Origin of the sequence: Paenarthrobacter sp. FR1 (assembly GCF_051106045.1) — a bacterium.
In the GTDB taxonomy this organism is placed as follows: Bacteria; Actinomycetota; Actinomycetes; order Actinomycetales; family Micrococcaceae; genus Arthrobacter; species Arthrobacter nitroguajacolicus_A.
This window is the reverse complement of the sequence record NZ_JBPFSF010000015.1, coordinates 1-54,429: the sequence shown is the minus strand read 5'-3', so window position 1 is coordinate 54,429 and position 54,429 is coordinate 1. Positions and strand designations below refer to the sequence as shown.

63 protein-coding genes, 1 pseudogene and 1 riboswitch (1 of these 65 only partly in view) are annotated in these 54,429 nt (G+C 64.3%); of the genes and pseudogenes, 53 read left to right on the top strand and 11 right to left on the bottom strand.

From position 1 onward, the window contains the following. From ACR30Z_RS21475 to ACR30Z_RS21435, 9 genes are all read left to right on the top strand, one after another. A protein-coding gene (locus tag ACR30Z_RS21475) for an acyl-CoA dehydrogenase family protein (protein ID WP_434374549.1) crosses the window boundary here: on the top strand, positions 1-232 show its end. 1,004 nt of this gene lie to the left of the window's left edge; only the last 232 of its 1,236 coding nucleotides appear in the window; its start codon lies off the left edge, out of view; its stop codon occupies positions 230-232. A 30-nt stretch (positions 233-262) separates the two neighbouring features. Next, complete coding sequence (locus ACR30Z_RS21470; RefSeq protein WP_144652515.1) at positions 263-718, top strand: MaoC family dehydratase; 456 nt, start codon at positions 263-265, stop codon at positions 716-718. Positions 719-763: 45 nt separating this feature from the next. After that, positions 764-2,089 (top strand): MFS transporter, encoded by a 1,326-nt coding sequence (locus ACR30Z_RS21465; protein ID WP_434374548.1) that lies wholly within the window; start codon positions 764-766, stop codon positions 2,087-2,089. Positions 2,090-2,100: 11 nt separating this feature from the next. Continuing rightward, the gene (menE, locus tag ACR30Z_RS21460) at positions 2,101-3,651 is read left to right on the top strand and encodes an o-succinylbenzoate--CoA ligase (protein WP_434374547.1); all 1,551 of its coding nucleotides are present in this window, start codon (positions 2,101-2,103) and stop codon (positions 3,649-3,651) included. Between the two features lie 320 nt (positions 3,652-3,971). After that, positions 3,972-4,466: a DUF805 domain-containing protein gene (locus ACR30Z_RS21455; protein ID WP_434374546.1), complete on the top strand. Its 495-nt coding sequence runs from the start codon at positions 3,972-3,974 to the stop codon at positions 4,464-4,466. A gap of 122 nt (positions 4,467-4,588) precedes the next feature. Beyond that, positions 4,589-5,794: an L-2-hydroxyglutarate oxidase gene (gene lhgO, locus ACR30Z_RS21450; protein WP_144652519.1), complete on the top strand. Its 1,206-nt coding sequence runs from the start codon at positions 4,589-4,591 to the stop codon at positions 5,792-5,794. Positions 5,795-5,868: 74 nt separating this feature from the next. Then, positions 5,869-6,096 (top strand): hypothetical protein, encoded by a 228-nt coding sequence (locus ACR30Z_RS21445; protein WP_434374545.1) that lies wholly within the window; start codon positions 5,869-5,871, stop codon positions 6,094-6,096. Between the two features lie 126 nt (positions 6,097-6,222). Continuing rightward, positions 6,223-6,525: a DUF4193 domain-containing protein gene (locus ACR30Z_RS21440; RefSeq protein WP_090820569.1), complete on the top strand. Its 303-nt coding sequence runs from the start codon at positions 6,223-6,225 to the stop codon at positions 6,523-6,525. A 216-nt stretch (positions 6,526-6,741) separates the two neighbouring features. Beyond that, entirely contained in the window at positions 6,742-7,287 is a 546-nt protein-coding gene (locus ACR30Z_RS21435; protein ID WP_434374544.1) for an AMIN-like domain-containing (lipo)protein, read from the top strand. Between the two features lie 96 nt (positions 7,288-7,383). On the opposite strand, the gene ACR30Z_RS21430 is transcribed toward ACR30Z_RS21435, so the two are convergent. Then, on the bottom strand, positions 7,384-8,922 hold the full coding sequence (locus ACR30Z_RS21430) for an APC family permease (protein WP_434374543.1): 1,539 nt from the start codon (positions 8,920-8,922) through the stop codon (positions 7,384-7,386). 12 nt (positions 8,923-8,934) lie between these two features. Beyond that, positions 8,935-9,096 (bottom strand): annotated as a pseudogene (locus ACR30Z_RS21425) (agmatine deiminase family protein); the annotation flags it as partial. A 277-nt stretch (positions 9,097-9,373) separates the two neighbouring features. Here ACR30Z_RS21425 and ACR30Z_RS21420 point away from each other — a divergent pair. Further along, the gene (locus tag ACR30Z_RS21420; protein WP_434374542.1) at positions 9,374-10,519 is read left to right on the top strand and encodes a DUF222 domain-containing protein; all 1,146 of its coding nucleotides are present in this window, start codon (positions 9,374-9,376) and stop codon (positions 10,517-10,519) included. Positions 10,520-10,595: 76 nt separating this feature from the next. Beyond that, positions 10,596-10,892: a hypothetical protein gene (locus tag ACR30Z_RS21415; protein ID WP_434374541.1), complete on the top strand. Its 297-nt coding sequence runs from the start codon at positions 10,596-10,598 to the stop codon at positions 10,890-10,892. A 99-nt stretch (positions 10,893-10,991) separates the two neighbouring features. Here ACR30Z_RS21415 and map read toward each other — a convergent pair whose 3' ends face one another. Then, the gene (gene map / locus ACR30Z_RS21410) at positions 10,992-11,768 is read right to left on the bottom strand and encodes a type I methionyl aminopeptidase (protein ID WP_434374540.1); all 777 of its coding nucleotides are present in this window, start codon (positions 11,766-11,768) and stop codon (positions 10,992-10,994) included. 68 nt (positions 11,769-11,836) lie between these two features. Between map and ACR30Z_RS21405 the strand changes: the two genes are divergently transcribed. Continuing rightward, positions 11,837-12,139, top strand: coding sequence for a helix-turn-helix domain-containing protein (locus ACR30Z_RS21405; RefSeq protein WP_434374539.1), 303 nt, complete (start codon positions 11,837-11,839; stop codon positions 12,137-12,139). Here the strand turns inward: ACR30Z_RS21405 and ACR30Z_RS21400 are convergent. Next, positions 12,136-12,723 carry a helix-turn-helix domain-containing protein gene (locus ACR30Z_RS21400; RefSeq protein WP_144652525.1) on the bottom strand — a complete coding sequence of 196 codons (588 nt, stop codon included), beginning with the start codon at positions 12,721-12,723 and terminating at the stop codon, positions 12,136-12,138. The two genes, ACR30Z_RS21405 and ACR30Z_RS21400, sit on opposite strands and share 4 nt — an antisense overlap. 102 nt (positions 12,724-12,825) lie before the next feature. On the opposite strand from ACR30Z_RS21400, the gene ACR30Z_RS21395 reads away from it, so the two are divergent. From ACR30Z_RS21395 to ACR30Z_RS21385, 3 genes are all read left to right on the top strand, one after another. Further along, positions 12,826-13,833 carry an NAD(P)/FAD-dependent oxidoreductase gene (locus tag ACR30Z_RS21395; protein ID WP_434374538.1) on the top strand — a complete coding sequence of 336 codons (1,008 nt, stop codon included), beginning with the start codon at positions 12,826-12,828 and terminating at the stop codon, positions 13,831-13,833. A gap of 61 nt (positions 13,834-13,894) precedes the next feature. Further along, positions 13,895-14,110 (top strand): aldo/keto reductase, encoded by a 216-nt coding sequence (locus ACR30Z_RS21390; protein ID WP_434374537.1) that lies wholly within the window; start codon positions 13,895-13,897, stop codon positions 14,108-14,110. Between the two features lie 83 nt (positions 14,111-14,193). Continuing rightward, positions 14,194-14,406, top strand: a complete 213-nt coding sequence (locus tag ACR30Z_RS21385; protein ID WP_434374536.1) for a hypothetical protein — start codon at positions 14,194-14,196, stop codon at positions 14,404-14,406. 159 nt (positions 14,407-14,565) lie between these two features. Here ACR30Z_RS21385 and ACR30Z_RS21380 read toward each other — a convergent pair whose 3' ends face one another. The 4 genes from ACR30Z_RS21380 to ACR30Z_RS21365 are packed head-to-tail and all read right to left on the bottom strand — an operon-like array spanning position 14,566 to position 17,787. After that, positions 14,566-14,952, bottom strand: a complete 387-nt coding sequence (locus ACR30Z_RS21380; RefSeq protein ID WP_144652528.1) for a flagellar assembly protein FliW — start codon at positions 14,950-14,952, stop codon at positions 14,566-14,568. Then, complete coding sequence (gene flgL, locus ACR30Z_RS21375) at positions 14,949-15,836, bottom strand: flagellar hook-associated protein FlgL (RefSeq protein ID WP_144652529.1); 888 nt, start codon at positions 15,834-15,836, stop codon at positions 14,949-14,951. Before flgL ends, ACR30Z_RS21380 begins: the two co-directional genes overlap by 4 nt. Positions 15,837-15,839: 3 nt before the next feature. Continuing rightward, a complete protein-coding gene (gene flgK, locus ACR30Z_RS21370) occupies positions 15,840-17,273 on the bottom strand; it encodes a flagellar hook-associated protein FlgK (RefSeq protein WP_434374535.1) in 1,434 nt (477 codons plus the stop codon). Between the two features lie 31 nt (positions 17,274-17,304). Further along, complete coding sequence (locus ACR30Z_RS21365; protein ID WP_144652531.1) at positions 17,305-17,787, bottom strand: flagellar protein FlgN; 483 nt, start codon at positions 17,785-17,787, stop codon at positions 17,305-17,307. A 237-nt stretch (positions 17,788-18,024) separates the two neighbouring features. Between ACR30Z_RS21365 and ACR30Z_RS21360 the strand changes: the two genes are divergently transcribed. The 4 genes from ACR30Z_RS21360 to ACR30Z_RS21345 all read left to right on the top strand — a co-directional run bounded on the left by ACR30Z_RS21360 (position 18,025) and on the right by ACR30Z_RS21345 (position 21,066). Continuing rightward, a complete protein-coding gene (locus tag ACR30Z_RS21360; RefSeq protein ID WP_278251948.1) occupies positions 18,025-18,861 on the top strand; it encodes a flagellin in 837 nt (278 codons plus the stop codon). Positions 18,862-18,968: 107 nt separating this feature from the next. Further along, positions 18,969-20,354: a flagellar filament capping protein FliD gene (fliD, locus tag ACR30Z_RS21355; protein ID WP_434374534.1), complete on the top strand. Its 1,386-nt coding sequence runs from the start codon at positions 18,969-18,971 to the stop codon at positions 20,352-20,354. Positions 20,355-20,357: 3 nt separating this feature from the next. Next, positions 20,358-20,795, top strand: coding sequence for a flagellar export chaperone FliS (fliS, locus tag ACR30Z_RS21350; protein WP_434374533.1), 438 nt, complete (start codon positions 20,358-20,360; stop codon positions 20,793-20,795). Further along, positions 20,785-21,066 (top strand): hypothetical protein, encoded by a 282-nt coding sequence (locus ACR30Z_RS21345; protein WP_434374532.1) that lies wholly within the window; start codon positions 20,785-20,787, stop codon positions 21,064-21,066. The genes fliS and ACR30Z_RS21345 overlap by 11 nt, the downstream gene beginning before the upstream one ends. A 57-nt stretch (positions 21,067-21,123) precedes the next feature. Here ACR30Z_RS21345 and ACR30Z_RS21340 read toward each other — a convergent pair whose 3' ends face one another. Beyond that, positions 21,124-22,347: an amidohydrolase gene (locus ACR30Z_RS21340; protein WP_144652574.1), complete on the bottom strand. Its 1,224-nt coding sequence runs from the start codon at positions 22,345-22,347 to the stop codon at positions 21,124-21,126. A gap of 93 nt (positions 22,348-22,440) precedes the next feature. On the opposite strand from ACR30Z_RS21340, the gene ACR30Z_RS21335 reads away from it, so the two are divergent. From ACR30Z_RS21335 to ACR30Z_RS21200, 28 genes are all read left to right on the top strand, one after another. Further along, positions 22,441-23,094 carry a cyclodeaminase/cyclohydrolase family protein gene (locus ACR30Z_RS21335; RefSeq protein WP_434374531.1) on the top strand — a complete coding sequence of 218 codons (654 nt, stop codon included), beginning with the start codon at positions 22,441-22,443 and terminating at the stop codon, positions 23,092-23,094. Positions 23,095-23,230: 136 nt separating this feature from the next. After that, positions 23,231-23,572, top strand: coding sequence for a flagellar basal body rod protein FlgB (gene flgB, locus ACR30Z_RS21330; RefSeq protein ID WP_434374579.1), 342 nt, complete (start codon positions 23,231-23,233; stop codon positions 23,570-23,572). Then, on the top strand, positions 23,572-23,964 hold the full coding sequence (locus tag ACR30Z_RS21325; RefSeq protein ID WP_434374530.1) for a flagellar basal body rod protein FlgC: 393 nt from the start codon (positions 23,572-23,574) through the stop codon (positions 23,962-23,964). The genes flgB and ACR30Z_RS21325 overlap by 1 nt, the downstream gene beginning before the upstream one ends. Beyond that, on the top strand, positions 23,964-24,278 hold the full coding sequence (locus ACR30Z_RS21320) for a flagellar hook-basal body complex protein FliE (RefSeq protein WP_434374529.1): 315 nt from the start codon (positions 23,964-23,966) through the stop codon (positions 24,276-24,278). The genes ACR30Z_RS21325 and ACR30Z_RS21320 overlap by 1 nt, the downstream gene beginning before the upstream one ends. Beyond that, the gene (gene fliF / locus ACR30Z_RS21315) at positions 24,278-25,912 is read left to right on the top strand and encodes a flagellar basal-body MS-ring/collar protein FliF (protein WP_144652538.1); all 1,635 of its coding nucleotides are present in this window, start codon (positions 24,278-24,280) and stop codon (positions 25,910-25,912) included. The genes ACR30Z_RS21320 and fliF overlap by 1 nt, the downstream gene beginning before the upstream one ends. Then, entirely contained in the window at positions 25,909-26,937 is a 1,029-nt protein-coding gene (gene fliG / locus ACR30Z_RS21310; RefSeq protein WP_144652539.1) for a flagellar motor switch protein FliG, read from the top strand. Before fliF ends, fliG begins: the two co-directional genes overlap by 4 nt. Next, on the top strand, positions 26,921-27,550 hold the full coding sequence (locus ACR30Z_RS21305; RefSeq protein ID WP_434374528.1) for a FliH/SctL family protein: 630 nt from the start codon (positions 26,921-26,923) through the stop codon (positions 27,548-27,550). The genes fliG and ACR30Z_RS21305 overlap by 17 nt, the downstream gene beginning before the upstream one ends. After that, complete coding sequence (locus tag ACR30Z_RS21300; protein ID WP_434374527.1) at positions 27,547-28,884, top strand: FliI/YscN family ATPase; 1,338 nt, start codon at positions 27,547-27,549, stop codon at positions 28,882-28,884. The genes ACR30Z_RS21305 and ACR30Z_RS21300 overlap by 4 nt, the downstream gene beginning before the upstream one ends. Further along, on the top strand, positions 28,881-29,306 hold the full coding sequence (locus ACR30Z_RS21295; RefSeq protein ID WP_144652542.1) for a flagellar FliJ family protein: 426 nt from the start codon (positions 28,881-28,883) through the stop codon (positions 29,304-29,306). The genes ACR30Z_RS21300 and ACR30Z_RS21295 overlap by 4 nt, the downstream gene beginning before the upstream one ends. Further along, the gene (locus ACR30Z_RS21290) at positions 29,303-29,974 is read left to right on the top strand and encodes a C40 family peptidase (RefSeq protein ID WP_434374526.1); all 672 of its coding nucleotides are present in this window, start codon (positions 29,303-29,305) and stop codon (positions 29,972-29,974) included. Before ACR30Z_RS21295 ends, ACR30Z_RS21290 begins: the two co-directional genes overlap by 4 nt. Beyond that, positions 29,974-31,974 carry a flagellar hook-length control protein FliK gene (locus ACR30Z_RS21285; RefSeq protein WP_434374525.1) on the top strand — a complete coding sequence of 667 codons (2,001 nt, stop codon included), beginning with the start codon at positions 29,974-29,976 and terminating at the stop codon, positions 31,972-31,974. The genes ACR30Z_RS21290 and ACR30Z_RS21285 overlap by 1 nt, the downstream gene beginning before the upstream one ends. Positions 31,975-31,988: 14 nt before the next feature. Further along, positions 31,989-32,426, top strand: a complete 438-nt coding sequence (locus ACR30Z_RS21280) for a flagellar hook assembly protein FlgD (protein ID WP_144652546.1) — start codon at positions 31,989-31,991, stop codon at positions 32,424-32,426. 34 nt (positions 32,427-32,460) lie between these two features. Beyond that, positions 32,461-33,633: a flagellar hook protein FlgE gene (locus tag ACR30Z_RS21275; RefSeq protein ID WP_434374524.1), complete on the top strand. Its 1,173-nt coding sequence runs from the start codon at positions 32,461-32,463 to the stop codon at positions 33,631-33,633. A 26-nt stretch (positions 33,634-33,659) separates the two neighbouring features. Continuing rightward, entirely contained in the window at positions 33,660-33,890 is a 231-nt protein-coding gene (locus tag ACR30Z_RS21270) for a hypothetical protein (RefSeq protein ID WP_434374523.1), read from the top strand. A 93-nt stretch (positions 33,891-33,983) separates the two neighbouring features. Then, positions 33,984-34,283, top strand: coding sequence for a flagellar FlbD family protein (locus ACR30Z_RS21265; RefSeq protein ID WP_434374522.1), 300 nt, complete (start codon positions 33,984-33,986; stop codon positions 34,281-34,283). A gap of 3 nt (positions 34,284-34,286) precedes the next feature. Beyond that, on the top strand, positions 34,287-35,105 hold the full coding sequence (locus tag ACR30Z_RS21260; protein WP_144652550.1) for a motility protein A: 819 nt from the start codon (positions 34,287-34,289) through the stop codon (positions 35,103-35,105). Further along, positions 35,102-35,923, top strand: coding sequence for an OmpA/MotB family protein (locus tag ACR30Z_RS21255; RefSeq protein ID WP_434374521.1), 822 nt, complete (start codon positions 35,102-35,104; stop codon positions 35,921-35,923). The genes ACR30Z_RS21260 and ACR30Z_RS21255 overlap by 4 nt, the downstream gene beginning before the upstream one ends. Before the next feature lie 73 nt (positions 35,924-35,996). After that, positions 35,997-36,893 carry a flagellar motor switch protein FliM gene (locus tag ACR30Z_RS21250; RefSeq protein WP_144652552.1) on the top strand — a complete coding sequence of 299 codons (897 nt, stop codon included), beginning with the start codon at positions 35,997-35,999 and terminating at the stop codon, positions 36,891-36,893. Next, positions 36,890-37,606, top strand: coding sequence for a flagellar motor switch protein FliN (fliN, locus tag ACR30Z_RS21245; RefSeq protein ID WP_434374520.1), 717 nt, complete (start codon positions 36,890-36,892; stop codon positions 37,604-37,606). Before ACR30Z_RS21250 ends, fliN begins: the two co-directional genes overlap by 4 nt. After that, entirely contained in the window at positions 37,607-38,143 is a 537-nt protein-coding gene (fliO, locus tag ACR30Z_RS21240) for a flagellar biosynthetic protein FliO (protein WP_144652554.1), read from the top strand. Between the two features lie 107 nt (positions 38,144-38,250). Beyond that, positions 38,251-38,997, top strand: coding sequence for a flagellar type III secretion system pore protein FliP (gene fliP, locus ACR30Z_RS21235; protein ID WP_434374578.1), 747 nt, complete (start codon positions 38,251-38,253; stop codon positions 38,995-38,997). Beyond that, a complete protein-coding gene (fliQ, locus tag ACR30Z_RS21230; protein ID WP_434374519.1) occupies positions 38,997-39,272 on the top strand; it encodes a flagellar biosynthesis protein FliQ in 276 nt (91 codons plus the stop codon). The genes fliP and fliQ overlap by 1 nt, the downstream gene beginning before the upstream one ends. Position 39,273: 1 nt before the next feature. Then, complete coding sequence (locus ACR30Z_RS21225) at positions 39,274-40,032, top strand: flagellar biosynthetic protein FliR (RefSeq protein ID WP_434374518.1); 759 nt, start codon at positions 39,274-39,276, stop codon at positions 40,030-40,032. Beyond that, positions 40,033-41,118 carry an EscU/YscU/HrcU family type III secretion system export apparatus switch protein gene (locus ACR30Z_RS21220; protein WP_434374517.1) on the top strand — a complete coding sequence of 362 codons (1,086 nt, stop codon included), beginning with the start codon at positions 40,033-40,035 and terminating at the stop codon, positions 41,116-41,118. Beyond that, the gene (locus tag ACR30Z_RS21215; protein WP_434374516.1) at positions 41,115-43,166 is read left to right on the top strand and encodes a flagellar biosynthesis protein FlhA; all 2,052 of its coding nucleotides are present in this window, start codon (positions 41,115-41,117) and stop codon (positions 43,164-43,166) included. Before ACR30Z_RS21220 ends, ACR30Z_RS21215 begins: the two co-directional genes overlap by 4 nt. Further along, the gene (locus ACR30Z_RS21210; protein ID WP_434374515.1) at positions 43,144-44,082 is read left to right on the top strand and encodes a hypothetical protein; all 939 of its coding nucleotides are present in this window, start codon (positions 43,144-43,146) and stop codon (positions 44,080-44,082) included. Before ACR30Z_RS21215 ends, ACR30Z_RS21210 begins: the two co-directional genes overlap by 23 nt. 4 nt (positions 44,083-44,086) lie before the next feature. Next, positions 44,087-44,326 (top strand): carbon storage regulator CsrA, encoded by a 240-nt coding sequence (gene csrA / locus ACR30Z_RS21205; RefSeq protein ID WP_144652560.1) that lies wholly within the window; start codon positions 44,087-44,089, stop codon positions 44,324-44,326. Between the two features lie 180 nt (positions 44,327-44,506). Beyond that, positions 44,507-44,980 (top strand): hypothetical protein, encoded by a 474-nt coding sequence (locus ACR30Z_RS21200; RefSeq protein ID WP_434374514.1) that lies wholly within the window; start codon positions 44,507-44,509, stop codon positions 44,978-44,980. Positions 44,981-45,079: 99 nt separating this feature from the next. Here ACR30Z_RS21200 and ACR30Z_RS21195 read toward each other — a convergent pair whose 3' ends face one another. After that, positions 45,080-45,577, bottom strand: a complete 498-nt coding sequence (locus ACR30Z_RS21195; RefSeq protein WP_144652562.1) for a hypothetical protein — start codon at positions 45,575-45,577, stop codon at positions 45,080-45,082. 283 nt (positions 45,578-45,860) lie between these two features. On the opposite strand from ACR30Z_RS21195, the gene ACR30Z_RS21190 reads away from it, so the two are divergent. Continuing rightward, entirely contained in the window at positions 45,861-46,676 is an 816-nt protein-coding gene (locus tag ACR30Z_RS21190; RefSeq protein WP_144652563.1) for a sigma-70 family RNA polymerase sigma factor, read from the top strand. A 70-nt stretch (positions 46,677-46,746) separates the two neighbouring features. Here the strand turns inward: ACR30Z_RS21190 and ACR30Z_RS21185 are convergent, their stop codons facing one another. Next, a complete protein-coding gene (locus ACR30Z_RS21185; protein ID WP_434374513.1) occupies positions 46,747-48,297 on the bottom strand; it encodes an MFS transporter in 1,551 nt (516 codons plus the stop codon). 74 nt (positions 48,298-48,371) lie between these two features. On the opposite strand from ACR30Z_RS21185, the gene ACR30Z_RS21180 reads away from it, so the two are divergent. The 5 genes from ACR30Z_RS21180 to ACR30Z_RS21160 form a co-directional block, all read left to right on the top strand. Further along, positions 48,372-48,911 carry a TetR/AcrR family transcriptional regulator gene (locus tag ACR30Z_RS21180; protein WP_434374512.1) on the top strand — a complete coding sequence of 180 codons (540 nt, stop codon included), beginning with the start codon at positions 48,372-48,374 and terminating at the stop codon, positions 48,909-48,911. Positions 48,912-49,003: 92 nt separating this feature from the next. Then, positions 49,004-49,101, top strand: a riboswitch (glycine riboswitch). 162 nt (positions 49,102-49,263) lie between these two features. Further along, positions 49,264-52,110, top strand: coding sequence for an aminomethyl-transferring glycine dehydrogenase (gene gcvP / locus ACR30Z_RS21175; protein WP_434374511.1), 2,847 nt, complete (start codon positions 49,264-49,266; stop codon positions 52,108-52,110). Positions 52,111-52,119: 9 nt separating this feature from the next. Continuing rightward, positions 52,120-53,253, top strand: coding sequence for a glycine cleavage system aminomethyltransferase GcvT (gene gcvT, locus ACR30Z_RS21170; RefSeq protein WP_434374510.1), 1,134 nt, complete (start codon positions 52,120-52,122; stop codon positions 53,251-53,253). 99 nt (positions 53,254-53,352) lie between these two features. Continuing rightward, complete coding sequence (gene gcvH / locus ACR30Z_RS21165; RefSeq protein ID WP_434374509.1) at positions 53,353-53,739, top strand: glycine cleavage system protein GcvH; 387 nt, start codon at positions 53,353-53,355, stop codon at positions 53,737-53,739. Positions 53,740-53,995: 256 nt separating this feature from the next. Beyond that, the coding region (locus tag ACR30Z_RS21160; protein ID WP_434374508.1) for a serine dehydratase beta chain at positions 53,996-54,429 on the top strand (434 nt) is incomplete at its 3' end.

Sequence of the window (54,429 nt, the reverse complement as noted above, 5' to 3'; positions counted from 1 at the left end):
AGTTGTCCGGGACCAGGACTCGGCACTGGCAAAAATGCAGACGTCGCTAATGATGCGCGAAACCGTGGCTTTGGCCCGCGAAGTGGTGGGCGGTAATGGCATTACGCTCGCCGCCGACGTCGCGCGTTTCCATGCCGACGCGGAAGCCGTCTATTCCTACGAAGGCACGCACGAGATCAACGCCCTCATCATCGGGCGCGCCCTCACGGGCATCAGTGCTTTTACTAACTAAATCTCTTCAAACAAGACACAGGAGGCAACCATGCCCAATCTCGTCGTCGATTTCGACACCCTGCTCACCATGTCCGGCAAGGACCTCGGCACCACCGACTACCGCGAAATCACCCAGCAGCAGATCAACCTGTTCGCGGACGCCACAGACGACCAGCAGTGGATCCACACCGATCCCGAACGGGCCAAGGACGGCCCCTTCGGCGCGCCCATCGCCCACGGCTTCCTCACCCTTTCCCTGATCATCCCGTTCTGGGGCGAGCTGTTCGACGTTGACGGCGTGACCACCAAGGTCAACTACGGGCTGGACAAGGTCCGCTTCACCTCCCCGGTGAAGGTGGGCTCCAAAGTCCGCATGCAGGGCTCAATCGCCGAGGTCATCGAGGTCAAGGGTGGCGCCCAGATCAAGGTCAACGCCACCATCGAAATCGAAGGCCAGGAACGGCCCGCCGTCGTCGCCGAATTCCTCGCGCGGTTCTACAAATAGAACGCATCTCCAAGTAACCCCTTCCCTCCTCTCCAAGGAACAGCCATGTCAGGACACACTGCGCTCGCACCAACGAGCACGGCCGCAAAGCGCAAAGAGGCGCGCACGGTCATCATGTCCAGCTATCTGGGCAGCACCATCGAGTTCTACGACTTCCTGCTGTACGCAACGGCCGCAGCGGTTGCCTTCCCCAAAGTGTTCTTCGCCGGAACAGATGAATGGGTGGGCGTCGTCGCAGCCTACGCAACGTTCGCCGCCGGTTACATCGCCAGGCCCTTGGGCGGCATCATCTTCGGACACTTCGGAGACCGCATCGGGCGCAAGGGAATGCTCATCATTTCCATGGCAATGATGGGCATCGCCTCAACCCTGATCGGCCTGATTCCGGGAGCCAGCGTCATTGGCCCCTGGGGAGCCGTGATCCTGGTGATCCTGCGTGTATGCCAGGGCATCGCCGTCGGCGGTGAATGGGGTGGGGCAGCGCTGATGGCCCTGGAACACGCAGATCCCAAGCGGCGCGGCTTTGCGGCATCATTCGTGAATGCGGGTGCACCCACAGGCGCTGTCCTGGGCACCGTGGTCATGGGCATCTTCTCCGCCCTTCCCCAGGAGGCTTTCCTGGCTTGGGGTTGGCGCGTACCGTTCCTCCTGTCCTTCGTCCTCCTGATCGTCGGCATGTTCGTCCGCCTCCGCGTATCAGAAAGCCCGATCTTCGCCGAAGCCGTGGCCAAAGAAAGCGCGCAAAGCACCAAGCGCAAAATCCCGCTGCTGGAGGTACTGAAGCGTCCCAAGGCACTCATCATGATCAGGTTTGCCGGTGCTGCAGGCTTCGGCCTCCAGGTTGTGCTGCCCACGTTCTCCGTGACATACGCAGTGTCAAAGGGCGCTCCGCAGCAGGGCGTGCTCTATGCCTTTGCGGGAGCCTCGGCCATCTCCATCCTGTTCGTCCTCCTGGGCGGCAGGTTATCCGACCGCTTCGGACGGCGCCCAGTGATGGTCACCGGATTGGCCCTGTTCATCCTTTACCTGTTCCCGATGTTCGGGATGCTCAGCTCAGGCAACGTCGCCCTGGTCTTCCTGGCGTTCACCGTGGCGCTGGTCCTGCACTCGTCGCTGTACGGACCCCTTGCAGCGTTCGTTTCAGAGCAGTTCGGCACCACCAACCGCTACACAGGTGCCGCCGTCGGCTACCAACTGGCAACCTTGATCGGCGCGGGGTTCACGCCCGGGATCGTCGCCGGACTCTATAAGGACGCAGGGCAGAGCATCATCCCCGTGGTGGTCTTCCTGTCCGCTATGTCCCTGGTGTCGATTGTCTTCATCCTGCTGACGCGGGAGTCTAAGAACAACGACCTCTCTACGGTCAGTTAGGAGAAAGCACCATGGACAACAACGGAGTTGGATCCTGGCTGCACCGCCGCCGAGCCAAGTCGGGGTCAAAAACAGCCTTGATTTCCGGCGCCCATGCCCTGAGCTACGAAGAGCTCGCCGAACGGACCGACCTCTTGGCCGGTGCCCTCAAGAACAGGGGTGTGGCCAAAGGCGACCGGGTGGCTTACCTTGGCGAGAACCACCCATCCTTCGTGGAAACCTTCTTCGCCTGTGGCCTGATCGGAGCCATCTTCGTTCCGCTCAACACACGGCTCGCCGCACCCGAGCTTCAGTTCCAGCTGCAGGACTCCGGGGCACGGCTGCTGGTCAACGCCCACGCGCTGGAGGAGGTGGCCGCCGCGTCGCTGAAGGACACCGAGGTAACCCACCGTCTGGTGGTGGCTCCCGACGGCGGCCCCGAAAGGTCCGCGGTTAAGCTGCCGACCGGCGTCGAACCTTATGAGGAGGTGATTGGCGCCTCGGACGGTACAGCGATGGATGTCGCGGTGTCCCTGGACGACGGCGCCATGATCCTGTACACCTCCGGCACTACAGGGAAACCCAAGGGTGCGCTGCTGACGCACGGCAACATCACGTGGAACTGCATCAACACGGTGGTGGATATGGACTTGAACCGGAACGACATAGCACTCATGATTTCGCCGCTCTTCCATGTCGCATCCCTGGACATGGGTCTGCTACCGATGCTGCTCAAGGGTGCCACGGTGGTCCTCGAATCCAAGTTCGACGCCGGTCGCGTCCTGAAACTGATCGGGCAGCACAAAGTCACCACCCTCAACGGCGTCCCCACCACCTTCCAGATGCTCTGCGACCATCCGGAATGGTCGACGGCGGACCTCAGCTCCCTGGACAAACTCACCTGCGGCGGTTCCGCCGTTCCACAGCGGGTGTTGGACGCCTATGAGGAACGTGGCATCGGATTCACCGCCTGCTACGGCATGACAGAAACCGCCCCGGGAGCCACCATGCTCCCGGTCTCCGCCTCCAAGATGAAGGCCGGATCAGCGGGTTTGCCGCACTTCTTCACGGATGTTCGGATCGCCGACCCCATGGGTGGGCGCGCTCTTCCCGGCGAGGTGGGGGAGATCCAGATCTCCGGGCCCAACGTCATCAAGGAATACTGGAACCGGCCGGAGGCCACTGCCGACAGCTACGCGGACTCCTCCTGGTTCCGCTCGGGGGACATGGGACACCAGGACGAAGAAGGGTTCCTGTTCGTCTCGGACCGCATCAAGGACATGATCATTTCCGGCGGCGAGAACATCTACACAGCGGAGGTGGAGGCTGCCATTGCGGAATTGCCTGCTGTGGGAAGCGTGGCCGTGATCGGAGTCGCCGACGACAAATGGGGCGAAGTCCCGAGGGCGATCGTGACTTTGCGGGAAGGCGCTGCCTTGACCGAAGAGCAGCTGCGCTCGCATCTGGACGGACGATTGGCGCGCTACAAGATCCCCAAGTCCGTGGTGTTCGTGGAAGAGATGCCGCGCACGGCCAGCGGCAAGATCCGCAAGACCGATCTCCGGAAGCAATTCGCACTGTGAGCGCTGTTCCGGAGACTTCCAGATCCTCCGCAGCGCCGAACTGACCGAGCTGGACGCCGGATATGCCGTGGAACTTGAGGGCGGCGCCGGCCTGGTTCGGTGGAGATCGACGTCTTCAGCGTCGCCTAAGGAAACGATTCTTGGTGAAAAGCTAAATTACGCGGGAGCATTTTTGGCGACATATTCCGTTACTGGGCTAAATCCGGGTTAATTTCTTCCATCGCCCTGCCTCATTGGCTCCGGGGGCATTACGATGAGCACGACTCATCACTGAGTACGACTCATCTCAATGATTCACACCTAGCCCGGGGGAAATACAAATGACCAGCTATCCGCAACAACCGCAACAGACCCAGCCCTATACTCCAGAGGCCGGCGAGCCGCCGCTGTGGGCTCCGTACTACGGCGCCCCGATCGGCGCAGCAGTCAAGCGATTCTTCAAGAAGTACACGGACTTCACCGGCCGTGCGAGCCGCAGCGAGTACTGGTGGACGGCCCTCGCATTGGGTGTTATTGGCCTTGTGCTTGAATTCATCTTCCTCGCACTGGCTGCCGCCGGTGCGACGGTTTCCGATGACGGAACGTTGGTCCCTGGCGCTGGTTTTGTTGTGGGGCTTATTCTGCTCATCGCTTTCGGCCTGGCGGTCATTATCCCGTCTATCGCCCTGCTGGTACGTCGCCTTCACGACGGCAACTTCAGTGGATGGGTCGCACTGATTGGCTTGGTTCCTGGCTTGGGCGGCCTTGCGCTCTTCGTATTCGCGCTGTTGCCTTCCAACCCGGCCGGTCAGCGCTTCGACCAGCCGAAGGTGTAGTAACAACGGCACATAAGTAAAAGGGGGCGGCACGAGATGTGCCGCCCCTTTTGCATGCCCGCACAACCACGCCGTGAAATGCTGTGGAGTGACGCGGACCGACCCCAACGACGAGGAGTGCCATGTCTACTGGAACCATCAAGCGCTGCGCCGTGGTTGGCGGCGGGATCATCGGGGTTGCCGTGGCGAGGGAACTTGCCAACACGCTGGACGACGTTCAGGTCACCGTCTACGAGAAGGAAGACCGCCTCGCCGCGCACCAGACGGGGCATAACTCGGGTGTGGTTCATGCAGGCCTCTACTACGAACCGGGCGGCCTGAAGGCTCGGCTCTGCCGCAGGGGAGTGGCACTGCTGCAAGAGTTCTGCGCGGCGAAGGGCCTTCCCTACGAGGCCTGCGGCAAACTGGTCATCGCCCAGTCGCCCGAGGAAGCGGGGCGGCTCGATACCATCTTCGCCCGAGCCACAGCCAACGGGGTTCCCGGCGCACGAATGCTGTACGGCGACCAAATACGCGAGGTGGAGCCGAACGCCGTCGGGCTTTCTGCTTTGCACTCGCCGGAAACGGCCATAGTCGACTATACGGCGATCACCAACGCACTGGCCGACGACGTCAGAGACTCGGGCGGGACCATCCGGCTGGGGCAGGAGGTCACCTCCCTTGAGCCGCGCAGCAGCGGCGTGGTGGTTCACACGAAGGACGGTGGAGAACACTACGACCTCGTGGTGGCGTGCGCCGGCCTGCAGTCCGATCGATTGGCCGAAGCCACGGGTGAGCCGGCCATGCCCCGGATCGTGCCGTTCTTCGGGCAGTATTTCCTTCTCGGCCAAGAATCCCGTCAGCAGGTAAAAGGTTTGATCTACCCGGTGCCAGACCCCAAGCACCCATTCCTGGGGGTTCACTTGACCAAGCGCATTGACGGCGAAATGATGCTTGGACCAAATGCCTTTATCTCCTTCGGGCGCGAGGCGTACGGGTGGAATACCGTGAATGTCCGCGACATCCTGAACTACGCGCTGTTCCCCGGTTTCTGGAATTTCGCCCGGCAGAATGTGCCGTCCGCTGTCCGCGAATTCCAGACGGTGGTCAGCCGCAAAAAGTTCATTCGCGAGGCCATGCGCTTTGTACCTTCACTGGAGGGCGCCACTGTCCTTCCCGGCACCCGCGGGGTGCGCGCCCAAGCGATGAACGGCGACGGGTCGTTGGTGGACGACTTTGTGATCGCACGACGCCGGGACACCGTGATGGTGCGCAACGCACCGTCACCGGGGGCTACGTCGTCCATGGCCATCGCGGAGTACATCGTGGAGCAGGCTTTGCGGGACTGATGCGGGACCGACAGTTAACAAGCCCGTGACGCGGCGGAAACGGTGCCCGAATCCAGGCTGGATACCGTTGCCGCATGATCGCATCATTGGCCTCGTTGGCCACCTCAATCGGCACCACCCTGGCGGCGTGGATCGAGGCCGCCTATGTTGAGGATTGCGCTGCCCCTGACGCAGAGGACGTTTCCGAAGCCGGACGCGGCACACCCACCGACTGGACCTGGCTCCCTGCCCTCAGCGGCGTTACGGTGGCCAGCGCGCAGGCCATCCAATCCCATGCGGAGATGGCTCGAACAAAGCCCTAGGAATCGCCGGAAAAGCTGCACAATGTTGCGTTGGGCACACTATTCGTTTCTCGCGGGCACTATGCCCTAAACTGCTTCACTGAGGTGCCGGTATAGGCACTATGCAGCAACGAAAGCGAACCCTCAATGGCTACTGATTACGACGCCCCGCGCAAGACAGAAGAAGAGTCTCCCGCCGAATCGCTTGAGGCCCTTCAGGCATCCCGTGGGAACAGCGCCCAGACTGCAGTCATCGACGTCGAGGAAAACGATACCGCCGAAGGAATCGACCTCCCCGGCGCCGATCTTTCCGGCGAAGAACTGACCGTTATTGTGGTCCCCGAGCAGTCCGACGAGTTCACGTGTGGTTCCTGCTTCCTGGTCCGTCACCGGTCCCAGATTGCGCTGGAAAAGAATGGCCTCAAGTTTTGCAAGGACTGCGAAGGCTAAGTAACGCCCGGGTCACGTTATCTTCGATCACGAACATGTGCGCGAAGACCCTCAAAACCGCCGGAAAATGCGGTTAAACACGCCTTCCGATCACCCTCCTGTGACCACTCGCCAGCCCTCTTAACGGTTATGCGCCGAAGCGGCCACAACCCCTCCAAACCCTCGCCTCCGCTCCTACTGTTGAAGTATCAACTTCGCCTGAAGGGGGCACAAAAAATGAGGAAAATTGGAGCGGGTGTGGCAGCGGTCCTGACAGCTGCCGGGCTCGGTCTGGTGGTACCGGGGCCAGCCTCGGCAGCATCATACTGCGGCATCATGTGGGGTTCGTTGGCTAAGGCCGACCCCGACATGAGCTCCGCCAACGTCACCAATGTCCGCACCGGCCAGCAGCCCTGCTATGACCGCCTGGTGATCGACGTGACCGGCAAGGTGGCCGGCTATTCAGTGCAGTACGTTCCGGTGGTCACCCAGGATGCAACGGGCTTCCCCATCCCGGTGCTCGGTGACGCGGACCTGCAAGTGGTGGTGACGGCGCCGTCGTACAACCAGTACAGCCAGCCCACCTACGTGCCGGCAGCCAAGGCAGAGCTCTCCAACGTATCGGGCTACCAGACATTCCGTCAGGTGGTCTTCGCGGGCAGCTTCGAGGGCACCACGAGCATTGGCCTGGGCGTCCGTGCCCGGCTTCCGTTCAGGGTCTTCACCTTGGACGGGCCCGACGGCGGGTCTCGCCTGGTAGTGGATGTCGCCCATCGCTGGTGACTGAGGTCGCCGAAAGACTGCCAGAACGCGCGAAAGCGGCCAGTTCGCCGGATAGCTCCGGCGAACTGGCCGCTTTTCGGCGTTTTCGCTGTGTTCCTACTCAGGCACCACCAAGGCCGGGGTGTCTTTGCGGATGGTTTCACCACGGAAGAAGCCGGGCCGGACACGGGACATGATCAGCATGACCACGGCGCCCAAAGCGAGGATTCCGATGCCAAGGACGAACACCAGTCCCACCCCGAAGATCTCCGAGCCACTGCCAAATTCAGGCGCCCAGCTATCCACGGCGGTCTGCAGGAAGACCACGAACAGGCCGACTCCACCCAACAACGGGCAGACGAGTCGCAGGAAGAAGTTCCGGACGCTGGTGAACACGCTGTTGCGGAAGTACCACACGCAGGCGATGGCCGTCAGCCCGTAGTAGAAGCAGATCATCAGGCCGAGGGCCAAGATGGTGTCGTTCAGGACGTTTTCGCTGATCACGTGCATCACTGCGTAGAAACCCGCGGACAGGACGCCGGCCGCAATGGTGGCGAAGCCCGGCGTCGAGAATTTCTTGCTCATGTGGCTGAAGCGCTCAGGCAGGGCGCCGTAGTGCGCCATGGCCAGCAGGCTGCGCGAGGGCGAGGTGAACGTGGACTGCAGCGACGCCGCGGAGCTGGACAGCACCGCGAGTGACATCAGGATGGCGAACGGCCCCATCACCGGTGATGCCAGTGCGGTGAACACGTTGGCGTGGTTGTCGGCGTTGTTCAGGCCGATTCCGGTGTCTCCCACGCCGGCGAACATCATGGTAGCGATGGTGACCAGCAGGTAGATGCCCAAGACGATGACCGCTGTCAGCGTGCCTGCGAGGCCGGCGGTCTTCTTGCCGTTGGCTGTTTCCTCGTTCACGGTGAGGCAGACGTCCCAGCCCCAGTAGACGAAAATCGACAACGAGATGCCGGCAGCGATCTGACCGAAGGTTTCGATCTTGGTGACGTCGAACCAATCCCAGCTGAACGGGACCGCGGTCTCTGACGTAGACCAGTTGGCGAACGCCATTCCTACGAACAGGCCCAGCACCAGCAGCTGGAATCCGACCAGACCGTACTGGACAATCTTGGTGGTGTGCAGGCCCCGGTAGCTGATCCAGACGGCCAGCGCCACGAAGACGAAGCAGGTGGCCACGTTGAGCAGCTTGTTCGAGGCGAGGTCGGCGAGCTCGGGCGAGCTCGTTGCCTGCGCCAGGAACAGGTAGAAGAAGTCCACTGCAACGCCGGCCAGGTTGGACAGGACGATGATATTTGCCGCGAGAAGACCCCAGCCACCCATCCAACCCACCCACGGGCCGAACGCTTTGGTGACCCAGGTGAACGTGGTGCCGCTGTCCGGCGAGTCTGCGTTAAGCTCCCGGTAGGCGAGCGATACAAGGATCATCGGGATGAAGCCGATCAGGAAGATCACAGGCAACTGCAGCCCGACTTCATTGACGGTTGGACCGAGCGCGCCGGTGAGGGTGTACGCCGGGGCGATGGTTGAAATGCCAAGAACGACGACGGCGAGGAGCCCCAGCTGCCCCGTCTTCAGTCCCTTGCCGCTAATGTCGTGCGACGGTGCGGGTGCACTGCCGCCGCGGCGGATTGTCTGGCTCATGTGAGGCCCTTTCTAGATGGCCGAAGGCTGCTGCTGCGTGATGCAGTGGATACCGCCGCCCCGGGCAAAGAGTTCGCGCGCGTCAACACTGACCACGCGGCGGCCGGGGTAGGCATCGGCGAGAATGCGGAGGGCTTTCTCGTCCATGGGGTCGTTGAAACTGCAGGCGATGACGTCGTCTGGGACGGCATGCACCTAGCGCTCACGCGAAGACTTCCTCGGGTTGGGCCTGTGCTGGCGCGGCGCCGAGTGGGGTTTTCAATCATGGTGGCAAATACTCCGTGAGACGACAATCACTAAATGAATAGCGTTCATTTAGTATGGCGGGAGTCACGCTTGAGCGCAAGAAGGGTCCACAATGCCATTCGTTTATGACTGGTGCGGGGTGGGCGTTGGCTGGGGTGTACAGGAGGCCGCTAATAATGTCGGTGCCCTCTGGGAGAGTGTGGACATGGAGCAGATTCGGGAACGGCAAACGGGGGCAGCAGTCTCCGCTGCGCTTGTTCCTGCGCCAGTTCCTGCCTCTCTTCCGGGCGCATTGGCGGTCGATTCCGGGCGAGGTGCTCGGCTGACAGATCCACTCGTTGACGAATCCGGCCCCTCCGGTCCTATCAGCGGTGATCTGATCGATCAATTGCGGGCGCTGGAGGCGATGAAGTCGGCCATCGTTGCTTTGCAGGCGCGGATTGCCGTGGCTTTTGATCTGGCGCAACGTCAGGAACAAGCCGAGGCCGGTGTTCCTTCGTCCGAGCGAGGCCAGGGTGTCGGGTCGCAGGTGGCGCTGGCCCGGCGGGAGTCCCCGAACAAGGGTTCCCAGTTGCTCGGCCTCGCGAAGGCATTGGTGACGGAGATGCCGCGTACGTTGGCCGCGTTGGAGTCAGGTCAGCTCAACGAGTGGCGGGCGACCCTGCTCGTGAAAGAAACAGCCTGCCTCAGTGTCGAGGACCGGGCTGCGGTCGACGAGGACCTCGCAGCCGATACCGGTACGTTCGAGGGGAAGGGCGACAAAGCGATCGTTGCCGCGGTCAAAGCCGCCGCGTACCGGCGTGATCCGCGGTCGGTGGCCCGGCGTGCCAGTCATGCCGCGACCGAGCGGACCGTAAGCCTGCGTCCGGCGCCGGACACCATGACATATCTGACGGCCCTGCTTCCGGGCGCCCAGGGCGTGGCTGCCTACGCGGCTTTGACCCGGGCTGCTGATTCGGCTCGTTCCAGTGGGGATGTCCGGGGCCGTGGCCAGGTCATGGCGGATACCCTCGTCGAATGCATCACCGGCACATCCGGCGGCATCACAGGGGTAGATCTGCAGCTCGTCATGACCGACCGGACACTCTTTCAGGGCGACTCCGAACCAGCCCGTCTCAAAGGCTACGGAATCGTCCCGGCGGAATGGGCCAGAACGCTTATTGGAGCCGGAAGGGCGGCCCCATCAGTACACAAGCCGAAGGCAGGTTCCGAGTTCTCGCAGCAGCAGGGCCTGCAGCCGGGCTTCGGGTCCTTGCCGCACCAAAACTCGCGGACGGCACGGTCTGGGCCGCCGAGACAGGAAGTCGCGGGGAGGCCGTCGGGCATGGAAGTCCCGCCGAGCGTGGCTTAGACGGTTCATCGAAACCCGCGACGACACCTGCCGCACTCCTTACTGCGACGCGCCCATCCGCCACATCGACCACGTCGTGCCGTGGCACTCCGGCGGGACTACTACAGTGACCAACGGGGCTGGACTTTGCGAAGCCTGCAACCACACCAAGGAAAACCCCGGCTGGACCGCGAGCCCGATCAACGGACATGTCCACACATTCGAACTCCGCACGCCCACGGGGCATGCCTACCGTTCCCAAGCCCCACCTTTGCCGGGGAGGGATCGCTCCGCAGGCGATGGGCGTGCCGTGGTTGATGCTTCGTCCGAAGATACGGATCGGGCCGTGCCAGACTTTGCCCGGCAAGAGCGGCAGAACCTTAACCGTTTTTAGGTCCCAGAGCCCACGCCTGGAGCGCTCTCTTGTCGGGGTGCCTGCGAATCGGCGTCAGTCCACCATGGCGGGCATGGCAGGACCAATCCAGTCAGCTGCCTAGGGGAGTGTCGGCAGCGTGAGGATTTCGGCTCCGTCCTTAGTAATGGCAATCGTGTGCTCGCTGTGAGCCGTGCGGCAACCGGTGACGCTTCGGAGCGTCCATCCGTCGGCGTCAGTGACCAGTTCGGCGGTGTTGGCCATGACCCAGGGCTCCAGTGCAAGAAGCAGGCCGGGGCGCAGCTTGTATCCGCGACCGGGCCGTCCCATGTTGGGTACGTGGGGATCCTGATGCATGGTTGAGCCGATGCCGTGGCCGCCGAACTCAGTGTTGACGGGGTAGCCGGCCTCGCTGAGGACTGAGCCGATGGCGTACGAGAGGTCGCCTATGCGGGCGCCGGGGCGGGCGGCTGCGATCCCTGCACGCAGGGCGCGTTCGGTCGCGTCAATCATGGCCACGCTTTGCGCAGGTTTGGATTCGCCCACGATGAAGCTGATGGCAGAGTCTGCAGCGACGCCGCGAAGGGAGACGGCGAGGTCGAGTGTCAGGAGGTCGCCGTCGGCGAGGGCGTAGTCCCTGGGTAAGCCGTGCAGGACGGCATCGTTGACTCCGGTACAGATGTAGTGGCCGAAGGGCCCGCGCCCGAAGGAAGGAGCGTAGTCGACGTAGCAAGATACGGCTCCCGCTTCAAGGATCATGGCCTTTGCCCACTGGTCGATGTCCAAGAGGTTTGTCCCCACCGTGCAACGTCCCTTTAGGGTGTGCAAAATGTTGGCGACCAGAGCACCCGCCTCCTTTGCGCGAAGCAGTTCGGCTGGGCTAAGGATCTCGATCATGCGGCAACTTTCTCTCATGTGACCAATAACTATCCCGGCCATATTATCCCGGTATTAGAATTGGAGCCATGGTCAGGTTGCCGCTTACACCCGCAGAGGCCGAGCGCGGACAGCGTCTTGGTGCTCTTCTGCGTCGCGCTCGGGGCGAGCGCTCCATGTTGGAGACAGCGCTCGATGCCCGCGTCTCTCCCGAGACCCTGCGAAAAATCGAGTCCGGCCGCGTGGCAACCCCGGCCTTCCCCACTGTCGCTGCGATCGCCGATGTCCTGGGCCTTTCCCTCGATGAGGTGTGGGCTGAAATCAACCGGCCTGAACCTGGTGTCGAGCCAGTTGGCGCCCGAAGAAACGCTCGGGAGTGGCTGGCCTCCTAGCCCTGGCGCTTGGGGCGGGCCCGTACGTGAAGGCGTTCGCCTTGCTGGCCGAACAGGGTAAGGAGCTCCACCGGCTCTGATGTGGCACTGGCAAACCAGTGCGGCGTGCGTGTGTCGAATTCCGCTACTTCGCCCGGCTTCAGGACAAAGTCTTTCTCTCCCAGGACCAGCCGCAGCTTGCCGTTGAGGATGTACATCCAGTCGTAGCCCTCATGCGATTGGGGTTCTGGAATCTCCTTGCCCGTCCCACTCTTCAGGACCATCTTGAACGCCTGGATTCCGCCGGGGCGTCGGGTGAGGGGGAGCGCGGTGCCCCAGTGATGCACATGCGGCTTGAGATGGATGCGGGGGTCTCCTGTCTCCGGGGCGTCGATCAGTTCTTCTAGGGGGACCTGGTGCAGTCGCGCAATCGGAAGAAGGAGTTCGAGTGTTGGTTTTCGCTGTCCCGACTCCAGCCTTGAAAGCGTGCTGACAGAGATGCCTGTTGCCTCCGATGCTTCCGCGAGCGTTACGTTGCGTTGGGTGCGCATGGCGCGAAGGCGGGGACCGACGGCGTCGAGGAGTGAGCTGAAATCGGTAGTCATGCGTCCAGTTTGCCATAGCAGCAAAAATCCTTGCTGATACTGCCGGGGGTATCGAACCATGGAAGGAGCGGCATGCAGTCGCCCGAAAACCGTGGAGGCATAGTGAGTGAACAATCAAACCAGAGCCACATAGCTGAGGAATATGACGTCGTTGTGGTCGGAGGTGGCGCAGCTGGGTTAAGTGCGGCCGTCACGTTGGGAAGGGCCCTTCGGTCCGTCCTCGTTATCGACGCCGGCGAGCCGCGGAATGCGCCAGCTGCGGGCGTGCATGGGTTCCTGTCGAGGGACGGAATCAACCCTAAGGAACTACTGGCCCTGGGACGCGCAGAGGCCAGCCAGTATGGAGTCGACATTGTTGAGGGCGTCGCCGTTGCGGCACGTTCGACGGCGGACCCGGCCGTCGGCCCGGAACTGGCCTTCGAAGTGGACCTGGCCGATGGGCGGATGGTGGGGGCGCGCCGTTTGCTCGTCACCACCGGGCTGGTGGACAAACTGCCCGACGTGGAAGGCCTTCGCGAACGGTGGGGCAAAGATGTTCTGCACTGCCCCTACTGCCACGGTTGGGAGGTCCGGAACAAGGCCATTGGCATCCTGGGCTCCGGCCCCATGGCTTTGCACCAGACTCTTTTGTTCCGGCAGTGGAGCACCAATATCACCCTGTTCCTGAACGATGTTGTGGAGCCGACGGAAGAGCAGTGGGAGCAACTTGCTGCGCGTTCCATCACCGTAGTGGACGGCAAAGTGCGGTCCTTGGAAGTGAGCGACGACGTTCTGAGCGGAGTCGTACTGGCCTCCGGCACGGTAATCCCCGTGGAAGCTGTTGTCACCGGACCCCGCATGGAGGCACGGTCCGCAGTACTGGAATCCTTGGGAGTTCCGTCCGTCGAGCACCCCATGGGGGTAGGGACCCATGTCGAAGTGAATCCACAAGGCGGTGCCACGTCCGTGCCTGGTGTCTATGCGGCGGGCAACGTAACGGACCTGACCGGGCAGGTGATGGCGTCAGCCGCGGCAGGTGTCATGTCGGGAGCCCTTATCAACGCCGAGCTCATCACCGAGGAGACCGGCCTTGCTGTAGAGGCAGCACGGCTGTCAACCGTGTCACGATGAGGGCGGCCGTGTAGAACGGCACCCTGACCCGACTCGCAGCGCCGCGGCGAAATCATCGGCAATGGTGGTGCTCCGTTGGCTGATCCAGCGCGATGTTGTGGTCGTTCCCAAGTCTTTTCGGCGGGAGCGGATGGCACAGAACCTGGATGTCTTCGATTTCACCCTGACGGAAGATCAGAGGGGCCGGATCGCCATGCTCGATACCCGGGTCAGCCTGTTCTTCGATCACCGCGATCCGGCCATGGTCAGCTGGCTGGGCGGACGCAGGATCGACTGAATCCACCGCCCGGTCCCGAAAAACTGTCGACTTGCACCGCTGACAAGAGGACCATTAAAGGACAGCCGTTGAAGGAGGTTGGTATGTGCTACGCGTACTATGACGACTTCGAGCGGCGCACGAAGAAGGACTCCGCGCGCAAGCCCGAGATGCACACGTCTGATGCAGGCAAGGATGAAGCACCTGCAGGGAAGCGTCCGCAGGCAGAAGGAATGCTGTGGACTTTCCTGGCCCGCCGTCGCAGGGATGTAGAGGTTCCCGAACCGAAGATCGACCGCATCCGCGAGAAAGTCTAGGCACGCCCTGGGCAGGACCGAAGAACACCGAAAAGCACGAAAGGCGCTGCGCCCGCAGTGCCTTTCGTGTTCGTAGAGCCTTTCGTGTTCGTAGAGCCTTTCGTGTTCGTAGAGCCTTTCGTGTTCACAGTGCCTTTCGTGTTCCTGGAGTGGAACAGGCTACCGCGCCAGCTCTGCCCGGAGCGGATACTTGGCGCCATCCAAAATCACCTGGAGGCAGACGCCGTTCGCCGGATTCAGCACGATGGGTGCCATGAGGTTCACCGTGGTTTTCTCCGGTGTCGGGTTGACCACCACCAACACCGTCATCTCCGAAAGGGAGGCAACGCCCAACGCCTCCAACACGTCAACCTGAACAGTGGGCTCGTAGTCAGGTACGTACACGGCGGCATCAGCCACGAACATGCGCACACGCGGTTCGGCAACTTCCAAGGCGTACAACCCCTCGGCGCCGTAAACACCGCGCAGGGAGAAACCCTCAGCCGACTCCAAACCCGGCATGGGGGCGGCAAACGTCAAAGTGTCGAACGCCAGTGCCGTACTCATCGAAGGAAGTCCATGAGCGTCGGCTGCAGCACTTTGGCCGTGACGGCAAGCGCCACCTGGTAGTTGGTTTCCTGCAATTTCAAATCCATGACCGCCTTTCCCAAGTCCGTGTCTTCGACGCGGGCCCTTTGAGTTTCCAGCGTAGCCTTCATCCCTTCCAAAGAATCCTGGGCCTGGCCCAGGCGCGTTTGCCGCATGCCCACATCGGCCCTGCCATCGATCACCGTCTTGATCCGCTCGCCGATGGCGGCCAGCCGCGCGTTGGGATTCGCTCCGGAGCGGATGTCCGCGACGACGTCACTCACCAAGGCGAAGACGGAGCCGGCGCCGTCACCAAAGATGGCAGCGCCGTCGGAATCCACCCGGACGGTCCGTGCCGCATCAACGCGGCGTTCCACCGAGCTGCCGCCCGGGCCCACAAACGATGGGGGAGCGGTGTTGGTGAAAGCGCCTACGGTGTCCGAGCTGCCGGCGAAGACGTTGCGGCCCAAATACTGCGTGTTGGCTTGCGTGAGGAGGTCCTTGCCCAAGCCTTCAAGCTCGACGGCGATCGCCTCCTTTGCGGTGCTGTTGAGTGTTCCGGTGGAGGCTTGGACCACCAGATCCCGAACCCGGTTGAGGATGTTGGTTGACTGGCCCAAGGCTGTATCGGCGGCGGCCAGCCAGCCGTTGCCGTCGCTGATGTTGGTGCCGTACTGCGCGGCCGCGCTGAGCTGTGCGCGCATGGCGATGGCCTGCGCCGCGCCGGCGGGATCGTCCGACGGGCGGCTGATGTTCTTCAAGGTCATGGCCCGTTCCTGCAGCTCGGCGAGCCGGGACTGGGCAGACTGCAGGTTCCTCTGGGCAGAGGCTGACATCATCTGGTTGGTGACACGATTGAGCACGGCTTACCTTCCCACCAATCCGGTGCGGTTGATCAGGACATCCAGGGCTTCGTCGATGGCGGTCATCACGCGGGCCGCAGCCTGGTAGGCGTGCTGGCTGGCGAGCAGGGCAACATTTTCTTCGTCAAGGCTGACCGACGCACCTGAAGAACGCTGTTCGACGGCGGCCGCACTCGCCGCGTCCGATAACTGGGAGTGCTGCTGGGCTGACCTGGAGGCCATGCCAATGCCGGCCACGACACCGCTCCAAAAGGTGTCGGGGGCGCCCGGGCCGGAACCGATCTGTGCCACGGCGTCGGCGATGCTGCCATCCAATGAGCCCGAGCCTGCCGCGCCTGTCGCGATTCCGGCTGCGTTCGTGGGAACCACGCGGAGGGACAGTGCAACGGGAACTCCCGGTGTACTGGTGAAGAAATCCAGGTTGCCCACACCGCTGGAGGATTGGCCAGTTCGGTGGACGGCATTGACGTCGTTCATGAGCTGCGTGGCAAAAGCGTTGTAGGCCGCGGCTGCTTCAGCGATCGCTCCGCCCGTGCCAGCTCCTTTGCTTCCGGCGGCTGCGGGGGCCAGGAGTGACACCGCCCCGGCGAGTTGTCCGCCGTCGAGGTTTACTGCGACGCCGGAACGGTCCGCCCATTCCAGCTGGACCGGCTGCCCGGCCGCGCCCATGGAGGCCTGTCCCGCCAGCTTCAGTTCCCGGTGCGATGTGCCCGAGACCAAGGCGTTGCCACCGATGAACACGTCAGCGGTGCCGTCGGCATTTTCACGAACTGTGCCGCCCGCCAGCGCCGCTATGGATTCCGTCATCTGGTTCCGGGCGTCGATGAGTTCGTTCGCGGAACCGCCGGATGCCAGCACGGAACGGATGGTGGCGTTGAGGTCGGCCACCCGGCCCGCCGCAGCGTTCAGTTCATCCACCGTGGCCGACGCTTCGCCGCGCAGACGGCTCCACTGGGAATCCAGCGCTTTATAGCCTGCGGAGACGGATTCGCTGAGCGTTGCGGCCGCTTCCAAGAGGACCGACGCCGGAGCGGACTCCCCGGGGTGGTTGGAGACTCCCTGCCACGACGCCCAAAAGTTGTGCAACGCCGTCGAGATCCCATGCGGGCCAGGTTCCTGCAGCGCATCTTCCAGCCGTTGCAGTTCCGTGGACCGGATTCCGGCGAAACCGGACTGTGCCGCGGTGCTCCGGACTCCGGCGTCGAGGAAGCTGCTGCCCAGCCGGGCAATCCCGTCGACAGAGACGCCTTGGCCGGCCTGGGCGGTGGTCGGGTTGAGCCCCACCGGCCTGGGTGCGCCGATGGCGGATTGTTCCAGCCGCTGCCGCGTGTAGCCGGCGGTGGTGGCGTTGGCGATGTTCTGCCCGGCCAGGTTGATGGCCTGTTGCGCTGCGGTGAGTCCACGGTATGCCGTGTTGAGTCCGCCGAAAGTGCTCACGTGAATGTCCTTTGCTGGTCCAACCGCTTGGTCAGAATTGCCGGTCGACGAGGTGGGCTGCCGACGATTCCCCGGTCCTGCCATGGGAGTCGTACGTACCCGCTGCAGGTTTCAGGTCGGCCAAGGTTTCCTGGGTGGATCGGACGGCCGCGCGAAGGAATTGCTCGTTGGCGTCACGGAGTTCCTTGATGGCAGCTGCCTGCTGGCGCATCGCCGTCACATGGGAGGTGAGGACTTCGGCCCAGGCAGGGTCCGGTGCTGCCGCAGCCAGTTCGGCCAACGAAGAATCCGCCGAGACGCCCCATTGCTCCGCCACGGCTGCGATCTCCACTGCGCGGGCGAGCCCTGCCTTGGAGACCCGGTCCAGGACCTGTTCCACTTCGCGGGTGCCGTGGGGCAGCCAGCGGGACTTCCCGGCCGTCAGCAGCAACTGCTCTTCTTCGAGCTTGAAGGTCAGGAGATCCAGGAGTTCGCGCTCGCGCCACAGCAGGGCTGACAGTTCATGGATGGCCACGGGGGTCAACTCCAGTTCTGGTCGGTTTCGGGTGCGGGATGTGATGGCGTACCTCCCGCCAACTCCCCACTAGCTATCGGCCGCCGGCGCGCTGTCGTTAGGCGGCCCCGTCCTTGGAACACTGAATTCTTTTCCCGAAGTTTTTCCTAACGCGTCCGTCAAGGGTTGTCGATAGTGGGGTGTGACGGCCCACGGATGGGCTGCCGCACCGTAAGTCCACATCATGGAGGAAATAACATGGGCATGCAGATCAACAACAACCTGATGGCGAACAACGCGTACCGCAACCTGAACGCCACGCAGGACACCCTGTCGAAGTCGATGGAGAAGCTCTCCAGCGGCCTGCGCATCAACCGTGCTGCGGACGACGCAGCCGGCCTTGCCATTTCGGAAGGCCTCAAGTCCCAGGTCAGCGGCTCCGCGGTTGCCGCACGTAACGCCCAGGACGGCATCAGCCTCATCCAGACCACCGAAGGTGCCCTCGGCGAGGTTCACTCCGTACTGCAGCGCATGCGCGACCTCGCAGTCCAGGGTGCATCCGACACCAACAACACGGCAGCACGTGACGCGATCAAGGATGAGGCCGACTCGCTGGGCAAGGAACTGGACCGCATCACCCAGTCCACCAACTTCAACGGCATCGACCTGCTCAAGGGTGGCTCCAAGAACATCCAGGTTGGCACCGCAGGTACGGCCAACGACACCATCGCCGTTACCCTCGGCGACGTTGCAACGGCTGCGGGCACCCTGTCCTCGGCCACCGGTGCCACCGGCTTCGACGTCAGCACCAACGCCGCAGCACAGACCACCATCACGGCTATCGACGCTGCGATCACCACGGTCTCGGCACAGCGTTCGGACCTCGGCGCCAACCAGAACCGTCTGGACCACGCGATCAAGACGCTGAACGTCTCCGGTGAAAACCTGCAGGCGGCACAGTCCCGCATCGCTGACACGGACATGGCCGCTGAAATGGTCAAGTACACCAAGGCCAACATCCTGTCCCAGGCAGGTACGGCAATGCTGGCCCAGGCGAACCAGTCCGGCCAGGGCGTTCTGTCCCTCCTGCGCTAAGCCTTCACCATCTTCAGCCGCATGAGTTGACGTCGGCCGGCCGGGCCCCCTGCCCGGCCGACCGACGTCGGACATTCTGAACTGCACGTCATCCGGAAGGGACACCCGTGGCAACTGCCATCGACGGCCTCGCGAGCGGCCTGAACACCACCGCGATCATCAACTCGCTGATGTCCGTCGAAGCCCTGCCGCAGACCCAGCTCAAGACCAAGCTGGCGTCCAACCAGACCATCATTTCCACGCTTCAGTCGTTCAACACCAAGCTCACGGCACTGAAGGGCGTGGCTTCCGGCAACGCCGCCGCGGGAGCCCTGAACCTCTTCACCGCCACCAGCAGCTCACCTTCGGTCACGGCGAAAACGACGACGGCGGCCGTCGGCGGGTCGATCGACCTCACCGTCACGCAGCTGGCCCAGACGCAGGTCAACGTCACTGCCGCAATGACCTCCTGGCCGACAGACGGCGCCGGAGCTCCTGCCCGGCTCACGATTGTGGATTCCACGGGTAAGAAGACCGAGATTGCTCCAGCGAGCACTTCCTTGGATGACGTGGTCTCGGCGATCAACGCAGCGTCCGGGGGCGCGCTGGCCGTGAAAGTACCGGCCGGGAACGGCACGTACCGCCTGCAACTGACAGCCGCCGCTTCGGGCGCGGCAGGTGCCTTCACCGCTTACCAGGGAACCGCCGCGCAGGTTACCGCCGGCACAGCGGTGGACTTGATGGCTGACCCGAGTGCCGCCGTCGTGAAGTCCGCCCAGGACGCGAAAGCGACACTGTACGCCGGAACGCCCGCCGCGCAGGTGCTGACGTCCGGCACCAACACCTTCGCCGATGTCCTTCCCGGTGTCTCAGTGACGGCGTCGGCCGTATCCACCGGCCCCGTGACGATCACTGTGGCGAGCGATGTCCCCGGCATTACCAAGAAGGCCGAAGAGCTGGTCAAGTCCGTCAACGACGTCCTGGGGTTCATCGCCATTTACACGGCGGTTTCCCAGACGACCGATGCCAAGGGTGCCACTGTTCCCAAGGCAGGTATCTTTACGGGCAACAGCACCGTCCGTGCGGTCAACGACCAAGTCCTCGCCGCGCTGTCCCGGCCGATCAACGGCAAGTCGCCGGCTGAGTACGGCATCAACATCACCAAAGACGGCGACTTCACGTTCGAAGCCGAAAAGTTCTCCAAGGCCCTGGCTGCCGACCCCGCCGCAGCCCAAGCTGCCGTGCAGGGCCTCGCGGTACGTGTCGCAGACGCCGCGACGGCGGCCGCCGATCCGTACAGCGGGTCTGTGTCCGGCCTCATCAAGGGGCGCGAGTCTGAAGTCCGCGATCTCGGCAACAGGATCGCGGACTGGGACCAGCGCCTGATCACACGCCGCGCCACCCTCCAAGCCGTGTACACCAACATGGAAGTGATGCTGGGCGGGCTCCAGTCCCAGTCGGCCTGGCTGTCCGGCCAGATTTCCAGCCTCTCTAAGCAGTCCACAGGAGAATAAGCCATGACTTACAGTGCACTCCGCGCGCAACAACTCTCCCGTTACAACGACGACGCCGTCCTGTCCGCACCGCCCGCACGGCTGCTCACCATGCTGTACGACCGACTCCTGCTGGACCTCAAGCGCGCCCAACTCGCGCAGGAGTCCACCAGCTGGGACGTGGCCCGCGAGAACCTGTTGCACGCCCAAGCCATCGTGGCCGAGCTCCGGGCCACCCTCCGGACCGATGCCTGGGACGGGGCAGCTTCGCTGGCGAGCATTTACGACTACTCCATGGAAGCGCTGATCGGCGCCAACATCTACCGCGACGTGGAGCGAACCAAGGAGTGCATTGAGCTCCTCGAACCGCTGCGCCAGGGCTGGCATGAAGCCGCGGCGCAGTTGTCGGCCGAGGCGCCCGCCACCGCTGTTCCGAGCGGCAGGGCACTTGGTGTCGCCTGATCCCTGGTCCGCGATTCTGGACGGCTTCGAACGCGACATAGCCTTGGCCGTTTCCGGAAAGGTTGTTCCGCCGTGGACGCCGCCTCTGGACGCAGGGCCCTTGCCGGCGTCGTTGGCTGACCGCGCCCGCCGGGTCTTGGACGCCCAAGCGGACGCGCTCGCCATCCTCAATCGCGCAAAGCACGACGCCGGCACTCAGCTCAGTGCCATCGACGCCGTGCCGTCGGGGCCGGGCTCGGACCGTCCGCTGCTGCTGGACGTGCGCGGCTGACCCAACTGGCTGGCATTAGTGGTTGTTCCGAGGCCGCTGAACAACCACTAATGCGAGCTACTTTGGGCTGCCCAGGAATTCCCGTGCTGCTGTCACCAGTGCCTCGGTGCCGGCGGTCAGCGTCGGCTGGATGATGGGCGCAAAGTACGGCGAGTGGTTGGACGGAATATCCTCCGGAAGCCGGCCTGTTTCGGCCCAATCCTTGAAGTAGGACGCATCCACTCCGCCCAGGAACCAGAAGACCAGGGGAGCGCCCGCAGCGGTTGCGAGCTCTCCAACGTCTTCGCTGCCTGACACGGGACCCGGATCAATGATCTTGGCGTCGCCGAATTTCGCACGGAACGCCGCTGTTACCCTCCCGGCGGCAGACTCGTCATTGACTGTCAGCGGGAAGCGCTCCTCGTAGTCGAACTCCGGTTCCTTCGGTGACCCGGATGCCGTCGATTCGCTACGCACAATGCGCTCGATCGAGCCCAGGATCTTCTCCCTGATGGGATCGCTGAACGTGCGGATGCTCAGTCCCAGGGTGGCGGTCTCGGGAATGATGTTGTTCTTGGACCCCGAGTGGATCTGTCCCACGGTCACGACGGCAGAATCGCTGGCCGCAAGCTCACGGGACACGATTCCCTGCAAGCGAACGGTTGCTGAGGCCGCCATCAGCACCGGATCAATGGTGGTTTCCGGCCGGGAACCGTGACCGCCACGGCCATGCAGGGTCACGTTGAGGGAGTCCGCGGACGCCATGGTGACGCCGGGCCGGATGCCGAACCATCCTGCGGGAAACGGCGCCACATGCTGGCCCAGGACGACGTCGGGCTTCGGGACGAGGCCGTAAAGACCGTCGGCAACCATTGTTTGGGCGCCACCGCCCCATTCTTCGGCCGGCTGGAACACCGCAATGAGGGTGCCTTGCCAATCCTGCTTTTGGCCCGCGAGGGCCTCCACTGCGCCCACGAGGCAGCTCACATGGACGTCGTGCCCGCAGGCGTGCATGACTGGAACGTCTTTGCCTTCATGATCGACGCCGACTGCCATGCTTGCGTAGTCCAGGCCGGTAGCCTCCTTGACGGGCAGCCCGTCCATGTCCGCACGGAGCATGACCACCGGTCCTGGCCCGTTGTCGAGGACACCCACAACGCCGGTTTTTCCTACGTTGCGATGCACGGTGAAGCCCAGGTTTTCGAGGTGCCCGGCCACGATCCCGGCTGTCCGGACCTCTTGAAAGGAAAGTTCGGGGTTCGAGTGCAGGTCTTTGTAAAGCTCTTCGAGGTCAATGGTCATGGGTTTGCCCTTTTCGTTCGACGCCGTCCGTTTGGCCAGTGTATCCACACGAATATCTTCGCGGGCTGGGAAAAGCCGGGCACACTGGGTGGCATGAATGATTCCGAATCAGTGACGACGCAGATATCCACGGTGGAGGATTGGACGCTGGCTCTGGCGGAGTCCACTGGTTCTCCTGGCGGTGGTGCCGGGACAGGGGTGATGCTGGCCATCGCCGCGTCCCTGACCTCCATGGTGGCTGGGTACACGGAAGGAGGCCACGCGGAGTTGGCAGACCTTCACGGGCGGTCCCGGGCGCTGCGTGAAACCGCCCTGCACCTGGCCGATGAAGACGCCGCGGCTTCCAAGGCCTTCGGTGCTGCATTCCGGCTGGCCCCTGGCCCTGAACGTGAAGACGCGATTCACCGGGCATCCGTGGATGCGGCGAAGGCCTCCGCTGTATTGGGCGAGCGGGCTATCGAAGCCATTGAAGACCTGGGGTGGCTGGCTGAAAACGGCAATCCCGCGCTGATAGCTGACGTCGTAGTGGCCTTCGGAGCGCTCAGGGCGGCGATCGCCGGTGCGCGTACCAACGTCAGTTTCGACCTTTCCTCCCTCACCTCGGCTGGGGCCGACCTGGAGAAAGTTCGGGAAGATCACCCACACCTCTGGGAAACCGTCGACCGGCTGAGCAAAGCCCTGGATCGAATTGACGAGCTGACGGCAAGCGTGGACCGGAAGGCGGCACCGACCACGGCAGGTTCTTAAAAGCGCACCACGTTTGCAAAATTAGCCTGCCAATTTTGCTAACGGGCTTTTGAACACTGCCGATAGCTGATGCTGAGCAGGGATCGCTCGAGGCATGGCCACGGATTGGCCTTACGACACCACCAGGCAGGACTTTGTGCTTGAATCCGTGACTTCCGCCGCCTTGGCAAGCGCCCTGGACGCGCTTTCCTTGCGCCAGCGCACCATCGCGAACAACATCGCGAACGTGAACACCCCCAACTACCGGGCCAAACGGGTCTCCTTCGAAGATCAGTTGGCGGCCTCGGTGCGTTCCGGTGACGGCACGGTGAAGGCCTCGATCTCCCCGTCCGATGAGCCAACCCGGACAGACGGCAACAACGTCAATCTGGACACCGAAACCCTGTCCAACATTGACACCGTGCTCCGGTACCAGTTCGCCTCGAGGGCCGCAGCCGGCGAATTCACCTCCCTCCGCACCGCGTTGAGGACCAACTGATGACCTTCGACGCAATCGGAATCGCCGGCTCGGCGCTGACCGTCCACCGCAAATGGCTGGATGCGGTCTCGGACAACCTTGCCAATATGAACAACGCATCGAGGACCGACGGCGAGGCTTTCCGTGCGCGCTACGTCGAGGCCGCCGAGGGCAACAACGGTGACGGCGTGTACGTCACGAGCACACCACTCGGTGACGGTGAGGGCAGGATCGTCCATCAACCGGACCACCCCTTGGCTGACGCCGACGGCAACGTCCGGTACCCGGACATCGACATGGCAGAGCAAATGGGCACTTTGATCATCGCCCAGCGCGGATACCAGGCCAACGCACAAGTGGTGGACAGGGCCCGCGAGACGTACCTGGCCGCCCTCGAGATAGGAAAATCCTGATGGCCTTGGGCCCTCTTGAAGCCATCCAAGGTGTCACCGACACCGGCTACGTCGGCGCTGGAAGGGTGGGAACGGCACAGCCAGCCTCCACCGGCGGCGACTTCGGCACCGCCCTGACTGGCGCCGTCGACAATTTGCAGTCACTGCAGTCAACGTCCAAGGAACTGGCGGTGTCCGCGGTGACGGGCAACCTGGACGACATTCACAAAGCAACCCTTGCGTCGACGCGCGCCCAGGTCACGTTCGAGCTGGTGGCCGCCGTGCGGAACAAGGGCATTGACGCGTTCAACGAGATCATGAGGATGCAGGCCTGATGCCACCCGGGATTTCCCAGTTCTTCCGCAAGCTTGGCAGCGGCATCCAAGCGTTCTCGCCCGCGCAGCGGACCCTCGCGATCCTGGGCGTGGCCGTGCTGGTCCTTGGCGGCGTCGCGCTGACGGCATGGCTGGGAAAGCCTGCCTACTCGCCGCTGTTTTCCGGGTTGAAGGACACTGACGCCAACAGCATCGTGGAGCAGCTCCGCAAGGACAACATTCCCTACGAGCTGAGCAACGGCGGCTCCACCATCCTGGTCCCGGAAGACAAGGTATACGACGAGCGCCTCAAGGCTGCCGCCGCGGGGCTCCCGTCAGCTGCGGCCACCGGCTATTCCCTGCTGGACAAACTGGGCGTCACATCCTCCGAGTTCCAGCAGTCGGTCACGTACAAGCGGGCCCTTGAGGGCGAACTCAGCACCACGGTCCAGGCGATGGACGGCGTCAAGAGCGCAGCGGTCCGGCTCGCGATCCCTGAGAAGTCGGTCTTCGTTGACACCACCCCGGAGGCCACGGCGTCCGTGTTCGTGGAAACCCAACCCGGCACCACGTTGTCCTCGGACAAGGTCCAGGCCATTGTGCACTTGACGTCGGCGGCCATCGAGAACCTGAAACCCACCAACGTCTCGGTTGTCGATTCACAGGGCAACGTCCTCTCCACTGTGGGCGCGGGAGCCACGGGGTCCTCTTCCAAGCAGGCCGCCGATTACCAGCAGCGCACCTCGGACGCCGTCCGGGCAGTCCTGGACAGCGTGGTGGGTCCAGGAAACGCCACTGTGGCCGTCGCAGCAGATGTCACAGCCGAATCCGCCCAGCAGCGCAGCGAAACGTTCACACCCGCCGCAGACACCCCTGCCCTGAGCGAAACCACCAAGACTGAAAAGTACACCGGCACCGGTGGCGGCGCCGCGGGCGTCCTGGGCCCGGACAACATCGCAGTCCCGGGCGGCACTGAAGGCAACGGAAGCTACGACTCCAGCGACACCACCAAGAACAACGCCGTCAACAAAGTCACCGAAGACCGGACCATCCCGCAAGGAGCCGTGAAGCGCCAGACCATTTCCGTGGCCATCAACCAAGCCGCGGCGGGCGGCGTCAACGTGGACTCGGTCCGCGCACTGGTCACCTCCGCGGCCGGGATAGATGCCGCCAGGGGGGACGTGGTCACTGTGGAGGTCCTCCCGTTCAGTACCGCCGCGGCAGACAAGGCAGCCGAAGCCCTCGGCGCTGCTCAGGCGGACGCGGAAGCAGCCAAGGACGCCGCGCTGATGAACACGCTCATTCTTGCCGGCAGCATCATGTTGGCTGCCATCGCACTCATCGTGGCGGTGCTTATCACCCTCAAGCGCCGCCAGCGCCGTGAGCCTGTGGACCTCGGCGAACGGACCGATTACGACGCCTTGCCGGAAGCCATTCCGACGCCGGCACTCACCGGACCGCCGACCACCGCCATCGAACTTAGCTCCATCCAGCCGCCGACCCCGATCGCACCCACTCCCGCGTTGCCGCTCCCGGGTTCGGAGGCACTGGACGGCGAGCTGAAGCGTGCCCAGATCGAAGCCATGGTGGCGGACAATCCGGCTCGCACGGCCGAGTACCTGCGCGGACTCATGGATGAAAGGCAATCCGTATGAGCCACACCGTCCCGGAAGCCTCGGCGTTGAACGGAGTGCAGAAGGTGGCGGTGGTGCTCATGCAGATGAGTCCCACCAGCGCAGCCTCGGTCATGGCCCAATTCTCGGAAACCGAAGCCGAGGACATTGCCGCTGAAATCGTCCGGCTCCGCCGTGTGTCCTCAGTAGTGGCGGACCACGTCATCAACGAGTTTCACGGACTGGCCGTCAGCGGTCGCCGGACTGCCCGCGGTGGCCAGGAATTCGCCGTCGGACTCCTCGAAGCGTCCTTCGGCGCAGACAAAGCCGCTGGATTCATGGATCGCCTCGCGTCCACCATGGCCGGGAAGTCCTTCGAATTCCTGGAAATGATGGATCCCGGCCAGATCCTTGCGCTGATCGACGGGGAACTGCCGCAGACCATCGCCCTGGTCCTCGCCCACCTGCGGCCGGGCAAGGCCTCCGCGGTGATGTCCGGCCTGGGTGATACGCAGCGGATCGAGGTTGCCCGGTGCATCGCCACCATGGGCTCCGCCTCCCCCGAAGCGGTGGGCATCGTGGCCGAGACCCTCAAGATCCGGGCCGGCGCTGTGATGTCGCAGCGGAAATCCAACGAGATCGTCGGCGGCATCCAACCCCTGGTGGACATCATCAACCGCTCCGACGTCACCACAGAACGCTCGGTCCTGGACGGCCTGGGCACCCTCGACCCTGAGCTCGCCACTGAAGTCCGCGCACGCATGCTCACGTTCGTGGACATCGTGAAGCTGGAACCGCGGGACATCCAGCAGATCCTCCGTGGGGTCAGCGCCAACGTCTTGGCCGTGGCCATGAAGGGCGCCCCACCGGTAGTCCTGGACACCGTCCGCGCCAACATGTCAGGCCGCAACCTCGAAATCCTCGAGTCCGAGATGGCCGCGTCCGGCCCCGTCCGGGCCTCGCAGGTGGAAGAAGCGCGGGCCGAGATTGTCCGATCCATCCGCGAGCTCGAAGCCGAAGGCGCGATCGTGGTCCGGCGTGGAGACGAGGATGACTTTGTCTACTGAGCACTTCACTCGCGTCACATTCCCGTCGGTTGCCTCCGACGACCGTTCCAGCGAATCCGACCGTGGCTTCGTCCAAGGGCACGCCGCCGGTTACGCCGCAGGGATGCAAGCCGCAGCCGCTGAACAGCTCCACCTCCAAGCCAGGTTGCGCGCTGAGCATGACGAAACGCTCGACGCCGGCCGCTCGGCTGTGGCTCGGGCCGTCCAGCTTCTGCAGGCAGCGGCCAACGCGGCGCAGCGACGTCAGGAAGTCGCCATGGACGAAGTTCAGGATGTGCTGGCCGCCGGAGCAATCGAACTCGCTGAGGCGATCCTTGGCTACGAACTTGCACAGGGGCAGAACACCGCGCGGGCCGCGCTGGAACGCGCGCTGGGAACGCAAGGGCGCGGCAGCACCGGCGTCGAACACGTCACCCAAGTACGCCTCAACCCGGGCGACCTCGCCGCGCTCGCGGCCTCCGGCGTCGTGGACGTTGCCGGAGTTGAGCTGAAGGCCGATGCCGCGCTCAACCCGGGCGACGCCGTCGGGGAGTACCCTGACGGCTGGATCGATGCCCGCATCGGCTCCGCACTGGAACGGGCCAGGCAAGCGCTGCTCGGGGTGGAGCGGTGACGGCGTACCGGCCACACGCAGGGCGCTTCCACGCAGCCGTGGCCGCAGCCGCTCCGCAACGCGTCGGGACGGTCACCTCCGTCCTCGGCCTGGGCCTTGAGATCGCGGGGCTGAACTGTGCGGTGGGTGAGCTGGTCACGGTCGGCTCGGGGGTTGAAACCCTCGACGCCGAAGTGGTCGCCTCGGTCAGTGGGGCTGTGCGGTGCATGCCCCTGGGCCGTTTGACCGGAGTTGCCGCCGGAGCTCCCGCGCGGGCAAAAGGCACCCCTATGCTGGTGCCCACGGGTACCGGGCTGTTCGGCAGGGTGCTTGATGCCCTGGGCCGGCCGATCGATGGCAAGGGGCCGCTGCCGCCTTCCCTGCGCGTCCCGCTGGACCAGGAAGCACCGACCGCCATGAGCAGGGCACGCATCGACACGCCCCTGCAGACCGGAGTCCGCGTCCTGGACACCATGACCACGTTGGGTCGTGGGCAACGCATGGGCCTGTTCGCAGGGTCCGGCGTGGGCAAATCCTCGCTGTTGTCCATGGTGGCCCGCGGAACCGACGCTGAAGTCTCCGTGATTGCCCTGGTGGGGGAGCGCGGCCGTGAAGTCCGCGAATTCCTCGAGGATGACCTCGGACCCGAAGGCCTGGCCCGCTCCGTAGTGGTGGTTGCCACCTCCGACGAACCCGCCCTCATGCGGCTCCGGGCTGCCGTCACCGCCACCCGCATCGCCGAGTCCTTCCGTGAAGCAGGCAAGGACGTGGTGCTCATGATGGACTCCCTCACCCGGGTGGCCATGGCGCAGCGCGAGATCGGCCTCTCCGCAGGTGAGCCACCAGCAACGCGCGGCTACCCGCCGTCGACCTTCTCCGTCCTGGCCCGACTCCTGGAACGCGCCGGAACCGCGGAAACCGGCTCCGTCACGGGCATCTACACCGTCCTGGTGGACGGCGACGACCACAACGAACCCATCGCCGACGCAGCCCGCTCCATCCTGGACGGCCACGTGGTCCTGGACCGGAAACTCGCCGTCACCGGACACTTTCCCTCCGTGGACGTCCTGGGCTCGGTGTCGCGCGTGGCGTCCAAAGTGAACCCGCGGGAGCACACGGCGCTCGCCGTCACGCTCCGGAAGGTGCTGGCGGCGAGGCGCAGCGCGCAGGACCTGATCGACGTCGGCGCCTACCGGCACGGCAGCAACCCGCTGGTGGATGCCGCCCTGGACCACGAGGCCGCGATCAACCAGTTCCTGCGGCAGCCCATGGACGAATCGACGCACCACAGCGATGCCTGGGCACAGCTTTCCCGACTTTCAGCGCACTTTGGACACTTTGAAGGAGCCGCATGAACCGACAATTTTCCCTGGCCGGGCTCTTGAGGCTGCGGCAAGCCGAACAGAAATCTGCGGAAAGCGGGTTGGCAGCGGCCAACTCGAGGTCGGCGTCGTTGCGCGTGCGGCGGGCGGAAGCCCGTGAAGCCTTGGCAGAATCTGCCGGGAACGCCGGCGATTCAGCGTCCCTGCTGGCTATCGCCGCCGCACGCGCATCGTCGCAAAGCATGCTCGCGGAGCTGGAAGCCTTGGCCGCGAGCGCCGAGGCGGAAGCTGCCGGGGCGCGGGCCGAATACACGGAGGCCAAGCGCAGGGCCGTGGGACTGGAGAAGCTCGAAGTCCGGCACGACGCCGAGTACGCCGCAACCGTGCTCCGTGCCGAGCAAGGTGTCCTGGACGAGATTGCCTCCACGGCGTGGCACAGGAAGGCCGGCTCATGAGCATGACCGAGGCCATCGGGCGAATCCACAGCATCGAAGCCTCGCTGCAGCAGTTGGCCCAGGGCACACGTGCTTCCACGGCTTCCTCGCCGGCTTCTAACGCCGCGACTGCGGCCGACGCGGCGTCGTTTGCTTCGGCTTTGAGCAGCGCCATGGGGACTTCCTCGGCCGGTTCCGTGGCCTCCGGTTCCGTGGCCTCCGGGATGGGCTCAGTGGGCCTTAACTCGTTGTTGCCAGCTGCTGGAAGTACGACGGCGACCGCTGGGGCGGCGGCGGTCGGCACCAGCGGCGGATCCGTTTCGGGTGACGCCGTGGTTGCAGCGGCCAAGAAGTACATCGGCGTGCCTTACGTTTGGGGCGGAACGAATGCAGCGGTGGGCATGGATTGCTCCGGCTTTGTGCAGCGGGTTTTCAAGGATCTGGGTGTTGAGCTTCCACGCGTCGTCAGCGACCAAATGCAGAAGGGTACTCCCGTCGCTTCCCTGGCTGAGGCGAAGCCCGGGGACCTCCTTGTCAGCTACGGCGGCGAGCACATCTCCATCTATCTGGGCAACGGCAAAGCCATCGACGCTCCCGTGCCCGGCCAGACCATCCAGATCCGGGACGCTTGGGAGAAGTACTCCAACCTGACCTCGATTCGCCGCATCGTCCCTGCTGGGGGTTCGTGATGCAGGCGGTGGTGGGAGGTCCGGCCGGTGGATCCGTTGGCCGAGGCGGATTGGGGGCCGGGAGTACCGGAGTTTTACGAGCGGAGAGCGCCCGTGGAGTTTTGGACTCCGGGAGTGCCGGGGCCCGACGCGCTGGGCTGGCACTCTTTGCCGGCGGGTCTTCAAACGCCGGAGCATTCGACGCCGTGATGGCTTCCGAACAGGCTCCGGTTTCCCCTTCCAAGGATTCGCAGCCCGCTCCCGGGGCGCAGGAATTTCTCGGAGTGCAGGTAGCTCTCGGAGCACAGCCTGTTTTTAGTTCGGGGCCGAGCAATTCGGAGCTCTCGCACGAAATGGGAGCACTCGGGTCCAGGCCGGCAGTGGACCCGGCTGCCCGATTCGATGCCCCGCTGCAGGGTGTGCCGGGCGCACGGCATGTTTCGCAGCCAACCCCCGAATCGGGCGCACCCGCAAGCTCTGGGAACGCGGGGAGCGCCGCGGGTGTCGTCGGCCCTCAGCCAACTCAGCCAACTCTGCCTACTCCTTCAGACGATGCTGGGGGAGCCCCGAACCCTGGGCCCGGGATGTCGTTTGCTGCCCGATTCGATGCCCTGCTGCAGGATGTGCCGCGCGCACGGCATGTTTCGCAGCCAACCCCCGAATCGGGCGCACCCGGGACCTCCGGGGACGCGGGGAGCGCGGCGGGTGTCGTCGGCCCTCAGCCAACTCTGCCAACCCCTTCAGACGATGCTGGGGGAGCCCCGAACCCTGGGCCTGGGACGTCGTTTGCTGCCCGATTCGATGCCCCGCTGCAGGATGTGCCGCGCGCACGGCATGTTTCGCAGCCAACCCCCGAATCGGGCGCACCCGCGACCTCCGGGGACGCGGGGAGTGCTCCGGGTATCGTCGGCCCTCAGCCAACTCAGCCAACTCTGCCAACCCCTTCAGGCGATGCTGGGGGAGCCCCGAACCTTGGGCCTGGGACGTCGTTTGCTGCCCATTTCGATGCCCCGCTGCAGGATGTGCCGGGCGCACGGCATGTTTCGCAGCAAACCCCCGAATCGGGCGCACCCGCGACCTCCGGGAACGCGGGGAGCGCGGCGGGTGCTGGCCTGCCCGGCCTGACGGGGAGTGCCGCGGGTGTCGTCGGCCCTCAGCCAACTCAGCCAACTCAGCCAACTCCTTCAGGCGATGCTGGGCGAGCCCCGAACCCTGGGCCCGGGACGTCGTTTGCTGCCCACTTCGATGCCCCGCTGCAGGATGTGCCGCGCGCACGGCATGTTTCGCAGCCAACCCCCGAATCGGGCACCCAGCCGGCGCCCCAAACCCAGCCGGCGCCCCAAACCCAGCCGGCGCCCCAAACCCAGCCGGCGCCCCAAACCCAGCCGGCGCCCCAAACCCAGCCGGCGCCCCACACCCCGACGGCGCCCCACATCACCCCGGCCCTGCAGCCTCCACCGCCCCAGCCCATCACGCCCCCTCTGACTTCTGCGGCACCACCCGTACCCCCGTCCACGCCACCCCAGCCCGCCCTCGCTCCTCAACTTCTCACGCCACTCTTTTCACTGGTGTCGGCGGCACCAGGGGAACACGTGATGACGCTGCGGGTGGCCCCGGACGACCTTGGACCCCTCACGGTCAGGGCACACGTCGACGCCGCGGGCGTGCGGATCGAACTGTTCGCACCCGGGGACGCCGGCAGGGAAGCGGTGCGGCATGTCCTTCCGGAGCTGCGGCGAAGCCTCGAAGACTCCGGGGCGAGCCTGAGCCTTTCTCCGCAAAACAGCCCGCCCGATGCTGGAAAGGACCCCGGCCAAGGCAGCGGCAGAGATCCCGGTCAAGGAACAGGGCAGGGCGCCGGACCCGGAAGCGGAACACGTGACCCGGATGCCCGGCTCCGAGGCTCCACGAAGGCCGGCTCCGGCGAGGCAGTGCCTGAAGGGGCCGATGCCCAACCGCAGCTGCCACCCGGCGTCGTACGCGGACCGAGCAGCCCAAACCGCCTGGACATCCTGGTCTGAAGAAGGAGACGAGCATGACAACTATTCCCGCAATAGCGGCCAACAACGGCGCAGCGTCGGGCAGCGCACCAAGAACCCCGGTCAAGTCCATGGATTCGGAGGTCTTCATGTCTTTGCTGGTGACGCAGCTGAGGTACCAGGACCCCAGCGCACCCATGGACACCAACCAGATGATGAGCCAATCGGTGCAGCTTTCCATGATGGAGAAGATGACCGAGCTGACGGCAGGTGCCAAGGAGAGCTTCTCGCTGCAGATGCGTACCGCTGCGGCGCAGATCATCGGGACCCACGTGAGCTACACCCTGGCCGACGGGACCAAGGGCGATGGGGTCGCCGGCGCGGTCTCCTTTGCCGATGGTGTTCCGACGGTGACCGTGGGTAGCGCCAAGGTGCCGTTGGACCTGATCACCGGCATGACTGCCTCGCACGCAACCACCCCTCCCACCAGCTGATTCCCACCAACTTCACCCGAAGAAAGGCAACACCATGCTCCGTTCGCTGTACTCCGGAATTTCCGGCCTCCGCGCCCACCAGACCATGCTGGACGTCACCGGCAACAACATTGCCAACGTCAACACCACCGGCTACAAGACGTCGTCGGCGCAGTTCCAGGACACGCTCTCGCAGATGACGCAGGGCGCGGCCGGTCCGCAGCAGGATGTGGGCGGTTCCAACCCGGCACAGGTGGGCCTGGGCGTCCGCGTTGCCGGCGTCAGCACCAACTTCGGCCAGGGCTCATCGCAGAGCACCGGCCGCGGCACTGACCTGATGATTTCGGGCGAGGGCTTCTTCGTTACCGGCAAGGGCACGCAGCAGTACTACACACGTGCCGGCAACTTCCAGATGGACGCTTCGGGCCGCTTGGTCAGTCCCGACGGCGGCATCCTCCAGGGCTGGAAGGCCACCGGCGGTGTGGTGAACACGGGCGGAGCCACGGGGCCTATCACGTTGTCCCCGGACACCACCGCCCCGGCGGTTGCCACGACCACCGCCACCCTTGGCGGCAACTTGCCGTCGGACGCAGCCGTGGGGACCTCGGTTGAGCGCCAGGTCAAGGTGTTCGACGCCAACGGAGCAGAACGCAGCCTTACCCTGACGTTCAGCCGCTCAGCCACTGGCTGGAACGTGGCAGGTGCGGACGCCAACGGTGCTACCGGCGCCTCCACCCTCACCTTCGCCAACGGCGCACTGACGTCCGCTGGGACCATGACGGTTGGCGGAATCACTGTGAACATGGGGGCTGTCACCGGCTTCGCGCAGCTGAACACGCTGGCTGTCACCGGTCAGAACGGCGCCGAAGCCGGCGAACTGGAATCCTTCACCCTGGCCGGCGACGGTTCCTTGATCGGTTCCTTCAGCAACGGCGCCAAGGAAGTCCTGGCGCGCGTGGCCCTGGCCCGCTTCACCAACCCCGAAGGCCTCGAGAAGGCCGGCGGCTCCACCTACGTTGCCACGGCCAACTCCGGTGCCGCCCAGCTGGGCGGCGCAGGTGAAGGAGGACTTGGTTCGCTGACCTCGGGTTCGCTGGAGATGTCCAACGTGGACCTGTCGCAGGAGTTCACCAACCTGATCGTGGCGCAGCGTGGGTTCCAGGCCAATGCCCGCATCATTACCACCTCCGATGAGGTCTTGCAGGAACTGAGCAACCTGAAGCGCTAACCGCCCGGAGAAAGTGACTGTCTTCCGTGCCCTCACCGCTCGCCGGCAGCTGGCCGGTCAGGGCACGGCGGGACGTCCTTCCCGCCGTGGCTACCGACTCCAGCACGGCGGCTGCCGTCACCTGTGCGTTCCCCGTTGCCGATCACAAGGTTGAAGGTGATGGCCCGCAGCAGCGCGCATTTGTGCCGTATCTGGCACATGCCATGCGTTCAGTGGCGACGGTCGTGGTTCCGACGCAGGCGTTAAGCCCGGCATAGAAGGCGGTGATCCGGCCGCCTTCCTAACGCCGCGTCGTCTGTGGCCGACAGTAGGGGAAAGAACCACCTCCCCCAGCCAAAGCAGACCAGACCATGATCGTTGTCACCCGCCTGAACGGCACACGCTTCGCCGTGAATCCGGACATCCTTGAACGGATCCATGAGAGTCCGGACACCCATCTGGTGACGCTCGACGGCGCCGCTTACGTTGTGCGGGAATCGCTCGCCGAGGTGGTGGAGCTGATCGCGAATTACCGCGCGAGTGTGCTTCGCCGCGCCCACGATCTTCCTGCGGTGACGGGTTACCCCCTCAGCCTGGTCCGGTCGCCGGAGCCGGAGGAGCCGGAGGAGCCTGCGAAAGACCCGGAACCCAACCACCCGAACGGAAGGTAGTCCATGACAATCGTCGGCCTGCTGCTGGCCTTTGCATCCGTGGTGGCCATGGTCACCCTGGAGCATGCGAACCTCATGTCGCTGCTCCTGCCCGCTCCCATGATCCTGGTCTTCGGGGCCACCATCGCCGTGGGGTTGGCCGGAAACACCTTCCAAGATGTCCTCCAGGCGTTCAAGGACGTTCCCAAAGCTTTCATCGGTAAGCCCGCCAAGCCAACGGAGAGCATTGACGAGCTGGTCCGTCTCGCGGAGAAAGCCCGCAGCGACGGCCTGCTGTCCCTCGAGGAGGAGGCCAACAACGCCAAGGACCCGTTCCTGCAGCGCTCTCTCCAGAACATCGCCGACGGCACCGATGCCGAGGAACTCCGCCTCTTGATGGAGGACGAGATCGACACCAAAATGCGAGCAGACCACGTTTCCTCCAAGTTCTTCGCCGCGCTGGGCGGGTATGCGCCCACCATCGGCATCATCGGAACCGTGGTCTCGTTGACCCACGTCCTGGAAAACTTGTCCTCGCCCGATCATCTGGGCCCGATGATCGCCGCAGCCTTCGTGGCCACCTTGTGGGGCCTGTTGTCCGCGAACTTCATCTGGCTGCCGCTCAGTGCCAAGCTCAAGCGCCTGTCCGAGTTGGACATTGAGCGCATGACGCTCCTCATGGAGGGGTTGTTGGCGGTGCAGAACGGCACCCAACCGCTGCTGCTGGCTGAACGGCTCCGAGCCATGGCTCCTGCCGAGGCGAAGGGCAAGCCGAAGCAAGCCAAGGACAAAGCGGACGACGGCGGCAAGCCCGGTAAGCTTTCGGCGTCCAGGGCAGCATGAGGTCCCGCAGGAGGCGCGGCTCCCAGCCCGAAGAGCACCACGTCGACGAACGCTGGATGGCTTCCTACATGGACATGGTCACCGTGCTGATGTGCATGTTCATTGTGCTGTTCGCCATGTCCTCGGTGGACCAGGTCAAGTTTGAGAAACTGCGCAATTCCTTGGCCACGGGTTTCGGCACGGAGATCAGCCAAAAAGTGGACACTGCCAGTGGCGTTGTGGTGCCGGCCGAACTCGCTACGTCCAATGGCGAGGGTTTCTCGGCGTTGGACCTGGCCATCAAGGAGGCTGACAAGCTCACAGCCTTGCAAGGGGCCATGCAGTCCAAACTGGAAGCGCAGGGTTTGGCGGCCAATGTGCAGTTCGTGGTGGGGGAGCGCGGGTTGACGGTGAAGCTCGTGGGCTCCCAGACGTTCTTCCAGCCGGACATGCCTGACCTCACGCCCAAGGCCGTCCAGATCCTGAACACCATCGCTCCCACCGTGGTGGGGTCCGGCCTGGAGGTCATGGTGGAGGGCCACGCAGCCAAGGGCATCACGGCTTTCGCTTCCACCTGGGAGCTTTCGGCAGCGCGGTCGGTCAATGTCCTGAGGTATTTCGTTGACAACTCGGGCATGCCGCCCGGACGGATCGGCGCAGTGGCATTCGGTGCTGCCCGCCAGGTGACGGATGATTCCACGGAGGAGTTGATGGAGCTGAACCGGCGAGTGGACGTGGTGTTGCTGTCCGCCAGCCCGGAGGATGTCCGTGCATTGATCCCGGGCGCCATTGAAGCGCAGAACCAGGAATCAGCGGCGGCAGCAAAGGCCGCAAAGTAGCCTCCGTGCGGTCACCGGATAGTCCTTCGGAGAATGCCTTACGTCCGGTGCTGTCCTGCCGATAGTGCCGTCCGTGGGAGAACAGGAAGATCGCGCGGCAGGACGCCAGCGCACGGTGGATGTCTATGACTTCCGCCGACCCACCACTTTGCCGCGCCAGCACAGCCGCGTGCTGGAAGTGGCGTTTGAGACCTTCGCCCGGCAGTGGGGTACGCAGCTGACCGCCAAGGTCCGGCTGAAGTCTACGGCCACGCTGGAACAGCTGAGCATGCAGAGCTACGACGAGTACTCTGCGTCCCTGCCTTCCGTCACCTCCATGGTGTTGTGCAGGATCGACGGCAGCGAGTCCCGCCTGGTGATCCAGTTCCCCGCAACGGCTGCGCTGTCCTGGCTGAGCCGGATGCTGGGCGGTTCCACGGATACTGCGGTTCCGGAGCGGAAATTCACGCAGATCGAACACGCGCTGGTTTCCCGCATGGTGGAGGAAGTGTTGGAGGACCTCCGGTATTCGTTGGGTAACCTCCTGACCCAGGCTGTGACCATGGATGGCGTCCAGTACAACTCCCAGTTCGCCCAGGCTGCTGCGCCGTCGGAACTCATGATTGTGGCCTCCTTCAGTGTCAACGTGGGCGAGAACCACTGTGCCGCCACCTTGGCCATTCCCGCCGACGTCCTCCTCTCCCGCCTTGGAGACGTGAACCCCACCGTCCACAGCGTGGACAACGAGGCACTGGTCCGTACGCAACTGGCGCAGGTCCCGGTGGACGTTGCCGTCCAGCTGACCCCCGCACCGGTGACTCCCGCGCAGATCCTGGGGCTCGCCGTCGGCGATGTCCTGCCGCTGCCGCACCTGGAGAACCGGCCGTTCGACGTCACCATCAACGGCACCCGCCTGGCCACCGCCGCGGCTGCCCGTCACGGCGCCCGCGCCGCCGCCGTCATCGTCACAACCGAGGAGCACCAGCGATGAGCAACATCTTGACCCTTCAGGCGGCCGCTGCCGAACGCCTTGCCCGTAACCTTCCCAGTGCCTCCACGCTGCGCGTCGCGGGCATCGTGCCGGCTCAGGACGCGGCCGCGTACGCATCCCCGGCAATGACCGCCACCTTCGTGGGCGCCTCGACGGCGGACTTCGCCCTGCTGCTGGTGGACCGTTCGTTCCTGGCCGCCGCAGGCGGTTCCGGGCTGGTGGGTGCCGTACAGGCCGGCGATGTCCTGCGTCCCGCCTTGGAACAGGCCGCGTCAGCATTCGACGCCGGCGTGCTGGGGGAGGTGCGCGAGGAAGACGCCGCAGGGCTCCTGTCCGACCCCGCAACCGCCGTTTTCGAACTCAACGACGGCGCTGCCCCCTTTGGCTGGTTCGCCGTGCGGGTGCGGGACAACGGTGCTGTGCCGGACCCCGGCTTCCGGAGCAGCCAGGACAGTGAAATGGCCGCCCGGTTGGGCCTCATCAGCAACGTGGAAATGGCGCTGACGGTGGAAATCGGGCGAACCCGGATGTCCGTCCGGGACGCGCTGGCACTGGAACCGGGACGCGTCATTGAGCTGGACCGCTCGGCCGGGGCCCCAGCCGATGTTTTGCTGAACGGCCGGCTGATCGCCCATGGCGAGGTAGTGGTGGTGGACCAGGACTACGCCGTCCGCATCACCCGCATCCTGGACGGGTCAGAGGGAACGTTCTAGATGGACTCATTCATCCTCGGGCTGCGTGTGCTCGTGGCTTTGGGCGCCGTGCTGGGGCTGATCTGGTTCGTCCAGAAGCGCCTCGGCAAAGGCAAGGGCCGACGACGCGCCGACGCTGCCCTCACGGTGGTCAGCCGCCAGGTCGTGGGACAAAAGGCCTCAGTGGTGGTGGTCGATGCCGGGGACAAGCGCTTCCTGCTCGGCGTCACGGAGCATGCGGTCACCGTACTCCACAGCAGTGATGCTCCTGTTGTTGTTGCGGAGACCGCCGAAACTGAGGAGGAGCAGTCGTCGGCGAGCTTCGCTGAGCTGTTCCGGCAGGCCTCGGGCGAACCGCGTGCGACGCCTCGCGCTGATCCGCTCGGTCCCGTGACGGGATCGCTGCCCGTACTGCGCCGGCGCAGTGAACTCCACCGTGGCAGCCAGCCGCACCGCGCGGTTGATCCCGCCCGACAGGCTGCGCCCCTCCACGGCTCCATCCTGTCCGCCTCCACCTGGCGCCAAGCCTCGGACGCCATCAGGGGACGCCGCAATTGATTCGTTCCGCTGGTTCGGGCCTGGCCCGCCGGAGATCGCATTGCGTGCCGCCACTTTGGTCCGTAGTGGGGATTGTGCTGCTCACGGCAGCTTTGCTCTGGCTTGGAATGGCTGCCGGCCACGCCACACCCATTGACCCCACCCAGCCGACGCCGCCAACCCCTCCCGCAGCACCGGAATCCGGCGGAAACGTCAGTATCGACATCAACGGCTTGGACGGGACACCCTCCACGGCCGTCGTGACACTCATCGGAATCACGCTGCTCTCGGTGGCCCCGGCGCTGCTGCTGATGATGACGTCCTTCACCAAGATCTTCGTGGTGTTGGCCATGACCCGGAACGCTCTGTCTCTGCCGGCCATTCCGCCCAACCAGGTCCTGGCGGGACTGGCCCTGTTCCTCTCCTTGTTTGTCATGTGGCCCGTGGTCTCGGATATCAACACCGTTGCCGTGCAGCCCTACCTGAACGGCGGACTGGATTTCAACGGAGCCATGTCCGCTGGGTGGTCGCCGCTGCAGCACTTCATGTTGGCCCACACCCGTGAGGAGGACATCGCCCTGATGACCCGGGCCGCGAAGATGGACAACCCGGCAAACCCGGAGTCCGTCCCGTTCCAGACGCTGGTCCCGGCGTTCATGATTTCCGAGCTCAGGGCCGCGTTCATCATCGGATTTGTCATCTTCATCCCGTTCCTGGTGATCGACCTCGTGGTCTCGGCGGCCTTGATGTCCATGGGCATGATGATGCTCCCGCCGGTGATGATCTCCCTGCCGTTCAAGGTCCTGTTGTTTGTCCTGGTGGACGGTTGGGGACTGGTGATTACGTCCCTGATCCAGAGCTATTCGAGCGGCTGATGGATACCAATGCAGTCCTGGACATCTGCCTCCAGGCCATGATCGTCGCGGTGAAACTTGCTGCGCCTACCCTCATCACCGCCTTGGTGGTCGGCCTTGCCATTTCCCTCCTGCAATCCATCACCCAGCTGCAGGAAGCCACCCTGTCCTTCGTCCCCAAGGCTGTGGCTGTCGCTATCGCCTTGGTGGTCTGCGGCCATTGGATGATCTCGGAAATGGTCGCGTTCACCAATGAGCTGTTTGCACGCATCCCAGGGCTGATCGGCGGAGCGTGAGGTGGACATTCCCATCGACCAGTCGTGGATCCAGGTCCTGCTGCTGGCATCGGTCCGCATGACGGCTTTCCTGGTGGTGGCCCCGCCCTTCGCCCACCATGCCATCCCGGCCCGCGTCAAGGCGATGCTGGGGATCGGCCTGGGCCTGGCGATCTCCCAGCGGCTGTCTGCGGACGCCGTTCCGGCGGACACTGCCGGGTTCGTCGTTGCCGTCGTCCTGGAATTGGTCACAGGCTTGGCCCTCGGTTTCCTGGTGATGGTGATCTTCGCTGCGATCCAGTCCGCCGGCAGCCTGGTGGATCTCTTCAGCGGTTTCCAGATGGCCCAGGCGTTCGACCCGCAAATGATGGTCAACGGTGCCCAGTTCACCCGGCTCATGCAGATGGCGGCCCTCGCCCTGCTCTTTGCCTCGGACGGTTACCAGATGGTCATCGGCGGCCTCACCGGGAGCTTCAACGCGTTGCCGCTGGCGGGCGGGATCGACCTTAGCCAGCCTGTCGAAGCCATGGTCGGTGCCGTGACCGGGATGTTCCTGGCCGCAGTCCAGATCGCCGGCCCGCTCCTGGTGGTGCTGGTGCTGGCCGACGTAGGACTTGGGCTCCTCACCCGCGTCGCCCCGGCCCTCAACGCCTTCGCACTGGGTTTCCCCCTGAAGATCTTCATCACCCTGGCGCTGGCCGGTTTCCTGTTCCTGGCCCTGCCCAGGCTCGTAGCAACCCTCGCCGAGCAAGCGGCCAATACTTTGATGGGGGTGGGCTGAATGGCGGATTCACAGGAAAAAACCGAGCAGGCCACGGACAAACGCATGCGCGAGGTCCGTGAAAAGGGCCAGCTCTCCAGATCGCAGGACCTCATGGCGTGGCTGGCCGTGGGCGCCGCTGCCGCGATGCTCCCGGCAACCATCGACCACGCCTCCAACGCCGCCGTGGACCAGCTCTTCACCGTGAAGAGCGTCATCGCCGAACCCGACCCCGCCAAAGCCGTGGCCGCCCTCGAAGGAGGGCTGGGTTCCCTGGCCGGAATCCTGGGGCCGCTGCTCCTGGTCGTCACCGTGGTGGTGCTGGCCGGATCAGCGTTGCAGGGCGGCATCCGGTTCAAGAAGTTCCGTGCCGAGTTCGAGCATTTCAACCTGCTCGCGGGCTTCAAGAGGATGTTCGGTGGCCAGGCACTCTGGGGAGGGGTCAAAGCGTTGCTGAAGACCGCCGTCGTGGGTCTTGTCCTGTACGCCGTGGTGCAGGGGCTGATGCCCGTGCTGTTGACGGCCGGCGGACTGCCGGTTGCCGGCGTGCTCGCGGCCGCAGCCGGCGGCATCGGCGCGCTCATCCAGTTTGCCGTGGCCGCGGGCCTGGTGTTGGCAGCGGCGGACATCTTTGTGGTGATGCGCCGCAACCGCAAGAAGACCCGGATGTCCAAGAAGGAAGTCCAGGACGAGAACAAAAACACCGACGGCGACCCCCTCATCAAATCGCAGCGGCGGTCCCGCCAGCTCAGCATGAGCCGCAACCGCATGATCGGCGCGATCGGGGACGCCGACGTGGTGCTGGTCAACCCGACGCACGTGGCAGTTGCGTTGAAGTACGACGCCGGCAAATCGGCACCTCGCGTCGTCGCCAAGGGGTCGGGGCTCATCGCTGCCCGCATCAGGGAGGAAGCCGAAACCAAGGGAGTGCCCATGGTCCAAGACATCCCCCTGGCGCGGGCCCTGCACTCAGCCTGCGAGCTGGGCCAGGAGATTCCGGTTGAGCTGTATCGCTCCGTGGCGGCCGTGCTGGCCTTTGTGATGTCGCTGAAGACGCGGGGCACTGCACGGGGCATACACAGTATGAAAGAGGGTTTCCAGGCATGAAGAACAACAAATTCGCCCGGCTTTCCGTGCCGGTTGGCATCGTAGGTATTGTCCTGCTGCTGGTAGTTCCGCTGCCGGCCCCGCTGCTCGACTTCCTGATTGTCTGCAACATCCTGCTGGCTCTCCTGATTCTGTTGACCAGCATGTTCGTGAAGAAGCCCCTGGATTTCTCGGTCTTCCCGTCCCTGTTGCTCGTTGCCACACTGTTCCGTCTGGGACTCAACGTCGCGTCCACGCGCCTGGTGCTGGGCCAGGGATTCGCAGGGCAAGTCATTGAGGCCTTCGGCAAAGTCACGGTAGGCGGCTCGCTGATCATTGGCGCCGTGGTGTTCCTCATCCTGGTGGTGATCCAATTCGTGGTGGTCACCAAGGGCGCCGAACGTGTTGCCGAGGTGGGCGCACGCTTCACCCTGGACGCCATGCCCGGCAAGCAGATGGCCATCGACGCCGACCTCAACGCCGGACTCATCACCGATGCCGAGGCCCGGAAACGCCGGGCCGAAGTCTCTGCCGAGGCCGACTTCTACGGCGCCATGGATGGTGCGTCCAAGTTCGTGAAGGGCGATGCCATCGCCGGCATCATCATTATCATCATCAACTTTGTAGGTGGCATCGCCATTGGCGTGCTGCAGCGCGGCATGGACGCCGGAGATGCCCTCAACACCTACGGCCTCCTGACCATGGGCGACGGCCTGGTCACCCAGATCCCGGCCCTCCTCATGGCTGTCTCCACCGGCATGATCGTTACGCGGTCCAATGCTGAAGAGGACATGGGCCGCACGGCTTCCTCGCAGCTGATGCAATCGCCCAACGCCCTGCTGATTGCCGGGCTGGCGGCCGGGAGCATGGCCCTCATTCCAGGGATGCCCATTCTTCCGTTCGTGGTGGTGGGAGCACTGTTGGTCCTCGCTTCGCGGCGCGTAGCCACACAACAGAAGCTCCACGCGGAAGCCCAGGAAGCGGAGAACGCTGCTGCCGTGATCGGGGACGAGGACCCCAACGAACGGCTCATGGAAGACATGCGCGTCCATCCTGTCGAGATCCTGCTGGCTCCGGATCTGGTGGACATCGTCTCCGGCGCCTCCGATGACCTGCTGGCCCGTGTCCGGTCCTTGCGCCACAAGATCGCCATGGAGCTCGGGCTCGTGGTTCCGCCCGTCCGGACCCGGGACGCGATGGACCTTCCACCGTCCACGTACGCCATCCGCATCGCCGGCGTCGAGGCTGGAAGGGGAGTGGCGCCGTCGGGCAAGCTCCTCGCCCTGGGCGAGTTCCTGGATGCCTTGCCCGGAACCGCAACCGTGGAACCCGTCTTCGGGCTGTCCGGCAAGTGGGTTCCCACGGAGATGCGGCACAGTGCGGAAATGACCGGCGCCACCGTGATCGATCGGGTGTCCGTATTGGTGACGCACCTGTCCTCGATCATCTCGGCCAACGCGGCGCGGCTCCTGACCCGTGAGGACGTCCGCGTGCTCACCGAAGGGGTCCGTAAGCAGAGTCCGTCCGCCGTGGAGGAACTCACGCCAAGCCTGCTGTCCTTGGCCGAGATCCAGCGCGTGTTGCAGGGTCTCCTGGAGGAGCAGGTTCCCATCAACGATCTCCCACGGATATACGAGGCACTGGCGTTGCGGGCCAAGGTCTCCACCGATCCTGAGGCGCTCATCGAGTCTGCACGGCACTCCCTCGGGCCGGTGCTGGCGAACAAGTACCTCGATGGCGCAGCGCTCAACGTGGTCATGATCGACCCCCTGCTGGAACAGTCCATGCTGGAGGACATGCGCCCGGCCGAAGGCGGCACACAAATTGTCATGGGTCAGGCGAAGCTCGACGGCGTCCTCACCTCGCTGAAGTCCGCGGTCGACGGCGCTGCCGCCGCGGGACGGGAAGCTGTGCTGGTGTGCGCGCCGGCCTTGCGTCCAGCCATCCGCCGCCTCGTGGCCGCTCCCGACGGCGGTGTTCCCGTCTTGTCGTACCGCGAAGTGACGTCCGCCAACATCCGCATCGAGACGGTGGGGGTGGTCCGTTATGCAGAAGCGCTACAAGCTTAGCGGCGCGTCGCTGGAAGCCATCAAGGAAAAAGCCCTGCAGCAGTACGGGCCAGGGGCGCGGATCATTGCAGCCGAGAAAGTCACCAACCCGGGCATTGTGGGCTTGTTCGCAGCTGCCAGGTTCGAGGCGACGGTGGAGGTTGCAGAGGTTGCGGTCGCTGCTCCGGTTACTCCGGCCGGCCCTGTTCACGAGCTGCATGGTCCGGCTATGGCAGCCCTGCTGGAACGCGCCGACGCAGCCGAACTCGAGTTCCACAAGCCCGCCCCCGCGCCGGTATCCACGGCCTCGCCGGACTTCGCAGGCCTGCTGGAACAGCTGGGCAAGGAACTCCAGCCAGCTTCGCCGGCGCCACCCGTGCCCCTTCAGGTGACGTTGCCGCCGTCGGCCGCTGTCCCCGTTCCGGTCCCTGCCCCGATGACGGGCGACGGAAACCTCATCATGCTCTTGGGCCTCGGGGACGACGCCCTCGGACCCGCCTTGGCGATGTCCATCGCTGCAGGTGGCTCGGACGTACGCACCGCCGGCGGGCTCAGCGCCTTCGGTCACCTCCACGTGCAGGGCAGGCAAGGCGCGACGGCGGCTCGCGCCCAGGCGGTGCTGACCGGACAGACCGTGGTGGTGGCCTTCGGGCTCGGACGGCCGCGCGACGTCCCGGCGACGGCCGCCCACATCGCGAGCCTCGCCGCCGACCAGCTCTGGATCGTCGCGGACGCCCGGCACAAGCACGAGGACACCAGGATTTGGGTGCAGGCCCTCCAAGGCTTACTGGCGGGGGAGTCTGCGGCAGTGAGCGCGCTCGCCGTCATTGGTGCGTCAGAAACAGCAAGTCCGGAGACGATTGATGGACTCGGCATTCCCGTTGGCTGGGTCGACGGCAATCCGGCCACCGCGCCGGCCTTCGGAAAGGTACATTGAAAGCATGTTGGTACTGACGCGTAAGCCGGGCGAGAAGATCATGATTGGCGATGACATTGTCATTACCGTCATGGAAGGGCGTGGCGACGGTGTTCGGATCGGAATCGAAGCGCCCCGTGGTGTGTCCATCCAACGGAGCGAGGTAGTGGAAGCGATAGCCGCAGCCAACCTTGCCGCAACCCAGGCCGGCCCCGACGCCGAAGAGCTCCTGGCCGCCCTCCGTCCCCCTGCTCCCTCCGCCTAGCACCCTCTCTCACGTCCCGCCCCCTTTTGGTGGACGCTCGCTCACGTCCCGTCGCCTTTTGGTGGTCGCTCTTTCACGTCCTGTCGCCTTTTGGTGGTCGCTCTTTCACGTCCCGTCGACTGGCATTAACGTACTCGCTATTCTGGGGCTTTCAGGCGGAAGTCGAAGGGGCTGGAGTCCATGGGCTACTTCATTCTGGTCATCGCACAAACGGTCGCGTTGCCCATCGTCGCCGCCAGCTTCGAACTCGCCATCAATGGCGGCGATCCTGTCTTGGTATTCGGCAAATGGTGGGTGTTTTGGGGTGTCGGCACACGGCTGGTTGTTGCGGGCGTAGCGCAGGTCTCGGGCAAGGGGCCGACCGCTGCGATCCTCGGTGCCCCCATCCCGACGGTCCAGGAAAAGCAACTGACCCGGGAACTAGGTATGGCCAACGTGGGTATGGGGCTCGCGGGTCTTCTCGCACTGGTACCGGGTTGGGCGCTTCCCTCGGGGCTTGCCGGCGGCGCCTTCCTTCTCATCGCGGGCATCATGCACGTACCCAAGAAGAATAAGAACGCCAAGGAAGCGCTGGCCACCTGGACTGACCTCATCGTTGGAGCCGCCGTGTTGTTCCTTGCAGCCTACGTTCTATTCCGAGCCGGTGCCGGCTGAAGGCAGTGGGATGTGAGAGAGCGTCCGGCAGAAGGGGGCGGGATGTGAGAGAGCGTCCGGCAGAAGGGGGCGGGATGTGAGAGGGGGATGGCCCGGAAGCTAGCCCAGCCCCAGGAAGTCCCGGAGCGTCGGCAGGGTGGCACCCTGTACCGCAGCGATCGCGCGGTGGACATTCGCATCTCGAGCCAGGAGCGCCAGATCGTCAGAACCACCAAAACCATCGGAGCCAGCCAGGTCAGGACCAGCGTCGAGCTGCGGACTCTGGGAGACCGTACCGGAGCCCAAAGGCCCCTGCAGCAGCGAGACATTGGCCGCAACGGCGTGGTCAATCTCCCCCAGCAATGCAGTCATTCCGCGTCGGTGATCCTCGAGAAGTTCGGGCCACATGCCGGGCGGTGCGATCGAAATGAGGGCTGGAAGCGTCAAGCGGTCCGGAGCTTTCCATTCGGAGGCAAGGGCCGAGGCTTCGACTCCGCGTGCCAAGGACTCAAACCGGAGATTTTCGAGGACTTTTTCGAGCTCGGCCGCAGTGAAGTTCAGCCGGTGCCAGTTGCCTGCCCGGAGATGCAGGAGCTGCGTTTCGAGCAGGAAAAGCAAGAAATCAAGTTGCCTTCGCTCGCGCCACAGCGTTGCCGATAGCTCGTCCGCCCCCACGGTTCCCCAATTCGTTTTATGGCCCGCCAAAATCACGATTTGGCAGGGTTTATGTTTACTTCAGTTGAGCGTACACGCAGAGTCGATTTCAGGTGGTATGTTCACTGAACACATACCTGAATGAAGTCCCATAACGTCGCTGCGATTGGTCTCTAAGCGTCCTTTCGGAACTACGCATCCCAGGTCCTTGCAACTCAATAATCCGGTCTCATGGGGGGACTCACTTTTGAATCGCGAACAGCGCAACGAGCTGGTGTTGCAGCACCTTCCGCTCGTTGGTTACTTGGTCTCTGACCTCTGCGCGCGCGCCTCGCATTTGTCGCGCGACGATTTTGCTTCTGTTGGCTCCGTGGCGCTCATTACGTCAGCTGATTCCTTCGACCCGGACCTGGGTGTTCCGTTCGGCGCGTTTGCCCGCCGGCGGATCGTAGGGGCGTTCGCGGACGAAATGCGGGCCGGCGATTGGGCCACCCGCTCAGCGCGCAAACGAATCAAGGAAACTTTGGCTATCCAGGAGACCTTAACGGGTGTGCTGGGACGGGGACCGAGCGTTGCCGAGATGGCCTCGGCCCTGGGCGTCGAGCGCAGTTACGTCGAGGCAGCCATGGCCGATGCTGCACGGACCCTGACCTCGCTCGACGAGGTTGTGGTGGACACTGTGGCGTCGACTGCTGAATCGCCGGAACACTCCGTCCTGGCCGACGAGCGCATCAAGTACCTTCGGGCCGCCGTCGAGGCCTTGCCTGAAAAGATGCGCTTCGTGATCCAGGAGATCTACCTGGCTGGGCGGTCCGTTAAGGAGCTCGCCGAGGAGCTGGGTTCCACCCATGCCGCAGTGTCGCAGCAGCGGGCCGAGGGAATCCGACTCATGCGCGACGGCCTGGCCGCCCACTACGCCGACACGCCGGATCAGGTCTTCGAACCTGAATCGAGGATCACCGCGCGGCGTCGGAATGATTATCTTTCCGCGCTGGCCACGGCGACCACCGGAGGGATCACCCGCGGCCTGGGCCTGGGCACTTCGCTCAACAGCGCCGTCTAGAACAGCGCCGTCCAGGCAAAGGAAGGCCGGGCCGCTGAGCGACCCGGCCTTTCGGTTTTTGGCACCAGTACTACTGCGCCTTCGGCACACGCCGGAGTACGACGGCGGCAAGCACTGCCGCTCCAGCCATCAGGACCAGCCCAATCGCCGCAGTGATGTGGACGCCGGATTCGAAAGCGACCCGGGCGGCGGCGGTGAGTGCTTCCGACAAAGGAGCCGGGAGCGCGGAGGCTGCATCAACAGCGCCTGCCAGTGTTTCCCCGGACTTCCCTGCGGCTTCGGTGGAGACGCCGTCCGGAATGATGAGGTTGTGCTGGTAGGACGCGGTGAGGATGGAGCCCAGCACGGCCGTTCCCAGCAGTGAACCCAGCTCGTAGCCGGTCTCGGAGATGGCCGATGCCGCGCCGGACTTGGCTGCCGGAACGGATGCAAGGATGAGGTCGTTGGAGATGGTCTCCGCTGCACCCACACCCACGGCCAGTACCGTCAGGGCTGACAGCAGGAAGACCGGGCCGCTGCCGTGGTCGCCCACGACGGCAATCAGGTACCCCACGGCGCTCAGCGTCAGTCCGCCGGCCACGACGAATCCTGGCCGCACGCGCTTGACCAACGGCACCACCAGCAGACCTGCGATCACTGTTGCCAAGAGTGCCGGAATCATGGCGATACCTGCCTCCATGGGGGACTGCCCCTCCACCAGTTGCAGGTGCTGTGCGAAGAAGTAGATGAAGCCCGTCATGGAGAACAGGGACAGCACGTTGGCTACGATTGCCGTGCTGAAGACCTTGTTCTTGAACAGGCTGACGTCCAGCATGGGGTTGTCGATCCTCTGCTGCCGACGGACGAAGAGGACACCCATCACCAATCCGAAGAGCATGAAGGCTGCGGCGGATGCCCCGAATCCGTGGACGGCGAATTCCTTGATGCCGTAGACGAACGGCGCCATGGTGAACACCGACAGGGCAATGCTCGGCACATCCACGCGGCCCGGGTTGGCGTCCTTGGACTCCGGAATCAGGACCCGGCCAAAGGCGAGGAGCGGCAGCAGGAGGAAGGTTGCCACCAGGAAGACGGCGCCCCACCAGAAGTGTTCCACCAGCCAACCGCCGAAGATCGGGCCCAAGGCAGCGCCTCCGGAGAAGCCGGCAGCCCAGACTGCGATCGCGAGCCGGCGCCGGTTGGGATCGGTGAAGATGTTCCGGATCAGGGACAACGTGGACGGCATCAGCATTGCGCCGAAGACGCCAAGGGCGGCGCGGCCGGCTATGAGCCATTCAGCGGAAGGCGCGAACGCCGTAGCAGCCGAAACCGCCGCGAAGCCGGTGCTGCCGATCAGGAGCAGCCGTCGTCGTCCTACCCTGTCGCCGAGGTTGCCCATGGAGACGAGGAGTGCGGCCAGCACCAGCGGATAAGCGTCGACGATCCACAGAAGCTGCACGCCACCTACGTCCAGGGAGCGGGCAATTTCCGGCAGGGCGAACGTGAGCGCGGTGTTGTCGACGGCCACCAGCAGCACCGGGAACATCAGGAGTGCAAGGGCCGTCCAGTCGCGCCACGGTGCTGCCGGGCCCTTGGTGGGCTGAGCGGAACGGGGTGCTTGGGTTGAGGACGGCGAGAACATGGTTCTTACTGTACCGTCCAGACGGTATAGTTTCAAATAGGTCCCCCAGCAAGCCTTTAGGGAATGATGTACACATGCCACGAAAACCAGTTGCCCGGGACGCCGTCCTGGATGCCTACGAAGCCCTCCTTATCGAGGTAGGGGAGCGCGCCGCCACGCTTGACGCCGTCGCCAAGCGGGCAGGGGTGTCCAAGGGTGGGCTGCTCTACCACTTCCCCAACAAGGAAGCCCTGATCGGCGCCCTGTTGGAGCGCCTGGATCTGTTGGCAAAGGAAGACATCGAACAGATGAAGGCTGCGCCGGACGGTTCAGCCGCATACTTCATCCGCTCCTCGCTATGGGCCGGTACTCCCATGGACCGCGCTTTCGTAGCCGCCACCCGCCTGGCCGAGGTAGCCCATGAAGAGACCAGGCGCAGGTTCGCCGGCATCCAGCAACAGTGGCTGGACGTCCTGGCGGAGGACGTTGGCCCGGAAGTCGCGAAGGCCGTCAGTTACATGGGCGACGGCCTGTATTTCAACGCAATGTTTGAGGGCGGTCAGGGAGACGGCAACGCCGGGCGGGAGGCCGACGTCGAGATCCTGCTGGGAGTCTTGGACCGCCTGCGGAAGTAGCGGGACATCCATTTGCGGCGGCGCCCGCCGCGTAGGACAATTAACCCTTGTGGCCTGCCCTGATCGGGGCCGCGTACAACTGAACATGCCTTTGATCTGCGGCGGGAGAGTCCTGCAAGCACGTGATGCAGGCGCCGTAGGAGCAAACCCTCCCCAGGAATCTCTCAGGCCCACGCACCGCCGCGGCGAGGCAACTCTGGAAAGCAGCAGACGTCCCAGGACGTTGTGCTCACCGACGGTGCAAGCGTGTTTGTTCAAACAACGCGCGGAAACTCTCAGGTCCAATACAGAGCGGGGAGGAACCCGAGCCACTGTGGCGTACCCAACGCCGCCCAAGTATTGGAGTTCCTTCGTGACGGTTAGTTCTGCCTCCACCACCTTCGTCGATCGGCATATCGGCGCCCGCCGCCAGGCCGACATTGAGACCATGCTCAAGTCCGTCGGCTACGACACCGTCGATTCGCTGGTCGACACCGCCGTTCCGAACGACATCCGCCAGGACGTCGCCCTCACCTTGCAGAACGCGCTGAGCGAAGTTGAGGTCCTTGCCGAGCTGCGCAAGCTCGCCTCCAAGAACAAGACGGCCGTCCAGATGATCGGCCAGGGCTACTACGACACCGTCACCCCGCCGGTCATCCGCCGCAACATCCTTGAATCCCCGGCCTGGTACACCGCTTACACCCCGTACCAGCCCGAAATCTCGCAGGGCCGCCTTGAAGCACTCCTGAACTTCCAGACCATGGTGCAGGACCTCGTTGGCCTGCCGATCGCCAACGCCTCCCTGCTGGACGAAGCAACCGCCGTGGCCGAAGCCGTCCTCATGATGCGCCGCGCCAACAAGAACAAGGCCGTGCAGGACGGCAAGACTGTGCTCGACGCAGACTGCCTGCCGCAGACCATCGCCATCGTGAAGGGGCGCGCCGAGGCTCTCGGCTTCGAGGTTGAGGTTGCCGATCTTTCCGCTGGCCTTCCGGAAGGTGCCATCAACGGCGTCGTCCTCCAGCAGCCCGGTGTTTCCGGCCGCGTCTTCGACCACTCCGCCGTCATTGCCGAAGCTAAGGAACGCGGTGCCCTGGTCACCGTTGCCGCCGACCTCCTTTCCCTGACGCTCATCACCCCTCCTGGTGAGCAGGGCGCCGACATCGCTGTGGGTTCCGCCCAGCGCCTGGGTGTTCCGCTGTTCTTCGGCGGCCCGCACGCCGCCTACATGGCCGTCCAGAAGGGCCTCGAGCGTTCCATGCCGGGCCGCTTGGTGGGCGTTTCCAAGGACGACGCCGGTGTCCCCGCCTACCGCTTGGCGTTGCAGACCCGCGAACAGCACATCCGCCGCGAAAAGGCCACGTCCAACATCTGCACCGCGCAGGCGCTGCTGGCCATCGTCGCTTCGATGTACGCCGTCTACCACGGCCCCGAAGGCCTGAAAGCGATCGCCGAGACCGCCCACAGCCACGCCCGCACGCTCGCAGCGTCCCTGAAGGCTGCCGGCGTCGAGGTCCTCCACGGTTCGTTCTTCGACACCATCACCGTCCGCGTCCCGGGCAAGGCAGCAGAGATCGTCGCCGCCGCCGAGGCCAAGGGCATCAACCTGCGTGGCGTCGACGCTGATTTGGTGGGCATCTCTGTAGACGAGACGACGACGGCGGCGGTTGTGGCCGACGTCGCGGGCGTGTTTGGCGCTTCGGTCACCGAAGCCGCTGAGGGCTTTGCACTCGAAGGTTCCGTTGAGCGCACCAGCGAGTTCATGCAGCACCCGGTATTCAACACCCACCGCTCCGAAACCCAGCTCCTGCGCTACATCCGCAAGCTCTCTGACCGCGACCTCGCGCTGGACCGCACCATGATCCCGCTCGGTTCCTGCACCATGAAGCTCAACGCCACTGCCGAGATGGAAGCCATTTCCTGGCCGGAGTTCGCCTCCATCCACCCGTTCGCTCCGGATTCCCAGACCGAGGGCTGGCGTGAGCTCATCAGCGACCTCGAAGCCCAGCTGACCGAAATCACGGGCTACGACCAAGTCTCCATCCAGCCCAACGCCGGTTCCCAGGGCGAGCTCGCGGGCCTGCTGGCCATCCGCGGCTACCACCTCTCCAACGGCGACGACCAGCGCAACGTCTGCCTCATCCCCGCCTCCGCGCACGGCACCAACGCAGCCTCGGCTGTGCTGGCCGGGATGAAGGTCGTGGTGGTGGCCACAGCTCCCGATGGCACCATCGACCATGTTGACCTCAAGAACAAGATCGAAGCCCACCGCGACGCCCTATCGGCCATCATGATCACCTACCCGTCCACGCACGGTGTCTACGACGCCGACGTCCGCGAAGTCTGCGATGCCATCCACGAGGCCGGCGGCCAGGTCTACATCGACGGCGCCAACCTCAACGCGCTCGTGGGCCTGGCCCAGCCGGGCAAGTTCGGCGGCGACGTATCGCACCTGAACCTGCACAAAACCTTCTGCATCCCGCACGGTGGCGGCGGACCCGGCGTTGGCCCGGTCGCAGCCAAGGCGCACCTCGCGCCGTTCATGCCCGGTGACGCAGCATCCTGGACCGAAGGCAACGACGTCCCGATCTCGGCATCACGATTCGGTTCCGCCGGTGTCCTCCCGATCTCCTGGGCCTACGTAAAGCTCATGGGCGGCCAGGGCCTCACCGAAGCCACCAAGTCCGCGCTGCTGGCCGCCAACTACATCGCTTCCCGCCTCAACGACCACTTCCCGGTGCTCTACACAGGTGAAGGTGGCCTCGTAGCCCACGAGTGCATCCTGGACCTCCGTGAACTGACCGCAAAGACCGGCGTCACCGCCGAAGACGTGGCTAAGCGCCTCATCGACTTCGGCTTCCACGCTCCCACCCTGGCCTTCCCGGTAGCCGGCACGCTGATGGTTGAGCCCACCGAGTCCGAAGACCTCGTGGAGATTGATCGCTTCATCGAAGCCATGATCACCATCCGCAAGGAAATCGACCAGGTGGCCCACGGCGACTTCGCCGTGGAGAACTCGCCGCTGCGCAAGGCACCCCACACGGCTGCCGCCGTCGTAACTTCTGATTGGGACCGCGCTTACCCGCGCGAGCAGGCCGCCTTCCCGGTCCACCACCTCAAGCAGGACAAGTACTTCCCGCCCGTCGGCCGCATCGACGGCGCAGCAGGAGACCGCAACCTGGTCTGCTCGTGCCCGCCGATCGAAGACTTCGAAAACTAAGGACTGGCCATGACTGAGAACTACACCGCTCTCTACGAAGAGCACAAGAAGCTCGGCGCGTCCTTCACCGACTTCGGTGGCTGGCAGATGCCGCTCAAGTACTCCTCCGAGCTGGCCGAGCACCATGCAGTCCGCAGGTCCGCAGGCTTGTTCGATCTCTCCCACATGGGCGAAGTTTGGGTCACCGGTCCCGAGGCCGCCGCGTTCCTCGACTACGCCCTGGTGGGCAAGATCTCCGCCATGGCCGAGGGCAAAGCCAAGTACTCGCTGATCTGCCAGGAAGACGGCGGCATCATCGACGACCTCATCACCTACCGGCGCGGTCCGGAAAAGTTCCTGGTGGTGCCGAACGCCGGCAACGCGAAAGTTGTGGCTGACGCCCTTGCCGAGCGGGCGGCCGGTTTTGATGTCCTGGTTAAGGACGCCTCTGCCGAGACCTCGCTGATCGCTGTCCAGGGTCCGCGCGCGGAAGCCATCCTCTTGCGCCTCATCCTCGCCGAGCAGCACGCCTTGGTCACCGAGCTGAAGTACTACGCGGCAGTCGAGGTCGGGTTCACGTTCGACGGCGGCACCCAGGAACTGCTGTTGGCGCGCACCGGTTACACCGGCGAAGACGGCTTCGAGATCTTCGTGGCCAACGACTCCGCAGCCTCCCTGTGGCAGGCCATCGCGGAGACTGCAGAAGAAGGCGAGCTTACCCCCGCCGGCCTCGCCTCCCGCGACTCCTTGCGCCTCGAAGCCGGCATGCCTCTTTACGGCAACGAACTCTCCCGCGAAGGAAACCCCTTCGCCGCAGGGCTCGGACCCGTGGTGGCACTGTCCAAAGAAAGCGACTTCGTCGGCAAGGACGCACTCGCTGCCCTGAAGGCAGACGGCGCAGGCTCCACCAGTGGTCGCAAGCTCGTCGGCCTCAAAGGCCTGGGCCGCAGGGCCGGACGTGGTCACTACCCAGTCCTCAAGGACGGCGCAGTGGTTGGCGAAGTCACCTCCGGCCAGCCCAGCCCCACGCTCGGCTACCCGGTAGCGTTGGCGTATGTTGACGTCGAGCACACTGAGCTTGGCACCGCCCTGGACATTGACCTGCGCGGTAAGAGCGAGCCGTTCGAAGTCGTCGCACTGCCGTTCTACAAGCGCACCAAATAAGAGTTTTTGTACACATAACGCCCTTATGAAGCCTCTTTGAGGGCATCAGCTGTACAAAAACTCCATGGTTTTTCATTCACCACACGAAAAGGAAACAGAATGCCCAAAGTAGCGCCCGAACTTCAGTACTCCGACGAGCACGAGTGGGTCTCCCGCGGCGCGGGAAACCTCGTGTCCGTTGGTATCTCCGAGGTTGCCACCGACGCACTGGGTGACATCGTGTACGTTGACCTGCCCGAGGTCGGTTCGACTGTGACCGCAGGCGCGACCTGTGGCGAAGTTGAGTCCACCAAGTCCGTCTCGGACCTGTACTCGCCCGTCACTGGTGAGGTCACGGAGATCAACGACGCCGTTGTTTCGGACCCGGCCCTGATCAACAACGATCCCTACGGTGCCGGCTGGCTGTTCAAGGTTGCCGCTGAGTCCGAGGGCCCGCTGCTCTCGGCCGAGGAATACGCCTCCAAGAATGGCGGAGACCTCTCCTAATTCCAGCGCCCGAGTCCGATTCGGGGGTTCACTGCGGACCGTGCCGTTCCCACGGCATGTTCTGCAGCAAGGCCCCGAACCGGAGGCTGCAGGGCGTAGCGTGGGATTGTAGAACTGAATAGTATTGCGACGCCGGGTAGCCGCCTTTGGGGGCCATCCGGCGTCGTGCTTCGGTCGTCTTCCGCCACAAGCGGGGGAGGCCATCCGGCAGGACCATCTGCCGGACCGTTTCAAGCTGTATTAAGGGATCCCGACCATGGCTGTTGGTGTTTTCGATCTGTTCTCTGTGGGTATTGGTCCGTCGAGTTCCCACACTGTGGGGCCGATGCGGGCTGCTGCTGTGTTTGCTGGTGAGTTGAAGGACGCTGGTGTTCTGGGCTCGGTGGCGTCGTTGCGTGTTGATTTGTATGGGTCGTTGGCTGCGACGGGGCGTGGTCACGGGACCATGACGGCCACGCTGTTGGGCTTGGAGGGTTACCACCCCGAGCTGATTCTGCCTGATGAGGTGGAGGAGCGGCTGGCTGGGATTGCGGAGAGCGGTGTGCTGAACCTTGCTGGGGCTTCGGGTGGGGGTGTGGAGTTGCCGTATGCGGTGGAGGATATGGTGTTGCATCCGTTGACGGTGTTGCCGCGGCATACGAACGGGATGAAGTTCGCCGTGGCTGATGCTGAGGGAAACATCGTGCATGA

Excerpts from the sequence above, each read along its gene's own strand:
- ACR30Z_RS21255 (WP_434374521.1), top strand. The coding sequence starts at position 35,102 with ATGAGGTCCCGCAGGAGGCGCGGCTCCCAGCCCGAAGAGCACCACGTC.
- ACR30Z_RS21445 (WP_434374545.1), top strand. The coding sequence starts at position 5,869 with ATGATCGCATCATTGGCCTCGTTGGCCACCTCAATCGGCACCACCCTG.
- csrA (WP_144652560.1), top strand. The coding sequence starts at position 44,087 with ATGTTGGTACTGACGCGTAAGCCGGGCGAGAAGATCATGATTGGCGAT.
- gcvH (WP_434374509.1), top strand. The coding sequence starts at position 53,353 with ATGCCCAAAGTAGCGCCCGAACTTCAGTACTCCGACGAGCACGAGTGG.
- ACR30Z_RS21200 (WP_434374514.1), top strand. The coding sequence starts at position 44,507 with ATGGGCTACTTCATTCTGGTCATCGCACAAACGGTCGCGTTGCCCATC.
- ACR30Z_RS21220 (WP_434374517.1), top strand. The coding sequence starts at position 40,033 with ATGGCGGATTCACAGGAAAAAACCGAGCAGGCCACGGACAAACGCATG.
- ACR30Z_RS21385 (WP_434374536.1), top strand. The coding sequence starts at position 14,194 with ATGTGCTACGCGTACTATGACGACTTCGAGCGGCGCACGAAGAAGGAC.
- ACR30Z_RS21275 (WP_434374524.1), top strand. The coding sequence starts at position 32,461 with ATGCTCCGTTCGCTGTACTCCGGAATTTCCGGCCTCCGCGCCCACCAG.
- fliO (WP_144652554.1), top strand. The coding sequence starts at position 37,607 with ATGGACTCATTCATCCTCGGGCTGCGTGTGCTCGTGGCTTTGGGCGCC.
- ACR30Z_RS21265 (WP_434374522.1), top strand. The coding sequence starts at position 33,984 with ATGATCGTTGTCACCCGCCTGAACGGCACACGCTTCGCCGTGAATCCG.
- ACR30Z_RS21465 (WP_434374548.1), top strand. The coding sequence starts at position 764 with ATGTCAGGACACACTGCGCTCGCACCAACGAGCACGGCCGCAAAGCGC.
- ACR30Z_RS21185 (WP_434374513.1), bottom strand. The coding sequence starts at position 48,297 with ATGTTCTCGCCGTCCTCAACCCAAGCACCCCGTTCCGCTCAGCCCACC.
- ACR30Z_RS21405 (WP_434374539.1), top strand. The coding sequence starts at position 11,837 with ATGGTCAGGTTGCCGCTTACACCCGCAGAGGCCGAGCGCGGACAGCGT.
- ACR30Z_RS21210 (WP_434374515.1), top strand. The coding sequence starts at position 43,144 with ATGCAGAAGCGCTACAAGCTTAGCGGCGCGTCGCTGGAAGCCATCAAG.
- ACR30Z_RS21280 (WP_144652546.1), top strand. The coding sequence starts at position 31,989 with ATGACAACTATTCCCGCAATAGCGGCCAACAACGGCGCAGCGTCGGGC.
- ACR30Z_RS21295 (WP_144652542.1), top strand. The coding sequence starts at position 28,881 with ATGAACCGACAATTTTCCCTGGCCGGGCTCTTGAGGCTGCGGCAAGCC.
- fliS (WP_434374533.1), top strand. The coding sequence starts at position 20,358 with ATGACTTACAGTGCACTCCGCGCGCAACAACTCTCCCGTTACAACGAC.
- ACR30Z_RS21215 (WP_434374516.1), top strand. The coding sequence starts at position 41,115 with ATGAAGAACAACAAATTCGCCCGGCTTTCCGTGCCGGTTGGCATCGTA.
- ACR30Z_RS21285 (WP_434374525.1), top strand. The coding sequence starts at position 29,974 with ATGCAGGCGGTGGTGGGAGGTCCGGCCGGTGGATCCGTTGGCCGAGGC.
- map (WP_434374540.1), bottom strand. The coding sequence starts at position 11,768 with ATGATCGAGATCCTTAGCCCAGCCGAACTGCTTCGCGCAAAGGAGGCG.
- ACR30Z_RS21435 (WP_434374544.1), top strand. The coding sequence starts at position 6,742 with ATGAGGAAAATTGGAGCGGGTGTGGCAGCGGTCCTGACAGCTGCCGGG.
- ACR30Z_RS21180 (WP_434374512.1), top strand. The coding sequence starts at position 48,372 with ATGCCACGAAAACCAGTTGCCCGGGACGCCGTCCTGGATGCCTACGAA.
- fliF (WP_144652538.1), top strand. The coding sequence starts at position 24,278 with ATGCCACCCGGGATTTCCCAGTTCTTCCGCAAGCTTGGCAGCGGCATC.
- lhgO (WP_144652519.1), top strand. The coding sequence starts at position 4,589 with ATGTCTACTGGAACCATCAAGCGCTGCGCCGTGGTTGGCGGCGGGATC.
- ACR30Z_RS21320 (WP_434374529.1), top strand. The coding sequence starts at position 23,964 with ATGGCCTTGGGCCCTCTTGAAGCCATCCAAGGTGTCACCGACACCGGC.
- ACR30Z_RS21305 (WP_434374528.1), top strand. The coding sequence starts at position 26,921 with ATGACTTTGTCTACTGAGCACTTCACTCGCGTCACATTCCCGTCGGTT.
- ACR30Z_RS21470 (WP_144652515.1), top strand. The coding sequence starts at position 263 with ATGCCCAATCTCGTCGTCGATTTCGACACCCTGCTCACCATGTCCGGC.
- fliG (WP_144652539.1), top strand. The coding sequence starts at position 25,909 with ATGAGCCACACCGTCCCGGAAGCCTCGGCGTTGAACGGAGTGCAGAAG.
- fliN (WP_434374520.1), top strand. The coding sequence starts at position 36,890 with ATGAGCAACATCTTGACCCTTCAGGCGGCCGCTGCCGAACGCCTTGCC.
- ACR30Z_RS21420 (WP_434374542.1), top strand. The coding sequence starts at position 9,374 with ATGGAGCAGATTCGGGAACGGCAAACGGGGGCAGCAGTCTCCGCTGCG.
- ACR30Z_RS21260 (WP_144652550.1), top strand. The coding sequence starts at position 34,287 with ATGACAATCGTCGGCCTGCTGCTGGCCTTTGCATCCGTGGTGGCCATG.
- ACR30Z_RS21390 (WP_434374537.1), top strand. The coding sequence starts at position 13,895 with ATGGTGGTGCTCCGTTGGCTGATCCAGCGCGATGTTGTGGTCGTTCCC.
- menE (WP_434374547.1), top strand. The coding sequence starts at position 2,101 with ATGGACAACAACGGAGTTGGATCCTGGCTGCACCGCCGCCGAGCCAAG.
- fliP (WP_434374578.1), top strand. The coding sequence starts at position 38,251 with ATGGCTGCCGGCCACGCCACACCCATTGACCCCACCCAGCCGACGCCG.
- ACR30Z_RS21430 (WP_434374543.1), bottom strand. The coding sequence starts at position 8,922 with ATGAGCCAGACAATCCGCCGCGGCGGCAGTGCACCCGCACCGTCGCAC.
- gcvT (WP_434374510.1), top strand. The coding sequence starts at position 52,120 with ATGACTGAGAACTACACCGCTCTCTACGAAGAGCACAAGAAGCTCGGC.
- ACR30Z_RS21340 (WP_144652574.1), bottom strand. The coding sequence starts at position 22,347 with ATGACCATTGACCTCGAAGAGCTTTACAAAGACCTGCACTCGAACCCC.
- ACR30Z_RS21400 (WP_144652525.1), bottom strand. The coding sequence starts at position 12,723 with ATGACTACCGATTTCAGCTCACTCCTCGACGCCGTCGGTCCCCGCCTT.
- ACR30Z_RS21380 (WP_144652528.1), bottom strand. The coding sequence starts at position 14,952 with ATGAGTACGGCACTGGCGTTCGACACTTTGACGTTTGCCGCCCCCATG.
- ACR30Z_RS21335 (WP_434374531.1), top strand. The coding sequence starts at position 22,441 with ATGAATGATTCCGAATCAGTGACGACGCAGATATCCACGGTGGAGGAT.
- fliQ (WP_434374519.1), top strand. The coding sequence starts at position 38,997 with ATGGATACCAATGCAGTCCTGGACATCTGCCTCCAGGCCATGATCGTC.
- ACR30Z_RS21360 (WP_278251948.1), top strand. The coding sequence starts at position 18,025 with ATGGGCATGCAGATCAACAACAACCTGATGGCGAACAACGCGTACCGC.
- ACR30Z_RS21325 (WP_434374530.1), top strand. The coding sequence starts at position 23,572 with ATGACCTTCGACGCAATCGGAATCGCCGGCTCGGCGCTGACCGTCCAC.
- ACR30Z_RS21290 (WP_434374526.1), top strand. The coding sequence starts at position 29,303 with ATGAGCATGACCGAGGCCATCGGGCGAATCCACAGCATCGAAGCCTCG.
- ACR30Z_RS21455 (WP_434374546.1), top strand. The coding sequence starts at position 3,972 with ATGACCAGCTATCCGCAACAACCGCAACAGACCCAGCCCTATACTCCA.
- ACR30Z_RS21440 (WP_090820569.1), top strand. The coding sequence starts at position 6,223 with ATGGCTACTGATTACGACGCCCCGCGCAAGACAGAAGAAGAGTCTCCC.